44 protein-coding genes, 1 tRNA gene and 1 pseudogene (1 of these 46 running past the window's edge) are annotated in these 57,671 nt (G+C 64.0%); 30 read left to right on the top strand and 16 right to left on the bottom strand.

The genetic code is table 11. The features are described 5' to 3' along the window. The 3 genes in view from AC5RW2_RS31745 to AC5RW2_RS31735 are tightly spaced (at most 5 nt apart) and all read right to left on the bottom strand, a layout consistent with a single transcriptional unit that may run on beyond the window. On the bottom strand, positions 1-206 hold the 5' portion of the coding sequence (locus AC5RW2_RS31745; protein WP_493963499.1) for a transglutaminase TgpA family protein. Its footprint begins 2,170 nt before the window's first position; the window shows 206 of its 2,376 coding nt (coding positions 1-206); the start codon lies at positions 204-206; its stop codon lies off the left edge, out of view. Between the two features lie 5 nt (positions 207-211). Then, on the bottom strand, positions 212-1,585 hold the full coding sequence (locus AC5RW2_RS31740; protein ID WP_493963414.1) for a DUF58 domain-containing protein: 1,374 nt from the start codon (positions 1,583-1,585) through the stop codon (positions 212-214). A gap of 4 nt (positions 1,586-1,589) precedes the next feature. Next, positions 1,590-2,627: an AAA family ATPase gene (locus AC5RW2_RS31735; protein ID WP_493950778.1), complete on the bottom strand. Its 1,038-nt coding sequence runs from the start codon at positions 2,625-2,627 to the stop codon at positions 1,590-1,592. A gap of 140 nt (positions 2,628-2,767) precedes the next feature. Here AC5RW2_RS31735 and AC5RW2_RS31730 point away from each other — a divergent pair, with 140 nt between their 5' ends. From AC5RW2_RS31730 to AC5RW2_RS31710, 5 genes are all read left to right on the top strand, one after another. Further along, positions 2,768-3,721 carry a TatD family hydrolase gene (locus tag AC5RW2_RS31730; protein ID WP_493963415.1) on the top strand — a complete coding sequence of 318 codons (954 nt, stop codon included), beginning with the start codon at positions 2,768-2,770 and terminating at the stop codon, positions 3,719-3,721. Between the two features lie 330 nt (positions 3,722-4,051). After that, complete coding sequence (locus tag AC5RW2_RS31725) at positions 4,052-5,164, top strand: resuscitation-promoting factor (RefSeq protein ID WP_493950776.1); 1,113 nt, start codon at positions 4,052-4,054, stop codon at positions 5,162-5,164. Positions 5,165-5,296: 132 nt separating this feature from the next. Next, the gene (gene rsmA, locus AC5RW2_RS31720; RefSeq protein WP_493963416.1) at positions 5,297-6,217 is read left to right on the top strand and encodes a 16S rRNA (adenine(1518)-N(6)/adenine(1519)-N(6))-dimethyltransferase RsmA; all 921 of its coding nucleotides are present in this window, start codon (positions 5,297-5,299) and stop codon (positions 6,215-6,217) included. A gap of 12 nt (positions 6,218-6,229) precedes the next feature. Beyond that, complete coding sequence (locus tag AC5RW2_RS31715) at positions 6,230-7,165, top strand: 4-(cytidine 5'-diphospho)-2-C-methyl-D-erythritol kinase (RefSeq protein ID WP_493963417.1); 936 nt, start codon at positions 6,230-6,232, stop codon at positions 7,163-7,165. A 71-nt stretch (positions 7,166-7,236) separates the two neighbouring features. Continuing rightward, positions 7,237-9,069 carry an ABC-F family ATP-binding cassette domain-containing protein gene (locus AC5RW2_RS31710; RefSeq protein WP_493963418.1) on the top strand — a complete coding sequence of 611 codons (1,833 nt, stop codon included), beginning with the start codon at positions 7,237-7,239 and terminating at the stop codon, positions 9,067-9,069. Positions 9,070-9,079: 10 nt separating this feature from the next. On the opposite strand, the gene AC5RW2_RS31705 is transcribed toward AC5RW2_RS31710, so the two are convergent. Then, a complete protein-coding gene (locus AC5RW2_RS31705; RefSeq protein WP_493963419.1) occupies positions 9,080-9,571 on the bottom strand; it encodes a MarR family winged helix-turn-helix transcriptional regulator in 492 nt (163 codons plus the stop codon). Positions 9,572-9,697: 126 nt separating this feature from the next. Here AC5RW2_RS31705 and AC5RW2_RS31700 point away from each other — a divergent pair, with 126 nt between their 5' ends. Together AC5RW2_RS31700 and zapE are read left to right on the top strand one after the other, a co-directional pair. After that, complete coding sequence (locus AC5RW2_RS31700; protein ID WP_493963420.1) at positions 9,698-10,273, top strand: NADPH-dependent FMN reductase; 576 nt, start codon at positions 9,698-9,700, stop codon at positions 10,271-10,273. A gap of 184 nt (positions 10,274-10,457) precedes the next feature. Continuing rightward, a complete protein-coding gene (gene zapE / locus AC5RW2_RS31695; protein ID WP_493963421.1) occupies positions 10,458-11,606 on the top strand; it encodes a cell division protein ZapE in 1,149 nt (382 codons plus the stop codon). Here zapE and AC5RW2_RS31690 read toward each other — a convergent pair. Beyond that, positions 11,526-12,509, bottom strand: a complete 984-nt coding sequence (locus AC5RW2_RS31690) for a DMT family transporter (RefSeq protein ID WP_493963422.1) — start codon at positions 12,507-12,509, stop codon at positions 11,526-11,528. The genes zapE and AC5RW2_RS31690 overlap by 81 nt on opposite strands. Before the next feature lie 188 nt (positions 12,510-12,697). On the opposite strand from AC5RW2_RS31690, the gene AC5RW2_RS31685 reads away from it, so the two are divergent. After that, positions 12,698-14,428, top strand: a complete 1,731-nt coding sequence (locus AC5RW2_RS31685; RefSeq protein ID WP_493963423.1) for an ATP-binding protein — start codon at positions 12,698-12,700, stop codon at positions 14,426-14,428. 78 nt (positions 14,429-14,506) lie between these two features. Here AC5RW2_RS31685 and AC5RW2_RS31680 read toward each other — a convergent pair whose 3' ends face one another. Then, positions 14,507-14,677, bottom strand: coding sequence for a hypothetical protein (locus AC5RW2_RS31680; protein WP_493963424.1), 171 nt, complete (start codon positions 14,675-14,677; stop codon positions 14,507-14,509). A gap of 164 nt (positions 14,678-14,841) precedes the next feature. On the opposite strand from AC5RW2_RS31680, the gene AC5RW2_RS31675 reads away from it, so the two are divergent. The 10 genes from AC5RW2_RS31675 to pth all read left to right on the top strand — a co-directional run bounded on the left by AC5RW2_RS31675 (position 14,842) and on the right by pth (position 27,951). Next, complete coding sequence (locus AC5RW2_RS31675) at positions 14,842-15,903, top strand: hypothetical protein (protein ID WP_493963425.1); 1,062 nt, start codon at positions 14,842-14,844, stop codon at positions 15,901-15,903. A gap of 224 nt (positions 15,904-16,127) precedes the next feature. Beyond that, positions 16,128-16,514: a DUF7793 family protein gene (locus AC5RW2_RS31670; RefSeq protein ID WP_493963426.1), complete on the top strand. Its 387-nt coding sequence runs from the start codon at positions 16,128-16,130 to the stop codon at positions 16,512-16,514. Continuing rightward, on the top strand, positions 16,504-18,093 hold the full coding sequence (locus AC5RW2_RS31665) for a putative bifunctional diguanylate cyclase/phosphodiesterase (protein ID WP_493963427.1): 1,590 nt from the start codon (positions 16,504-16,506) through the stop codon (positions 18,091-18,093). The genes AC5RW2_RS31670 and AC5RW2_RS31665 overlap by 11 nt, the downstream gene beginning before the upstream one ends. A gap of 199 nt (positions 18,094-18,292) precedes the next feature. Further along, positions 18,293-18,364 (top strand) — tRNA-Gln (locus AC5RW2_RS31660). 41 nt (positions 18,365-18,405) lie between these two features. Beyond that, positions 18,406-19,959: a bifunctional UDP-N-acetylglucosamine diphosphorylase/glucosamine-1-phosphate N-acetyltransferase GlmU gene (gene glmU / locus AC5RW2_RS31655; protein WP_493963428.1), complete on the top strand. Its 1,554-nt coding sequence runs from the start codon at positions 18,406-18,408 to the stop codon at positions 19,957-19,959. Further along, entirely contained in the window at positions 19,956-20,936 is a 981-nt protein-coding gene (locus AC5RW2_RS31650) for a ribose-phosphate diphosphokinase (protein WP_493950762.1), read from the top strand. Before glmU ends, AC5RW2_RS31650 begins: the two co-directional genes overlap by 4 nt. Positions 20,937-21,462: 526 nt before the next feature. Beyond that, positions 21,463-23,772, top strand: coding sequence for a LuxR C-terminal-related transcriptional regulator (locus AC5RW2_RS31645; RefSeq protein WP_493963429.1), 2,310 nt, complete (start codon positions 21,463-21,465; stop codon positions 23,770-23,772). A gap of 62 nt (positions 23,773-23,834) precedes the next feature. Further along, positions 23,835-26,504: a helix-turn-helix transcriptional regulator gene (locus tag AC5RW2_RS31640; RefSeq protein WP_493963430.1), complete on the top strand. Its 2,670-nt coding sequence runs from the start codon at positions 23,835-23,837 to the stop codon at positions 26,502-26,504. Positions 26,505-26,647: 143 nt separating this feature from the next. Continuing rightward, positions 26,648-27,244, top strand: coding sequence for a 50S ribosomal protein L25/general stress protein Ctc (locus AC5RW2_RS31635; RefSeq protein WP_493963431.1), 597 nt, complete (start codon positions 26,648-26,650; stop codon positions 27,242-27,244). Positions 27,245-27,378: 134 nt separating this feature from the next. Then, the gene (pth, locus tag AC5RW2_RS31630; protein ID WP_493963500.1) at positions 27,379-27,951 is read left to right on the top strand and encodes an aminoacyl-tRNA hydrolase; all 573 of its coding nucleotides are present in this window, start codon (positions 27,379-27,381) and stop codon (positions 27,949-27,951) included. Between the two features lie 194 nt (positions 27,952-28,145). Here pth and AC5RW2_RS31625 read toward each other — a convergent pair whose 3' ends face one another. Next, entirely contained in the window at positions 28,146-29,789 is a 1,644-nt protein-coding gene (locus tag AC5RW2_RS31625) for a RecQ family ATP-dependent DNA helicase (RefSeq protein WP_493963432.1), read from the bottom strand. 175 nt (positions 29,790-29,964) lie between these two features. Between AC5RW2_RS31625 and AC5RW2_RS31620 the strand changes: the two genes are divergently transcribed. Next, positions 29,965-31,044 carry a chitinase gene (locus tag AC5RW2_RS31620; protein WP_493963433.1) on the top strand — a complete coding sequence of 360 codons (1,080 nt, stop codon included), beginning with the start codon at positions 29,965-29,967 and terminating at the stop codon, positions 31,042-31,044. Here the strand turns inward: AC5RW2_RS31620 and AC5RW2_RS31615 are convergent. Next, the gene (locus tag AC5RW2_RS31615; protein ID WP_494074924.1) at positions 31,041-33,383 is read right to left on the bottom strand and encodes a bifunctional polysaccharide deacetylase/glycosyltransferase family 2 protein; all 2,343 of its coding nucleotides are present in this window, start codon (positions 33,381-33,383) and stop codon (positions 31,041-31,043) included. The two genes, AC5RW2_RS31620 and AC5RW2_RS31615, sit on opposite strands and share 4 nt — an antisense overlap. Positions 33,384-33,740: 357 nt before the next feature. Here AC5RW2_RS31615 and AC5RW2_RS31610 point away from each other — a divergent pair, with 357 nt between their 5' ends. From AC5RW2_RS31610 to sufU, 4 genes are all read left to right on the top strand, one after another. After that, positions 33,741-34,334, top strand: coding sequence for an arsenate reductase/protein-tyrosine-phosphatase family protein (locus tag AC5RW2_RS31610; protein WP_493963435.1), 594 nt, complete (start codon positions 33,741-33,743; stop codon positions 34,332-34,334). Positions 34,335-34,395: 61 nt separating this feature from the next. After that, on the top strand, positions 34,396-35,925 hold the full coding sequence (locus AC5RW2_RS31605) for a sugar transferase (RefSeq protein ID WP_493963436.1): 1,530 nt from the start codon (positions 34,396-34,398) through the stop codon (positions 35,923-35,925). 277 nt (positions 35,926-36,202) lie between these two features. After that, positions 36,203-37,519 carry a cysteine desulfurase gene (locus AC5RW2_RS31600; RefSeq protein WP_493963437.1) on the top strand — a complete coding sequence of 439 codons (1,317 nt, stop codon included), beginning with the start codon at positions 36,203-36,205 and terminating at the stop codon, positions 37,517-37,519. A gap of 1 nt (position 37,520) precedes the next feature. Beyond that, on the top strand, positions 37,521-37,982 hold the full coding sequence (sufU, locus tag AC5RW2_RS31595) for a Fe-S cluster assembly sulfur transfer protein SufU (protein WP_493963438.1): 462 nt from the start codon (positions 37,521-37,523) through the stop codon (positions 37,980-37,982). A gap of 125 nt (positions 37,983-38,107) precedes the next feature. Here sufU and AC5RW2_RS31590 read toward each other — a convergent pair whose 3' ends face one another. After that, positions 38,108-38,827: an AfsR/SARP family transcriptional regulator gene (locus AC5RW2_RS31590; protein WP_493963439.1), complete on the bottom strand. Its 720-nt coding sequence runs from the start codon at positions 38,825-38,827 to the stop codon at positions 38,108-38,110. A 1,571-nt stretch (positions 38,828-40,398) separates the two neighbouring features. Between AC5RW2_RS31590 and AC5RW2_RS31585 the strand changes: the two genes are divergently transcribed. The 6 genes from AC5RW2_RS31585 to AC5RW2_RS31560 all read left to right on the top strand — a co-directional run bounded on the left by AC5RW2_RS31585 (position 40,399) and on the right by AC5RW2_RS31560 (position 46,328). After that, entirely contained in the window at positions 40,399-40,632 is a 234-nt protein-coding gene (locus tag AC5RW2_RS31585) for a hypothetical protein (RefSeq protein ID WP_493963440.1), read from the top strand. 327 nt (positions 40,633-40,959) lie between these two features. Continuing rightward, positions 40,960-41,244 (top strand): hypothetical protein, encoded by a 285-nt coding sequence (locus AC5RW2_RS31580; protein ID WP_493963441.1) that lies wholly within the window; start codon positions 40,960-40,962, stop codon positions 41,242-41,244. A 12-nt stretch (positions 41,245-41,256) separates the two neighbouring features. Continuing rightward, positions 41,257-42,594: a glycosyltransferase family 2 protein gene (locus AC5RW2_RS31575; protein ID WP_493963442.1), complete on the top strand. Its 1,338-nt coding sequence runs from the start codon at positions 41,257-41,259 to the stop codon at positions 42,592-42,594. Continuing rightward, a complete protein-coding gene (locus tag AC5RW2_RS31570; protein WP_493963443.1) occupies positions 42,591-43,247 on the top strand; it encodes a YfiR family protein in 657 nt (218 codons plus the stop codon). The genes AC5RW2_RS31575 and AC5RW2_RS31570 overlap by 4 nt, the downstream gene beginning before the upstream one ends. A 47-nt stretch (positions 43,248-43,294) precedes the next feature. Continuing rightward, the gene (gene wecB / locus AC5RW2_RS31565; RefSeq protein ID WP_493963444.1) at positions 43,295-44,485 is read left to right on the top strand and encodes a non-hydrolyzing UDP-N-acetylglucosamine 2-epimerase; all 1,191 of its coding nucleotides are present in this window, start codon (positions 43,295-43,297) and stop codon (positions 44,483-44,485) included. A gap of 58 nt (positions 44,486-44,543) precedes the next feature. After that, positions 44,544-46,328: a DUF2334 domain-containing protein gene (locus AC5RW2_RS31560; protein ID WP_493963445.1), complete on the top strand. Its 1,785-nt coding sequence runs from the start codon at positions 44,544-44,546 to the stop codon at positions 46,326-46,328. A gap of 360 nt (positions 46,329-46,688) precedes the next feature. Here AC5RW2_RS31560 and AC5RW2_RS31555 read toward each other — a convergent pair whose 3' ends face one another. Together AC5RW2_RS31555 and AC5RW2_RS31550 are read right to left on the bottom strand one after the other, a co-directional pair. Further along, entirely contained in the window at positions 46,689-46,910 is a 222-nt protein-coding gene (locus AC5RW2_RS31555; RefSeq protein WP_493957228.1) for an SCO4848 family membrane protein, read from the bottom strand. Between the two features lie 16 nt (positions 46,911-46,926). Then, positions 46,927-47,427 (bottom strand): DUF2505 domain-containing protein, encoded by a 501-nt coding sequence (locus tag AC5RW2_RS31550; protein ID WP_493963446.1) that lies wholly within the window; start codon positions 47,425-47,427, stop codon positions 46,927-46,929. Positions 47,428-47,840: 413 nt separating this feature from the next. Between AC5RW2_RS31550 and mfd the strand changes: the two genes are divergently transcribed. Then, complete coding sequence (gene mfd, locus AC5RW2_RS31545; protein ID WP_493963447.1) at positions 47,841-51,458, top strand: transcription-repair coupling factor; 3,618 nt, start codon at positions 47,841-47,843, stop codon at positions 51,456-51,458. Positions 51,459-51,675: 217 nt separating this feature from the next. Here the strand turns inward: mfd and AC5RW2_RS31540 are convergent, their stop codons facing one another. From AC5RW2_RS31540 to manB, 5 genes and pseudogenes are all read right to left on the bottom strand, one after another. Further along, positions 51,676-53,241, bottom strand: coding sequence for a tyrosine-protein kinase domain-containing protein (locus AC5RW2_RS31540; RefSeq protein WP_493963448.1), 1,566 nt, complete (start codon positions 53,239-53,241; stop codon positions 51,676-51,678). 185 nt (positions 53,242-53,426) lie between these two features. Further along, positions 53,427-54,104 carry an LPXTG cell wall anchor domain-containing protein gene (locus AC5RW2_RS31535; protein WP_493963449.1) on the bottom strand — a complete coding sequence of 226 codons (678 nt, stop codon included), beginning with the start codon at positions 54,102-54,104 and terminating at the stop codon, positions 53,427-53,429. Positions 54,105-54,235: 131 nt separating this feature from the next. After that, entirely contained in the window at positions 54,236-56,002 is a 1,767-nt protein-coding gene (locus AC5RW2_RS31530) for a DUF4012 domain-containing protein (RefSeq protein WP_493963450.1), read from the bottom strand. Between the two features lie 177 nt (positions 56,003-56,179). Continuing rightward, on the bottom strand, positions 56,180-57,310 hold the full coding sequence (locus AC5RW2_RS31525) for a mannose-1-phosphate guanylyltransferase (RefSeq protein ID WP_493963451.1): 1,131 nt from the start codon (positions 57,308-57,310) through the stop codon (positions 56,180-56,182). Next, a pseudogene (gene manB / locus AC5RW2_RS31520) lies at positions 57,307-57,671 on the bottom strand (phosphomannomutase/phosphoglucomutase); the annotation flags it as partial. The pseudogene manB and the gene AC5RW2_RS31525, both read right to left, overlap by 4 nt.

Raw genomic sequence — 57,671 nt, 5'->3', positions numbered from 1 at the left:
GCAGCCTCGATGGAACATACGGTCACGGCGACGTGGAACAGCCAGCTCCAGCCGTCGAGGACGCCATGCAGGTTGGCGGCGGTGAGCAGGACTGCCACGGCGACGGCGGTGCTCATCAACCACGGTGCGAAGCCGGGGGAGGGGGGCCGGCTGCCACTGCGACCGGATGGTCCGTGCGTGCGGCGGTCGGTGGGCCGGTCCAGCATGACGGTCACGGCGCCGCTCCTGTTCCCATTGGTTCGATGCGGTCGCGCAGGTCGAAGTGCGCCCAGGCGGCCGACACCGAGGCTTTGGGGCTGATCGCCACGGTCCGCCAGCCCCCGGCGCGCAGCAGGTCCATGGGCGCCCTCGCGTGTTGTGGCTGGTCGGTAACGATCAGGGCGAAGGCATGCGAGCCGAATTCGGCAGCAGGTGCCAGCAGCCGCGCTTCATCGCTGCTGATCTCGCCCAGGACGGCGACGAGCGGCCCCTTGTATTTGTGCGCCGCAAGCTTGTCCATCAGCCGGTCCCCGAAAGCAGGCGCCGTTGGATGCCGCTCGGACTTACGGTGGTCTTCGGCCAGGCCCAGCGCGGCCAGCCCTTCGGCCAAATCTTGGTAGCCCGCGGGTCCGTCGAATTCTTCCTGACCGGGCGACGGCGCGGACGGCGACTCCAGCACGGCTGCCGCGGCGTGGATGTCGAGGAGCCGGACCGTGTAGTTGCGTTGCAGGAAGTCGTTGGCGGCCGAGGCCACGGCCGTGACTGCCCACTCAAAGGACGGCGAGGTGTGCAGCAGGTCGCCGTGATGGTTGCCGCCATCGCCGAAGGAGGGCAGCAGGCCGTTGCCGAAGGCCGAAGCCCGCCGGTCCAGCACGATCGTGGCCTGCGGTGTGGTCACCGATTCTTCCTGGCGGACCATCAGCTCGCCGTGCCGGGCCGTCGCTGCCCAGTGGACCCGGCGCAGCGGATCGCCATAGCGGTATTCGCGGGTCATCACGTCGTCGTCGCTGGGATTGGCTTGCCGCCTGGTGCTTGCTGTGCCGTCGGAACCGCGTGCTGCGGTCAGCGTGGTGGCGGGCAGTTGCACCGGGGCCGGAGTGACCACCAAGGGACTGGTTTCGCCTAGATGGTGCCGGTGGTTGGCCAGTCCAAAGGGATCGGTGAAATCGGCTGTGACCGGTCCGATGGCGAACAACCCGCGCTGGTTGGAGCGGACCTTGTATTCATAGATGCTCGCTCCGGAGCGGGACGGGTGCCGGGCCGGGAACCGGAATGACGGAGCCTTGCCGAAACGCAGCGGCAGCTGCTCCTCCATGTACACGAGACCCGCCAACCCCCCGCTGCGCCGCACGGTCAACTCGATCTGCGCCACCACGCCGGTTTCAACGGAGGGGGGCCGGAACTTTCGCTCCACGGTGAACTGTGGTTTGAGCAGCACCATCGCCGCCGCCGCCAGCAGCGGCAAGCCGACCAGGAACAGCCCGAGCGTGAGCAGGTCCCGGCGCCCCAGTACCTGCGCCAGCAGCAGCGCCAGCGTTCCGGCCGCCACAAATCCCCAGCCGCGCAGCGTGATGAACCGGGTGGGCAGCCAGCCGAAGGCGCCCATGGCGTCAGGGGGATACGCGGCGGGATTCGCCGCCGACCGGGACTTTGGCTACCACCGCTGCCACCACGCTGGAAGCGTCTTCGCCGGCCGTCACGGCTTTGCGGTCGAGGATCAACCGGTGGGCCAGCACGGCTTCGGCGACGCTGGCCACATCATCGGGAAGGACGAAGTCGCGGCCGTTCAGGGCCGCCGTCGCCTTGGCCGCACGCAGCAACTGGAGCATGGCGCGCGGGCTTGCCCCCAGCCGCAAATGCGGATGGTCCCGGGTGGCCCGACCGATGCTGACCGTGTATTCCTTCACTGCGGGCGAGACGTAGACATCGCGGACCGTGGCGACCATGCTGCGCACCTCGTCCACCGTGACGACGGGACGGACAGCCACCAGCGGTGAGACCGACTGATGCGTCTCCAACATGTCCATTTCCGCGCGCAGGTCCGGGTAGCCCATGGAAATCCGGGCCATAAACCGGTCGCGTTGGGCTTCCGGCAGCGGGTAGGTGCCTTCCATCTCGATCGGGTTCTGCGTGGCGATCACCATGAACGGAGTGTCCAGCGGGTAGGAGGTGCCATCCACCGTGACTTGGTATTCCTCCATGCACTCAAGCAGCGCCGACTGCGTTTTGGCCGAGGCACGGTTGATCTCGTCACCGATGACGATGTTGGCGAACACCGGTCCCGGCCGGAATTCGAACCGGTGCTTGTCCTGGTTGTAGACCGAGACACCGGTGACGTCGGAGGGCAGCAGGTCCGGCGTGAACTGGATCCGGTGCACGCTGCAGTCGATGGTCTTGGCCAGTGTCTTCGCCAGCATGGTCTTGCCGACGCCGGGCACGTCCTCCAGGAGCAGATGCCCCTGGGCCAGCAGGACGGTCAGCGCCAGCCGGGCCGCTTCAGACTTACCGTCGATGACGGTCTCGATCGCAGCCCTGATCCGCCCGCAGGCGTCATGGAATTCAGCCAGCGCAAGCCCGTCACCCTGTCCCAGCCCAGCGCTGCCGGAGCGGATAGTCCCGGCCTCTGCCATGTCCTGCTGCGTATCCATCAATTGCCTTCCGGTAAGACGGGGCCGGTTGTCTCAACCCTACTGGCTGCCTGTGTGATGCGGTAGACACTTGAAACGTTTGTTTGATACGCCTGCCGACGGTAACGGGGCCGCAGCCAGAGCTTCAGTAGGCTGGCAGTATGGCCAATTTTCCAGCCGCCGTTGCCGGCGAAACGCCCCCCGCTTACACAGTTGACAGCTCAGCGGCCCAGACGTCTACGGTGCGCAGCCCCACCGAGGGCGACGGCCGTCGTCGTAATCTGAGCTATCCGCCGGCGCCTGAGCCGCTGCCGGTGCCGGTGATGGACAACCACACCCATCTGGACTTTCGTGACGGGCTGGTGTCGGTCACGGTCGGGCAGGCGATGGACGCCGCCGAGGCGGTTGGCGTCGCGGGCGCGGTCCAAGTCGGCTGTGATCTGGAGTCGGCGCGCTTCACGCTGCAAGCTGTTCAGGCCGAGCCGCGGCTGCTGGGCGCCGTGGCCATCCATCCCAATGACGTGCCCCCGCTGGCCGAGGCCGGCACACTGGAGCGGGCCCTGGCGGAAATTGAGGCAATAGCCAAGCATCCGCGCATTCGGGCCATCGGTGAGACCGGCCTGGACTACTACCGGACGGAAGCCGGAGGTCGGGGAGCCCAGCAGGAATCGTTCCGCCGCCACATTGACCTGGCCAAACGGCTGGGCCTGGCCCTGCAGATCCACGACCGCGACGCACACGAGGACGTGGTGCGGGTGCTGCGCGAGGAGGGCGCACCGGAGAAAGTGGTTTTCCACTGCTTTTCCGGCGATGCAGCGCTGGCCAGAATCTGTAATGACAACGGTTGGCATATGTCCTTCGCCGGCACCGTCAGCTTCAAGAACGCCGACGGCCTGCGCGAGGCGCTGGCCACGGCTGAACCGGCGCTGGTGCTGGCCGAAACCGATGCGCCGTTCCTGACCCCGCACCCGTACCGCGGGCGTCCCAACGCCAGCTATTTGGTGCCCTACACCGTGCGTTCGATGGCGCGGGTTCTAGACAAGGAACTGGCGGCGTTATGCACAGAGGTGGCGCAAAACACGCAGCGCGTCTACGGCTCGTGGCAGAGCGAATGACACAGCAGTATTTTTCCTAGCCAGCCCCGGTAAATGTGAAACAGCGGCCTCCGGGACCGGGGTCCGTGGCGCGGTGCCCCGGCTACCGCCGGGTAACCGGGCTTGTCGCCATGTCACGTTTCGATTACGGTAGGTAGCTAATGGCCGGGGTCGGGGAAGGCATCCGGACATTGCCACACCGGTAGCGGTTGCAGTTGGACGTTCCGTTCGTACGCCCAAACAGCCGCTGCAGGTGCTTGCCTGCACTCGCATCGTGCCGTGGGAATCGGCGCGCTCTTGGCGTGTGTCTTCATGTCCCCGTGCCCGGAAGCTGCAACAGATTCGGGAACCGTGACAAACGCGCTGAAGAACCGCTGGGTGAAGATCGCCGGCCAGATCGTCGTCATGACCGCACTGGTCCTTGGGCTGGTTGCCTTCGTGGGCAACAACAAGTCCGTGACCCTGACAGTGGACGGGCAAGCGAGCACCGTCTCCACGTTCGGCTCCACGGTGGCGGATGTACTCGCCGAATCCGAGGTTGTGGTCGGCGAACGCGACGACGTCACGCCGGCGGTCGGCGAGGAAATCTCCGACGGCGCCAACATCGAGGTAGTCACCGCCAAGCCGGTCAATGTGAACGTGGACGGCGACAGCTCCACGATCCACACGACGGCCGCAACCGTCCGGGAACTGCTGGATGAACTGGAAGTGACCGACGAGTCCGCCCTGTCGGCGCCGCTGACCGCCGAACTGGCCTCGGTGGGTGCGGTGACCATCTCAACCCCGAAGAATGTCACGATTGCCGTCGACGGCAAGACCCGCAAGGAAGTCACCACCGCGACGACGATCGGCAACCTGCTGCAGGAACACAAGATCAAGGTCCGCAAGGACGACAAGCTCTCCGTGGCTGCCAAGGAACCGGTCGAGGAGGGCACCAAGGTCAAGGTGACCCGGATTGACCGCGAGCGAGTCGAGGAGACCGAGTCCATCCCGTTTGGTACGGACGAGACGACCAACTCCTCGATGTTCAGCGACGAAGAAAAGGTCACCCGTTCCGGCAAGGCCGGCGAACGGGTTAAGGTCTACGAGATCGTCCTGACCGACGGGAAGGAAACCAGCCGAAAGCTGGTCAGGGAAAAGGTCACTCGCGAACCGGTCAGCCAGAAGATCACCGTTGGCACGAAGAAGCGCCCGGCCAAGGTCAATAACGCCAGCGTAGGCGGCACCTGGCAGGCGCTGGCGGAATGCGAGTCCGGCGGCAACTGGTCCATCAACACGGGCAACGGCTACTCCGGAGGCCTGCAGTTCAGCGCCAGCTCCTGGCTGGGCGCCGGCGGCGGCAAGTATGCGCCCTACGCTTACATGGCCACTCCGTCGGAACAGATCGCGACCGCCGAAGTGCTGCGCGGCAACGGCGGGTGGGGCCACTGGCCTGCCTGCGCCGCCAAGCTGGGACTGCTCTAAGCATCCCGTCAGTTATTCCGCCCACTTCGGGCCCGGGCACCACAGCCCGGGCCCGAAGTGCGTTAACCGGGGGTGCGGCAGGCGGGTGGGGCGGGGCCGCGGCAGCAGGCGCCGGCCCGATACGATGGCACAGTGACAGAACCACATTCCGCCCCCGGCACCGGCTCCCGGCAGAACGACAGGGAAACTGCGGCCGTACCACCCAAGCCGTTGCTCGGGGCTGCCGACATCCGCAGGCTCGCGGCCGAACTGGACGTGCGTCCGACCAAGACCCTAGGACAGAACTTCGTCATCGACGGCAACACCATCCGCAGGATCGTGGCCACCGCCGACGTAGTACCCGGTGAGACCGTGCTGGAGGTCGGTCCCGGTCTCGGCTCGCTCACGCTTGGGCTGTTGGATGCAGCGGGGCATGTGGTCGCCGTCGAAATCGACCCTAAGCTTGCCGCCCGCCTGGAGCAGACTGCGTCCGAATGGCGTCCCGACGCCGCCGGCCGGCTGGACGTGGTGCTGGCGGACGCGCTGCAGGTCACCGAGCTGCCGAAGGCGCCGGACGCGCTGGTCGCGAACCTGCCCTACAACGTTGCCGTGCCGGTGGTCCTGCACCTGCTGGAGCACTTCCCGTCGCTGCGGCACGGCTTGGTGATGGTCCAGGACGAGGTGGCCGACCGGCTTGCGGCCAAACCCGGTTCCAAGATCTATGGCGTTCCCAGTGTCAAGGCCGCGTGGTACGGCAGCATGCGCAAGGCAGGCGTGATTGGCATGAACGTGTTTTGGCCGGCACCCAAGATCGCCTCCGGCCTGGTGGAGTTCACCCGCGGCGAGCCGCCGGTGACCCGCGCCCCGCGCCGCGAGGTATTTGCCGTCATCGACGCCGCCTTCGCGCAGCGCCGCAAGACGCTGCGGGCGGCCTTGGCCGGTTGGGCCGGCAGCGCGGCGCGGGCGGAGGAAGCGCTGCGCCAAGCCAATGTGGATCCCAGCGCGCGCGGGGAAGTGCTGGACATCGCCGCCTTTGCCCGGATCGCGGAGTTCAACCATCCGCTCGTCGGCTAGGAGGATGGTGGCATGAGCAGAACACGTCCGGTCCGCGTCATGGCGCCGGGAAAGATCAACGTCTCCTTCCGCGTCGGCGGCCCCCGGCCGGATGGCTATCACTCGGTGGCCAGTGTTTACCTGGCGCTCTCGCTCTACGAGGAAGTCACCGCCACGGCGCGCGACGACGAAGCCATCACGGTCAGTGTGCGCAATGGGGCTGGACTGGACTTCGACCTGGCCGGCATTCCGCTGGATACCTCCAACTTAGCGGTGCAGGCTGCGGAACTCATCCGTGAAACCTTGGGCCACCCGCAGGGTGTGCACCTGGACATCACCAAGCGGGTCCCGATAGCGGGCGGGATGGGCGGTGGGTCGGCCGACGCCGCTGCCGCCCTGGTGGCCTGCAGCGCGCTCTGGAATACCGGCTACTCGCGCGATGAACTGATCGGGCTGGCTGGCGGACTCGGCGCGGACGTGCCGTTCGCGCTGCACGGCGGGGTTGCCGTCGGGCTCGGGGTCGGCGACCGGCTAACGCCGGCGCTGGCGCGCAGCGAAATGCACTGGGTGCTGGTCCCGGCCTCGTTCGGCCTGTCGACGCCCAAGGTCTATGCGGTGGCCGACGACCTGCGGGCCCGCCGCGGCCACGTGCCGGCCGAACCGGAGCAGGTAGAGCCGGCGATCCTGCAGGCCATGCAGTCCGGCGACGTCCACCAGCTGGCGGGCTGTTTGCACAATGACCTGCAGGAAGCCGCCATCGAACTGGCGCCCGAGCTTGCCGATATCCTTGAACTGGGCCGGGCCGAAGGCGCGCTGGCCGGCCTGGTTTCCGGTTCCGGCCCAACCGTGGCCTTTCTGACCGCGGGACGGCAGGAAGCGGCAGAACTGGCTCAGCGGCTCTCGGACGTCGCCGGCGTGGTTGCCCTGCCGGTCCGCGGACCGGTGCACGGCGCCCGCATCATGGCCTGACGGCGCGGCCCTACCCGGCCACCACACGGTCCGACTAAAGCACTACGTCAAAGCAACAGAAAGCAGCATCCTTGGTCCACTTGCTCGGCGCAGAAAACGTCAGCGTCTCCTTTGCCACCCGCACCATCTTGGATTCGGTGTCCCTCGGTCTGAACGAGGGCGATCGAATTGGCATGGTGGGGCGCAACGGCGATGGCAAGTCCACATTGATGCGGCTGCTGTCGCGGCGCAGCACGCCCGACGCCGGCCGGGTCACCAAACGCGGCGACGTCAACGTCGGCTACCTGGACCAGCAGGACGTGCTCAACGGAGACCTGCCGGTTGGGGTGGCGATCGTCGGCGAGGCCGCCGAGCACGAGTGGGCCTCGAATCCGCGGATCCGCGAGATCATGGAAGGCCTGGTGGGCGATGTCGACTGGCATGCGACGGTGTCGTCGCTGTCCGGCGGGCAGCGACGCCGGGTTGCCCTTGCCAAGCTGCTGATCGAGCCGCACGACGTGATCATGCTGGACGAGCCGACCAACCACCTCGACGTCGAGGGCGTGGCCTGGCTTGCCCGGCACCTCAAGACGCGGTGGCGCCCGAATGAGGGTGCCTTCCTGGTGATCACCCACGACCGCTGGTTCCTGGACGAAGTCTGTACCCGCACGTGGGAAGTCCACGACGGCGTGGTGGACCCGTTCGACGGCGGATACGCCGCCTACGTCCTGGCCCGTGCCGAACGCAACCGCACGGCCGCCGTCGTCGAAGGAAAACGGCAGCAGCTGGTCAAGAAGGAGCTGGCCTGGCTGCGCCGCGGGGCACCGGCCCGGACCGCGAAGCCGAAGTTCAGGATCGAAGCAGCCAATGAACTGATCGCCGATGTGCCCGAGCCCCGGGACGCGGTGGCGCTGAACAAGATGGCCACGGCTCGGCTCGGTAAGGACGTGCTGGACCTTGAGCATGTGTCCTACACCCCGCCGCCCCGGCCCTCGGACGGCGAGGGCGGATCCGGCCCGCTCTTCGACAACATCACCTTGCGGCTGGCACCGGGTGAACGGCTCGGCCTGGTAGGCGTCAATGGGGCCGGCAAGACCACTCTGCTCCGACTGCTGAACGGCGAAATCCAGCCCACTGCCGGCAAGGTCAAGCGCGGCAAGACGGTGCAGACAGCCATGCTGACCCAGGAAGTCCGCGAACTCGATGACGTCATGGACCTGCGCGTGGTGGAAGTGATCCAGCGCGAACGCCAGGTCTTCAACATCGGCGGACGCGAGGTTTCAGCCAGCCAACTGGTGGAACAGCTCGGCTTCTCCAAGGAGAAGCAGTGGACGCCGGTGCGTGACCTCTCCGGCGGCGAGCGGCGGCGGCTGCAGCTGCTGCGGCTGTTAGTCGGCGAGCCAAACGTGCTGATGCTGGACGAGCCCACCAACGACCTGGATACGGACACGCTGGCCGCGGTGGAGGACGTGCTGGACGGATGGCCGGGCACATTGGTGGTGGTCTCGCACGACCGCTACTTGCTGGAACGGGTGACCGACCACCAGATGGCCCTGCTGGGCGACGGCAAGCTCCGCGGGCTGCCCGGGGGAGTGGACCAGTACCTTGAGCTGCGCGAAGCATCGCTAACCGGCAAGTCCGCGCCGGCTCCGGCCAGCGGCGGCGCGGCCCAGACGGCCCCCGGCACCGAGCACAGCGAAGCCGACAAACGCCAGGCTAAGAAGGATCTCAATCGGATTGAACGCCAGCTGGGCAAGCTGGGTCAGCAGGAGGACAAGCTCAAGGAGCAGATGCACGCGGCCGGCGCCAAGGCCGACGTCGATTTTTCCGGGCTGGCAGAGATGAACCGCAAGCTCCAGGAGATCGCCGAGGAGAAGGAAGGCCTGGAAATGGAGTGGCTGGAAGTCTCCGAAATACTGGAGTGACTTCTGCCGCTCAGGATGACTTGCCGGTGTTCCCCCAGAGGCCCGCGTCGCGGATGGACTGCTGGATCTTGGCGGTTGCCGAGAACAGCGCCTCGCGCTCCGCGGCCGAGAGCGGATCGAAGACGTTCTCCCGCACAAAGGTCACATGGCCGGGCGCAGCCTGCCGAAGGACGTCCCAGCCGGCGGCGGTCATCGAAACATTGAAACCGCGTGCGTCCGTGGGGCAGGCCACCCGCTCCACCAGTCCGCGGGCTTCCATGCGCTTGAGCAAGTGGGACAGCCGGCTGCGTTCCCAGTCCAGTTGCTGGGCGATGTCTCGAGCCCGCATCACGCCCTGGTCAGCCTCGGAGAGGGAAGCCAGCACCGAATACTCCACGCCGGAAAGGTCGGAGTCCCGCAGCAGCTGGCGGTCCATCGCCGATTCGAAGCCCCACAGCAGTTCGCGGAAGGCGCGCCAGATTTCCTGCTCGTGGTCGTTCAGCCAACGGGGGTCGGAATTCACAGTGGTGCCTTTCTCGCCGTTAGTTGACAATTCAAGTTTGCGTCCTGCATCATTGACGTGTCAACAAAACCATGACGTGTCAACAACGTCGGCACGTTGGGAACAGACCTCGAAGGGGTTCATTACATGACCAAGATCGCTATCGTCACCGGCAGCACCCGTCCGGGTCGAGTCAACAAGCAGGTTGCCGACTGGATCCTCGCCCAGGCCGCCGGCCGCACCGACGCCGAGTTCGAGGTTGTCGACATCGCCGACTTCAACCTGCCCCTGCTGGACGAAGCTTACCCGGCCGCCTACCAGAACTACCAGAACGACCACACCAAGACCTGGTCGGCCAAGATCAGCGAGTTCGACGGCTTCATCTTCGTCACCGGCGAGTACAACCACACCGTTACCCCGGCCCTGACCAACGCCCTGTCCTACCTGAACGTCGAGTTCAACAACAAGGCCGCCGGCATCGTTTCCTACGGTTCCATGGGTGGCGCCCGTGCCGCCGAGCACCTGCGCAACATCCTGTCCGAACTGCAGATCGCCCACGTGCGCAACCAGGTCATGTTCTCGCTGTTCACCGATTTCGAGAACTTCGCCGACTTCAAGCCGACCGAGCAGAACACCGGCACCCTGGCCCCGATGATCGACCAGCTCATCCCGTGGACCAAGGCCATGGAGTCTGTCCGCGCCGCCGCTGTCGCTGCGAACTAACCTTTCGTATCCGGCGGCCCGTGCCGCTTGACGCTCCGCGCAGCAGGGCGCTCTGACCTTCCCGGAGGGGAGGCCGGGGCGCCCTGCCGCCGTTAACGCCCTGCCGGCTGTTAATCTGGTTCCCGGCCTCAGCGGACTGACGGCCAGTGGCCAAGACATGGGGACCGGGAGAAGGAGGGCCTGCGTGGATGCAGGAAACACGGCGGCCGGCCGGCCAGGCAAGGCCCGCACCCGCCAGCGGCTGCTTGACCATTTCGAACAGGCCGCTTCAACCGCCGGATTCCGCCTCGACGGCTTCCAGCAGGAGGCTGCGCAGCTGCTGGCCGACGCCGGCGCCAGGCTGACGGCGACTGCACTCCCGCTACCGGGCAAGCGGAAGGGGCTCTATCTGTGGGGGCCGGTGGGGCGGGGCAAGAGCTGGCTGGCCCGGCAGTTTTTCGAAGCGCTCGATCTGCCGGAGAAAAAGCGCTGGCACTTCCACGATCTGTTCCGCCAACTCCACGCCCACCGACGCGAGGCGCAGGACCCGGCCGCCCGGCTGCCGGGAACCAGCGCCGTCGACATGGCCATTGCAGCGCTGCTGCAGGACTGCACCCTGTTGGTCGTGGACGAATTCCATGTCCATGATCCCGGCGACGCCCAGTTGCTGGCTCGGCTGCTGCGCGAGATCCACCGCCGCGGCATTACGCTGGTGGCCACCTCCAACTATCCGCCCGAGCAACTGATGCCCAACGAGGAATTCCACTCCCTGTTCGAGCCGACGATCGCGTTGATCCGCCGCACTATGCACGTTGCCTCCATCGCCGGCCCCGTGGACTACCGCACGCTTGCTGCCGGCCGGCCCAGCGGCCAGAATAACGACGGCGGCGTCCGCCTCGAGCGGTTTAGCGACGGTGCCATGGTGCTCGCCCCGGACGGACCCACTGACCCGCGTGTCGGCGAGGCCGGACTGGAGTGGCCGGCCGCGGCCGCGGCACGCGAACTGCGACCGGGGAGCCAGCCACTTCCAGCCCTCCGGTGCACCGCGGCTGAAGTGTGGTTTGATTTCCAAGACCTGTGCGAAGGCCCCACCGCCGCGGCTGACTATGTGGTTCTGCTGCCGCACTCTGCACACTGGGTCATTTCCGGCGTGCCGGGCCGCGGCGACATCAGCATGAACGGCTGGCAGCGCCTGAGCAATATCGTGGACATCCTCTATGACGCCGATGTGCCGCTGACCCTCATCTGTGCCGAGCCGCTGGACCTGGGGCCGTCAGCCAGCCCGTCCGCGGTGGACGTCTCCCGCATTGCCAGCCGGCTGCGCACCCTCGGCAGCGTGGGCGTCGGCGCCTGACTGCTTCGCCTGCCGGCCGCGCCGACGGGAGAGCCCCACGCCCAGCAGGCAGACCGTGCCGCCGACAATGGCCAGCAGCGTGGGTGTCTCGCCCAGGAACAGCCACCCGAGCAGGATAGCGACCGGCGGAACCAAGTAGGACGAAACGCTCAGTTGTCCGGCTGGCATCCGGGCCAGCGCATAGGCCCACGTGCTGAAGGCCAGCGCCGTGGGGACAATGCCCAGATACACCACGCCCAGGGTCGCCGCCGCCGGCGCGCTGCCCAGATCCGCCAGGAGTTCGCCAGCGAAGGGGAGTGACGAGATGGCCCCAACGGTGCAGGCCAGCCAGGTGACCTGGCCCGCGGGAACGCTGCCCAGCGCGGGCTTTTGCAGCAACACACCGGCCGAGTAGGTCACCGCCGCCGCCAGCGCCCACAGCAGCCCGGTCCCGCCGGGGGTGCCCCCGCCGGTACCGAAGCCGATCAGGACCACGCCCAGGAAGGCAACGCCGGCACCGATCGCCAGCCAGGTGGGGATACCTTCCCGCAGGAACAGCCCGGCGCCCAAGGCAGTCAGTATCGGGGCGAAATTGACGATCATGGCTGTGGTCCCGCCGTCGAGCGTCTGTTCGGCGGTGTTGAGGGCGAAGTTGTAGACGCCGAACCACATGAGGCCGCAGCCGAGGATCAGCAGCCAGGCCCGACGGTTCGGCCTCACCCAGGGCCGACCAATCAGCAGCAATGCCAAGGCGGCGGAGCCGATGGCGAGCCGCAGCAGGCTGAGCGGACCTGGTCCGAAATGCGGAAGGATGCCGCGGATCACAATGAACGCACTGGCCCAGGCCAGGACGGTCACTGCGATGGCCGCGAGGACCAGGGGCGGGATAGCAACGATCTGCCGCACGGCGGGTGGGCTGCTCATATCGCCACGCTAGACCATGCCCTCCGGCATCGGACAGCATGGCGACCAGCGGGTTCGTGCGCGCCTCACTGGCATGGAAGCCGCGGCCGTAATCTGACATTCCGGTCCGAGGGCACTGCTAGTCTTCATTCATAACGTCAGGGGGGCCGGGACGACGCCGGGCCGCGTTCAAGGCAGGAGGAATCGCCGTGCGGACCGATGCAGGTGAGCCCGGGACAGCAGTCCGCCCAACGGTACTGATCGGCGCCACCGATGCCGCAAGCCGGGAGTTCCTGCGCACAGTCCTCGAAGCTGCCGGAATGACCGTGACGGCCTTCGCCACCGCTGCCCAGGTTTTGGATGAACTGCAGCGCAATCCACCGGATATCCTCCTGGTGGACGCCGGCGATATGTCGCTGGCAGGGATGGAAGCCGTTCGACGGCTGTCAGACCGCCGGACCGGGGCGCAATGGCGAGTGATGCTGATGGCTACCGAAGACGAACTGCCGCTGGTTGAACGCGGTTATGAAATGGGCGTCTCGGACTATCTGATCAAGCCGCTTTCGGCATCCCAAGTGGTCAACCGCGTGCGCGTGACGCTCGCCAGATCGGAACACCGCCGCCGTGAGCGCAACGGCGTGGCTGTCCTCCGGGACCAGATCCGGCGCGTATCCGAGGGCATCCGCAGCACCAACGATCCGGACGAGATGATTACTCTTGCGCTGCGGGGGATCGGCGCGGCCTTTGGAGCGGACCAAGTTTGGATCCGTACCTTGGACGATGAAAGGGTTCCGCACACCGACGCCCAGTGGGCCAGTGAATCCAACCAGGACGTCAAGGCGATGCCGCATCGAACCGAGGAGCAGGTGCTGCAGCTGGCCTCCGCTCTCTGGACCAAGGGCAGCGTCCTGACGTCGGCTGATGACGGCAGCATCAACCTTGCAGAATATGCCGACCTGACCGACTGGTTTGCCAGCGCGCGAGGCAAGGCGTCATTGCTGGCGCCTTTGGGACAGGGCTCGAAAGCGTTCGGACTGATGTGCCTGATCCGGCACGGGCGGCCACAGTCGTGGTCACCCGCCGAGATTTCGCTGCTGCAACATGTGGCCGGGAACCTGGCCCACGGGCTGATCCAGGGGCACTTGATCACGGCCCAGCAAGAAGTCGTGGAAAAGCTCCGAGAACTGGACCAAGCCAAGTCGAACTTCGTGGCAACGGTCAACCACGAGCTCCGAACCCCGCTGACCTCTATCACCGGCTACTTGGAATTGGTGCTGGATGGAGAAGCTGGCGAAATCCCGGATTCCGTGGCCCGGATGCTCAAAGTGGTAGGACGGAATGCCACTCGCCTGCGTGAGCTGATCGAAGACATGCTGACACTGTCCCGGATGGACTTCCAGAGCAGCGGTTTGCAGACGGAACCGGTGGACTTGCCGCAGCTGCTGCGCATGGTGTCCACCGCACTGGAGCCCGCCGCCCAAGCCAAAAACGTCAAGCTCGTGGGGGAGGGGCTGGACACCCGGCTCGCCGCAGACGGTGATGCCAAGATGCTTGAACAGGTTTTCGCCAACATCATGTCCAACGCCGTGAAGTTCACCCCGCAGGATGGTGCAGTGCGTGTCACCGTTGGCACCGGCACTGATAACGACGACGGTGTTCCCTGCGCCATAGTGACGGTCGCCGACAGCGGGATCGGCATCCCGGAAGATGACCTGCCGCAACTGTTTTCCCGTTTTTACCGCGCGTCCAATGCGCATGCCATTCAAGGCACCGGTCTGGGCCTGGCGATCGTGAAGGGAATGGTGGACCAGCACCGCGGCAGCGTTTCCGTCGAGTCCACCATCGGAGTCGGAACGACTTTCACCATTACCCTGCCGCTGTCAGCCGACGACGGTCAGCACGACGCTGTCGAAAACACGGGCGCTGTCACCGTTTCCTAAAGCACAAAGGCCGTGACACCCATCCGAAGATGCATGCCACGGCCTTAGCCGCGGAGCGGGAGCCCCGCTTGCTAGGACCTAGTGCGGCCAGTAACCGATCATCGGTTTCAGGCTGCCGCCGTCAATCGTCTTGCTCTGGACGACGATGGAGGACGAAGCGGTCGTATCCGCTGCAGCAGCCGGAGCCGCAGCACCAACAACTGCCAGGACCGCAGCGACCAGAACGGATGCAGAAAGTTTCTTCATCATTGTTCCTCATTCTTTCTTTATGCACAGACATGCAAATCCATACAGGTGATGGTGACACGATAAGTGTACAGACAGCAGTCCAAAGGAGCTAGGTGAAACGACACAATTCTTCGGTTCCGGAAGCAGTCTCTCTAAACGAATAGGATCGGTACGAGGGTCGTGTGATGGCGCAGCGCGATGGTGTGGAGCATGGAGGAATCCGAATGGATGCAGGCGATAATGTGCTGCTGGAATTGCGGGCACGAGAAGCGTTCGTCAAGAGGGAATACGTGCGCTCTGCTGTCTTGGCGAAGCGATGTGCTGAACAGGCCGCCGAGTCGGACGACCCTGGCACTTGGTGGCATATGACGTTCCTTGAAGCGGAAAGCTACAGGGAAAGCGGGGACCAAGAGAATTGCATCAAGACCGCTCGAACCCTGAAAAATCACTCGCTCACCGCAGACTCGGCCGAATTGATGTGCCGGGTCCTTACACTGGAGTCAGTGTCGCTCCAGGGGGCAGGCGAATTAAGCGAAGCGTTGACGACTGCTGAATCAGCCGTCAAGGTCGGGCAGGCAGCCGGTCTGCGGAATGACATCCAGATAGGTGCTGAATCCGCCCTGGTAGCAGCACTCGCGGAGAGCGGGCTAACCGATCAGGCCTGGGTGCACTGCCAGAACTTGATTCAACTCCTTAAGGTTGCCGGCGACGCACAGTTGGCCGGGAAAGGGTATTGGGCCGTCGGCAATGTAGCTTTCTTGCGACAGCAGTCGGATGTTGGGGTCCACTATCATGGTTTGGCCGCTGAACAACTCTCGCCTTCGAATGACCTACGGCTTTGGGCTTGGTTCAACATGAGCTCAGCGGCCATGCGCTTGTCTGCAGGCATCGCGGACCAGGAAACGGCAGATTGCATGGACCGTGCAGAACTTGCTGGATCCATCATTGGCACCAGCGAACACGTGCGGCGTCTGAATGAATTGAACAGGGCACGATGGTTTTTCCTCATGGGTAATTTGGATGAAGCGGCAAACCTTCTCGGACCCATCTGCAGCCTGTCAGATATGCCCCATCAGACAGCGGGAGAAGCAAACATGTTGCTCGCTAAAGCGCTTCGCGAACAAGGTGATTGCGAAGCAGCGCTGCGCCATTTGAAGGATAGTCAGGCCTACTTCAGCCAGGCCGGTGCTAAGGACCGCGCGGCTCAAGTGGCTGCGGAAATAGCAGCGTTCCCGCAAGCTTCGTAATTGTATTATTCGTCGTGTCATTGCGCGTGTCGTGAACGCCGTTCGTTTACGCTATGAACAAATGACAGACGGTCGTTGTGGCAGTAGGTAATGAAGCACTAAGTTCTGGATTTGTTGGCTGGGAGCGCATGCTTCCTTCGAATCGTTGGGGAGCGGATGCACGAGTTAGCTCAAGGCTGTTCCAAGAGGTTTACAGGAGCGGTATCTAACGACGACACGGCCGTATGGGCCGCCTAGTCGGTGCGGCCGACGCCGCTGCCGCCGACATCAGCCGTTCTGGAGACGGAATCATCAGCGTTGACCTGCCGAGGGGTGCGGCTTTCACCGACGAAGTCGCCGTCAGCACCTCGTCACAGCTTCAGGTGCTCTCCGGCGGCCGGCCCTGCCGCGTGCTCATGCGGTTGAAGGGCGTGGCTTCGATTTCGCGAATGGCACGCTCGATGCTTGGCCAGCAGACGAATGCGTCAGCGATTGCCTTGGTCGGCGAATCACCTGTGGACCGGGTGATTGCTAATTTCGTGCTGGGGACTGAACCTTCAGAATGCCCAGTCCGCTATTTCGACTCCGAACCGCAGGCCCATGAGTGGCTGGAACGGGATAATGCCGCATAACTCCGACCCGCGGCTCCAGCGTCTGGTCGACGGGATGGTCAGTCTGGCCGGCGGTGACCTGTCCACACGGGTGGAACCATCGGCGGCCCGGGACGAGATCGACGCAGTGATAACCGGGGTTAATCTCCTGGCTGAGGAACTGCAGTTGAGCTACTCGGAGTTGGAACGGCGCGTTGAACAGCGTACCGCGGAGCTGCGACAGGCTCATCGGGACATGAGCAGGATGGCAATGACCGATGCCCTGACTGGTCTGGCCAACCGAACCGCCCTGGCAAACGAGATGGCCGCTGCCTTGGAGGACGCACGGTCTGGCCAGCGGGCTCCCGCGCTGCTGCTGCTGGATCTGGATTCCTTCAAGCAGGTCAACGACAGTTTTGGCCACGACGCCGGAGACCGCGTACTGACGGTGGTGGGGAACCGGCTCCGGTCGATCGTGCGCGAAGTAGACACTGTGGCGCGGCTGGGCGGAGACGAATTCGCTATTCTGTTGCCGCGTGCCACAACAGATCTTGCGCTTCAGGTTGCCCACCGGATCCTGGGGGTCCTGAACGACGATATTCGGCTCGACGAACTGACAGTGTGGGCGCAAGCCAGCATTGGCGTGCGAGTGGCAGATGCAGGGCAGAGCGCGCAGAGCTTGTTGCTCGACGCGGATACAGCCATGTACGAAGCGAAAAAGGATCCACAGAACCGCATCAAGGTCTTCCAGTCCCACATGCTGCAGGCGCGGCAGTTGCACAACCAAATGGCATCCGAACTCCGCGGGGCCATAGCCACTGGAGGCTTTGAGCTGGAGTACCAGCCGGTGGTGGATCTGTGCACCGGGCGCCCGCTGGGAGTGGAAGCACTGGTGAGGTGGAACCATCCGGTACGAGGCCGGGTCATGCCCAACGACTTTATTCCGATGGCCGAGCAGACCGGCCTGATTATTGACCTAGGCCGTTGGACTCTTTCCGCCGCTGCGCATCAGTTTGCCGAGTGGTCGGCCGACCTGGATTTGGACCCTGGGTTCCAAATCCGGGTCAATCTTTCCGTCGCCGAGCTGCAGCGGATCGACTTGGTGGACTATGTCCGCGGCGTTTTGCGGGATTCCGGAATAGCCGCTGAGTCACTGGTCCTAGAAATCACCGAAACCGGCTTGGTCACCGGCGGCGAAGTGGAGACATACTCCTTGCTCGCCCTGCGCAAGCTGGGCATCGGCATCGAAATCGACGACTTCGGCACCGGCTACTCCTCGATCAGCTACCTGCGCGAGCTGCCCGTCGACTTGGTCAAAGTCGACCGCTCCATCATTGCTACCCATTCGGCCGACGGGTCGCAGCAAGATTTCATCGCGGCCGTGCTCCAGCTCATTCGTGCGGCGGGCCTGGACGCGATTTTCGAAGGAATCGAGACGCGGGAACAGGCCGAGCAGCTGCGTGATCTGGGCTGTGCCGGCGGGCAAGGGTACTACTTCAGCAAACCCGTGTCGGCGGAGCGGATCGCCGAACTATTGCACAGCGGAGCACAACTCCCCGCTGCTGCCCATGTAGCAGACACCGACCTCACCAGCATGGCGTCTTCGGCGCTTGCCGAATAGGGCCCGCTTCGGCGCTTGCCGAATAGGGCCCGTCGGTTTTGGAGCAGTGGACCAGGCGGGTAACAACCGAGCGCGCCACCGGTCGACAGCCGCAGTGGTCCAACCCAAAGGACACGCGTCCGACGCCAAGTCGCATCGACGTCGGAAATCGTGGCAAAATGGACACTTGTGCCGAGGAGGCAATCCTGCTCCGGCACATTCCGCCCTGGTGTAATGGCAGCACCCCAGCCTTTGGAGCTGTGGAGTATAGGTTCGAATCCTATGGGCGGAACGATCACCGGCCGGTGAACGTGCGGTGTTGTGGCAGGTAGGATGCCGTTAACCCCCAAGCTCCGGCTACACCGGAATCAGCGCAGCGAGGAGTGCCACTTAGTGAGCCCCCAGGACGTCCAAGAAAAAAACGTCAAATCAGCTTTATCTCCTGCAGCGGTCATTGTCCTGGCCGCGGGGGCGGGCACCCGAATGAAGTCCAAGAAGCCGAAGATCCTGCATGAGATCGGCGGCATTTCCATGGTGGGCCATGCGCTCGCCGCCGCCCGCGGTCTGGCACCCACGGTGCTGGCCGCCGTCGTGCGCCACGAGCGGGACCGGGTGGCGGAACATATTGCCGCGCTCGACCCGGACGTCCTGATTGTTGACCAAGACGAAATTCCCGGCACGGGCCGCGCGGTGGAGGTGGCGCTGGAAGCCCTCCCGGCCAGGCTGGATGGAACCGTGGTGGTCACCTATGGAGACGTTCCGCTCCTGACCAGCGAATTGCTCCGCGACCTGGTCTCCGAGCATGCCTCCAGCGGCAACGCCGTCACCGTGCTGACCGCGGTCCTCGATGATGCGGGCGGGTACGGCCGGATCATCCGGGCCGCGGACGGTAGCGTGCAGGGGATTGTGGAGCACAAGGATGCCACGGAGGACCAGCGGGCCATCCGCGAAGTCAATTCCGGCATCTACGCCTTCGACGCGACGGTGCTCCGCGGTGCACTGTCCAAAATCACCACCGACAACGTTCAGGGCGAGAAGTACCTCACCGATGTGCTGTCGCTGGCGCGGGCCGACGGGGGCCGAGTGGCCGCCGTCGTCACCGCCGACCGGTGGCAGGTGGAGGGCGCCAATGACCGGGTGCAGTTGGCGGCACTGGGCGCGGAGCACAACCGGCGGATTCTGGATGCTGCCATGCGCTCCGGCGTCAGCATCGTGGATCCGGCGACCACGTGGATCGATTCGACCGTGACGTTCGAGACCGATGTGACGCTCTTGCCGGGAACCCAACTGCACGGGACCACGCATGTTGCCGCGGATGCGGTAGTGGGGCCGGACACGACGCTGCGGAACGTGACAGTAGGCGAGGGTGCTTCCGTGGTCAGGACGCACGGCTCCGACTCCGAGATCGGACCCCGCGCCACGGTTGGCCCCTTTACCTACCTGCGCCCCGGCACCGTGCTGGGCGAGAAGGGCAAGATCGGTGCCTTCTACGAAACCAAGAATGTGACCATCGGCAAGGGCGCCAAGCTGTCCCATCTTGGCTACGCCGGGGATGCCGAAATCGGCGACAACGCCAACATCGGCTGTGGCAACATTACTGCCAATTACGACGGCGAAAAGAAGCACCGCACCGTCATCGGCTCAGACGTGCGCACCGGCTCCAACACTGTTTTCGTAGCCCCCGTGCAGATTGGTGACGGCGCCTATTCGGGTGCCGGCGCCGTGATCCGCAAGGATGTTCCGGCCGGGGCCCTCGCCGTCAACGTTGCACCGCAGCGGAACCTGGAAGGGTGGGTACTGAAGAACCGCCCCGGCAGTTCCTCCGCGGAAGCTGCCTCACAAACCTCCTCCACGCAATCTCCAACTGTAGAAAGTGATCCTTCATGAGCGGAATCAAGGCACAGGGCGAAAAGAGGCTGGTACTGGCTTCCGGACGCGCCCATCCTGAGCTGGCGCAGCAGATCGCCAAAGAACTGGACATCGAACTGCTGCCGACGTCGGCCTACGACTTCGCAAACGGCGAGATCTACGTACGGTTCGAGGAAAGCGTCCGCGGCACCGACGCCTTCGTCCTCCAGGCCCACCCTGCCCCGATCAACGAGTGGCTGATGGAGCACCTGATCATGGTGGACACCCTCAAGCGGGCCTCGGCGAAGCGGATCACCGTCGTCGCGCCGTTTTACCCGTATGCCCGACAGGACAAAAAGCATCGCGGCCGCGAGCCGATCTCCGCACGCTTGGTGGCGGATATGTACAAGACAGCCGGCGCCGACCGGTTGATCTCCGTGGACCTGCACACCGCGCAGATCCAGGGCTTCTTCGACGGACCCGTCGACCACCTGATGGCCATTCCGCTGCTGGCCGACTATGTCCGCACCCGGGTGGATCTGGACAACGTGACGGTGGTTTCCCCCGATACCGGCCGGGTGCGCGTCGCCGAACAGTGGGCCGAGCGCCTTGGCGGGGCACCGCTGGCCTTCGTGCATAAGTCCCGCGACGTCAACATGCCCAACCAGGCGGTGTCCAAGCAGGTCGTGGGCCTGGTTGAGGGTCGCTCCTGCGTGCTGATCGACGACATGATCGACACCGGCGGAACCATTTCTGGTGCCGTCCAGGTCCTGATGAACGCCGGTGCCAAGGACGTGATCATCGCGGCCACCCACGCAGTCTTCTCCGATCCTGCTGCCCGCAGGCTGTCCGAAAGCGGAGCCAGGGAAGTGGTGGTCACCAACACGTTGCCGATCCCGCCGGAGAAGAACTTCAAGGAACTGACCGTCCTGTCGATTGCCCCGTTGATCGCCCGCGCGGTCCGGGAGGTCTTCGAAGACGGCTCGGTCACCAGCCTGTTCGACGGCAAGGCCTGACGAGGGATGTTCTGGCCGGCTGAGCCCCGCCCGGCCACCACGGCTCTCTAAGAGGGGCCGACGACGGGAAGCCCGAAAGCTCTGGGCCAGCCCTTCCGTCGTCGGCCCCTTTCTGCTTGTCCGGTGTCTGACTCTTCCGCCGGCGCCGTAGTAGCAGGCAGGGTCCGGTGAGTACCCTGCAGGCAGATGTCTAGGTAGTGGAGGGCCGAGACGCGTAGTTTCCACCCGTGCCTGAGAGGGGTATGTACCCCAAGGTTAAGGAAGTGGGTCGGGAACGCCTCGGCGGTGTTGGCCGGAGCAACAGCGGTAATTGCCCCTCAATCCGCTGGGACTGCAGCCAAGGAGTCTCCGAGCTGGGCAAGTTCCGGGAGACCGGACAATGCTCACTGCTGTGGAACACCTGCCGCCGCTGTTTCCGGCCCACACGTGAGCGGAGCTGCAGCGTCAGGCTCCGGCATATTTGTAGTGACTTATGTACAAGACCAAGCCTGCTGACTAAGGTTAGTTCCGAGCGTCCTGATTGGGGATGGACGCTTTGGGGGTTTGGGGCAAGAAAGACGGTCTCGTCATGAGTGCTACAACTGTGCTCAATCGTGCGCTGGGGCCTAATCCGGGTACCGTGTTTATCGGACGGAGAGAAGCCACCGGGGCGATGATTGCATCGCTGGCGGACAAACAGTCCGCGGGAGTAGTCGTCGTCGCGCCCGCAGGCTATGGCAAGACCCTGCTGGCGCGCCATGTGGTCGATCAGCTTGCCCCGTACGTTCAAGCCGTTCAAGTGCGAGGTACAGAGTACGCCCGTGGCGTCTCATACGGTGCGCTGACGTACTTGTTGGCAGAGCTCAAAGACTCACAGCTGGGACATCCTTTGCTGGTGTTGGACGGCTTGTCGCACCAGCTGAACAAGGCGGCCAACGGCAAGGACGTAGTGCTGCTGATCGACAATGCCGAGCAATTCGACAGTGATTCGGCCACGATGCTCAGCCAGTTGGTCACCAGGGGAGACGCACGGGTCGTCATTCTGGCGAGAGACTTTTCAGCGGTTCCGCGTGCCTTCCTGAATCTGAGCCTCGATTCCCGGATACGACGTATCGACTTGCCACCGTTTGTCCCGGACGAGGTCGGCGAGATGGCTGCTGCAGTGTTGGGTGGCCCACTGTCGCGGGAGGCAGCACGGATGCTGCACCAACATTCCAGCGGCAACCCGAAATTTGTTTCCTTGCTGGTGGAGGATTACTTTTCCTCCGGCGCGCTCCGGAAAAGGCATGGGATCTGGGCCTATACGGGAAAGCCGGTCCAGCTCGGGACGGTCACGGTCGCCGCTGCCTCTGCGGGCTTGAGCGGGCTGGGTGACGATGTACTGGATCTGGCATACCGGCTGGCTGAGTCCGGCGGTCTTCCCTTGGCCTATTTGCAGGAGACCGGACGCGGAAGCGCGCTGGACCAGTTGCAGCACCGGGAAATCGTTGACATCAGCTACCGACCCTTGACCGTGGCCCAAATTGCCGACCTTCTAGTGGCGGACGCGTTGCTCACTATGGGGCCGACTAGCTCCCGCCCGGCCACCAAACCGGAGGCGGGCCAGATGCTGCACACCCGCAGCCGCCCGAAGCCGGTCCCGCACGATTGGGGACAACTAAATCTGGCGCGGTCGTTAGTTTCCCAGGGTGAGTACAGAAAAGCTTTCGCCTTGCTCCAAGAATGTGCCGAGCTCTCCTTTCCTCAGTCCGGCCCCAGGCTTCTCGCCAGGGCGCTACTTTGCGAGACCCTAGCAGTGACCGGTCGCTGTGATGATGCTCTGGCATTGGCCGAGGACTTTTGGCAGGACCTTGACACGGTGAATGAGGAACTTCGGCTGGAGATCCGGTACCACCGGACCGCGGCATACTTGTTGTCCGGCGCGTGGTTGGACGCCGGCGGAACGCCCCGCCTCTTCAGCCGCAACCGCGATGATCCTGGTGGAACATGGGAAGAACTGGCTGACGGCATGGTGCTGGCCGTGACTGGCGACTTTCACCGGGCGGCCGATTTGCTGCGGTCGGTCCGCGCCCAGTTGACTGAGACGGACCCGGATGGGCTCTCGACCTTGGCGGGGCAGGTTGAATCGTATTGCCTGGCAGCGCTCGACGAACCTGACCGGGCTCCCCAAGCCGAGCCCGGTAGCCCGGCAACGCCGTGGCTCATCACCCGGTTGGAAGGGCATTTCCACGCCTTATGCCGGGCAGCCCGTGGCGACGTTCAGGTGGCGCTGGATCAGCTGCGCCAGCAGGCTGCCGCTGACCGGTCGATGGGGCTAAGCACGGGCGAACTGATCGCGCTGGTGGCTGCGGGGTGTGTGTCCGACGCTCCGATTGGTGACCGGCTGCTGGAACTCTCTACTCAGTGCCAAGGGCCCTTCGCCTCGATTTGTGAAAAGTACGCGAAGGGGGTTGTTTCGCAAGATACGGCGCTGTTGCTGCAGGCGGCCGAGCAGGCCAAACACGGCGGACACCATGCCTTTGCCCGCAATATGGCCAGTTATGCCGAGACGATTGCGGCGCGATCGGGGAGGACTGATCTGGTACGCAAGGTCAGGCGCAAGGCTCGCTCGATCCTACGCGACGGCACGCCTGCGCCCGTCCATGCCGGTTGGCGTGGGCGCCTCACCGGGAGAGAACAAGATGTAGCCCGCTATGTCGCCGAAGGCCGCAGCAACCACGCCATCGCGAAGGCACTAGGCATCTCGACGAGGACAGTGGAAGGCCACCTCTACCGGGTCTTTGCGAAACTGCTGATCCGTAGTCGTCAGGAGCTAGCGGAGATAGTGTCCCGAGAAGAGCCGAGCGCCACCGAATGAACGTCTCCGGCTCCGGGGGACGAAGGAAGCTCACCGATGCTGTCACCGCTTGCGTGACCAGTATGACGACGCTCGGCGGCGTGCTTTATGGCGACACGAGCACGGGCAAATCGTCCATTGTCGAGGACGTAGTCCGCAACCTCGGCGAGAGCTTCCATGTGCACTGGATTCGGCCCGAACGAGCTATAACGAGCGTTTCTTACGGCGCGTTCTTTCCGTATCTCAGGGGAGTGTCCGGGTCCGACTTGGACTCCCCGCTAGCGGTCCTGCGGACGTTGAGGACGGTTTTTGCCAAGGAGCGGCACAGCGATGCCCGCCAGCCGCTGCTGATCATTGACGAGGTTCAGGACTTGGATGAAGCGAGCAGCTACTTGCTGGCACAGCTGGTCATGTCAGGCTCCGCCAAAATACTGGCGCTCTGCGGAAGTTGGAACTCGCTGCCGCGGGAAATCCTGGAGTTGTGCCAAGACGGCCTCCTGGCAGCTTTCGAAGTGCTGCCGCTCACTTCGGCAGAAGTCCGCGTGGCGATGGAAGACATCCTCCAAGGAACTGTCGCCGGCGGAACGGTGCAGTTGTTCCAAGAGAAGTCGTTGGGGAATCCGCCGTTGATGAAAGCGTTGGTCAGACAGGCCATGGCTTCCGGCCACTTGAAGTGCCAGAGCGGGATGTGGTGGATGGGCAAGGAACCCGCCGAGCTTGATGCAGCAACCACAGATCTGGTCAAAGCGATGGTCTATAGGCTGGATTCCAGGCACCGGCGAGCAGTGGAGATCATTGCACTGGCTGGGTTCGTTCCACTTGCCGCCGCCGCAGAGTTGTTCGGCAGTAAGGTTCTTCGATCGTTGGAGCAGCTGGGGTTGCTGGCCGAACCAACGGAGCACTCAGATGTGCGGCTCAAGTTTCCGCCCTACGCTGACGTTGTCCGGTCAATGATCCCGGCAGGGTACAGCGCAGAACTTCTCAACCAGGTGTTGCCAGTCATGAAGAAATCGGGACCGCACCCGGTGGGCAACATGGACATGGCTCGTTGGGGTCTGGACGCCGGGCTGCCGCCGCCGACCGACGAATTATTGATGGCGGCGCGTCGTGCTAATGACGAATGTGACTATCCATTGGCACTGCGCTTGTCTACGGTAGCGGCCGAGACCAGCCGTGCCGCCTCAGCAGCGCATCTGGAAAATGCGCGTGCCTTCTGGGGGATGGGCGACGGAGCGGCCGCCAAAATCTCCCTAAACCGTATCCACCGCTCTGCTGATCTTCGGACCATCACGGCCGCAACTTTGCTCAGGGCTTCCATCGCTGGGCAGGAAGTAGGCTATGGCGCAGAAATTCAAAGGATTTCCGCAGAGTTGAAAGAAGCAGCCGCGGCGGGGCATCGACCGGCGTTAGAGGACCATGTGGAGACAACCACTGGCTGTCTAGATGCGGTTGACGGTGCCACCTTCCTAGCGGCTTATGGCCATCTGCTCGACGGAGAGTTCGATGCTGCCCTTGAGGTGTTGGCGACCCTTCCCCGCCGAACAGAGACGGCCGCCGCGCGGCTCCTGAGCCATACCGCGTTTGCCTATTGCTTGGCTGAAACTGGCCATTCCGGGCAAGCGGCAGCCGCGGGGGCGGAGGCGGTTGCTCTGGCCCAAACAAATCCGTCGTTAAAGGCCTTCTACCCTTATGTGCTCACGAGGCATCTGGAGAGCCTGGTGATCTCAGGTCTCTACGACGAGGCGGAACGTGTGTTGGATGGTTACAGCCGGATGGCGCCGCGCAGGCACCGCTGGTTCTCGGGTACGGAGCAAGGTATTCATGGGCTGTTACTGTTCCGACGGGGCAGAATGAAGCCCGCGCTGGAACTGCTGGCCGAAGCTATCGCAGCGCTCCGACACGCAGACCAAGGCATGCTGCTTCCAACGGTTCTCGGGGCAGCTTCATCCGCTGCAGCGACCATGGGGCAGGCCGAGCAAGCGCATGGATTCAGGAAGCATCTGGAAAAGTATGCAGGCGGCGGGATGCAAGCACGTTGGTTGGTGTCTGCAGCCCAGACGCGGGGAGCCGACAGCTTCTCCGCAGGGGTCAAGTCGGAGGCCGAGCCTGGGACCGCGGAAACGCCGGAGGACCTCACCGGCTATGCCGCTGCGGCGCGGTCTGCTGGATGGGTCAGCGCCGAGAAAGAGATTCTGGAGCAACAGATGCTGCTGGAAGAGGGTCGCGGCGCGAACCGGCTTGCCGAAGTGTGCATGCCGCTGGACGGTCCCGACGCGCAGGCCCTGGCCGCCGTCGCGGCAGCGCGCCTCTCGGGAGATCCCGACAGCCTCATTTTGGCTGCCGACAAAGCCGAGGAAGCGGGCAAGGATCTGCTCGCCGCCACGGCGCTGGTTTGGGCCTGCGAAATACTGGACCGGAAGGGGCTCCAGCGTCTGCGTCACGCAGCACTGAAACGTCTGCGCTCAATGCTGCCCCGACTCGAGGGCGTCAAGACTCCGGCTATCGAGTCGGCCCGCGATCTTGGTTCAGGACTGACGCCTCGGGAGCAACAGATCCTCAGGATGGTCCGCCAAGGCGCGACGAACAAAAACATCGCGGAGTCACTAACGCTCTCTGTCAGGACGGTCGAGGGACACCTCTACCGCATTTACCTCAAGCTGGGGGTCGAGAACCGTCATCAACTTACGCAGGCCCCGGGGCTGCTCGGCGATGAGGATGAAGTTTTTACAGTGCAATCCTGGCTGGTAAAGTAGGGGCATTGCCTAGGCGAGGGAGAGCCGGAACCGACTCTCCGTTATCGACGGTGGCTAGCAGCTTCGCTTCTCTGCACTGGTACCGGTGCGGCGGGTCGGTCTCTAGGCACCCGCCCTGAACCAACCAGCACAAGGAGAACATCATGTCCGAGCTGAAGCTCGCAGCTGAAGTCCGCAACGAATTCGGTAAGGGCGCTGCCCGCCGCGCCCGCCGCAACGCGCAGATCCCCGCCGTCATCTACGGCCACGGCGCCGAGCCGCTGCACGTTCTGTTGCCGCAGAAGGCCACCACGCTGGCGCTGCGTACCGCCAACGCGCTGCTGACCTTGGACGTTGACGGCGAAGAGCGCCTGGCCCTGGCCAAGGACGTCCAGCGTGATCCGATCGCCCAGATCATCGAGCATGTTGACCTGCTGACCGTCCGCAAGGGCGAGAAGGTGCACGTCGACGTCAACATCCACGTTGCCGGCGAAGTTGCAGCCGGCGCCGTCTTCGATCTGGAAGAGTTCACCGTTCTGGTGGAAGCCGATGCCACCGCACTGCCGGAGACGCTGACCATCAACGTCGAGGGCCGCGAGATCGGCGAGCACGTCCACGCCACCGACATTGAGCTGCCGTCCGGTGTCAGCCTGCTGATTCCTGAAGACACGGTGATTGCCACCGTTTCCGCACCGGCAGTGGCCGAGCCCGAGGCCGAGACGGCCGAAGCCGCACCGACCGCCGAAACTCCGGCTGAGTAGTAACTTTCCGTCAGAGCCCCCGGCGACTGCTTTCCGCACTCGCCGGGGGCTTTGGTCTATCCCCGGGACGATCCTGGGTCCCTGCAGCTACCATCCAAGGAGCACCTGTCCACGTGAGCAGCGACACCTGGCTGATGATTGGCCTGGGCAATCCCGGCCCCGGATACAGCGGCAATCGGCACAACGTCGGCCAGATGGCCCTCGACGAGCTGGCCAATCGAGTTGGCGGATCCTTTAAATCACACAAGACGCACGCCCAGATCTTGGAAGGCCGCTTGGGCATCGGCGGCCCCCGGGTGGTGCTTGCCAAGCCGCTGACGTTCATGAATCTTTCAGGGGGACCGACGGCGGCGCTGTGCAATTTCTTCTCGATCGCACCAGACCATGTGGTTGCCTTGCATGACGAGATCGACATCCCGTTCAACACGATCAAACTCAAGATCGGCGGGGGAGAAGGCGGGCACAACGGCCTTCGCGACATGTCCAAAGCACTCGGTACCAAGGACTATTACAGGGTCCGGATTGGAGTGGGCCGACCGCCTGGGCGCATGGATACAGCTGACCATGTACTGCGTGATTTTTCCACGGCGGAAAAGAAGGACCTGCCGTTCCTCGTGGACGACGCCGCCGATGCGGCCGAACTTTTGCTGCGCGAAGGGCTGGTGGCTGCGCAGCAGAAATACCATGGCACGGCCAAGCAAAACTGACCCCCCGCGTCACAAAAACGTCGATTGGCTCGTTTAACCGCGGAAGACTAGAATCGAACCAGCCATACTGGCTCCCTAAGCGGGGGCCGACGATGGGCGGCTTATGAGACTGAGCCAACCCCCATCCCATCGTCGGCCCCTTTCCAATGCCCGGGCAGGCTCTCCCGTGAAGCCGCATGGGCGTGCCCGGCCGCTTACTCCAATAATCCCTCGTCCGCTTCGACCGCGGAGAGCGCGATGTCCTTGTAGCCGACCGATTCGAAAAGGACGGTAATGCGGTCCGGCCGGGTGCCCATCACGATGCCTGGCCCCCACTCGCGGTGCTTCACCGGGCGCTGGATCTCGTAACCCTCCGGCATCTGTGCCTCACGTGCTTCAACCTCGGTTTCGGACGTCGCCTCGCAGTTGTCGCAATTACCGCAATAGCCGTCGGTCTCTTCGCCGAAGTAGTTCAGCAGCCAGTCCCGCCGGCAGCGGTCCGTTTCGGCATAGCCCCTGGCCATTTCGATCCGCGATTCGTCGATCCTGTGCCGCGATTCGGCATCCGCCACGGCGTCGTCAGCAGCCTCTTGCGCGCCGATACCGCCCTTCGCGCGGTAACCGTTGCGGTTCACCGCGATGCTGCCGCTGTGCTCCAGAATGTTGAGTATGCGGGACTGTTTCCGGGGCGCAAGGCCGGTAAATTCACGCAGCCCAGTGGGGCGGAGCGGGCCATGCTCGCTTATGGCGTTGAAGACGGCGGCGAGCTCGTGCGGATCGGGAGAGCCGCCGGCGAAGAAGCGCCGCAGGCCCAGATCCTCGGACCGGTAGTGCAAAATGGCCTGCGCCGGTTCACCATCCCGGCCGGCGCGGCCGATTTCCTGGTAATAGCTGTCCAACGAGTCGGGAATGTCGGCGTGCACCACGAACCGGACGTCCGGCTTGTCGATTCCCATCCCGAACGCCGAAGTGGCCACCACTACGTCCACCCCGTTGGCCTGGAAACGCTCGTGGATCGCCTCTCGGTCGGCGGCCTTCCGCCCGGCGTGATAGGCGTCGGCACGCAATCCCCGCTCGGCCAGCTCGGCTGCATAGCGCTCCGTGTCCTTGCGGGTTGCGGTGTACAGCAGCCCCGGCCCGCCCAGTGCCGCCACCTGGTCCACCACAGCCTGCCGCTTGCCGCGGTCCTCATGGTGCCGCCGCACCTGAAGGTTCAGGTTCGGCCGGTCGAAGCTCTGCACTGCGATGAAAGCATCCCGCAGATCTAGCCGGTCGATGATTTCCGTCCGCGTGTGCGGTGAGGCGGTGGCCGTCAGGGCGATGACTGGCGGATGGCGCAAGCGCTTCACTGCCGTGGTCAGGGTCAGGTAGTCGGGCCGGAAATCGTGCCCCCAGGACGAAATGCAGTGCGCTTCGTCCACCACTAACAGCGAAATGTTCTGCTCGCCGAGTCGCTGCAGCGTTTCCTCCCGGGCCAGCTGTTCCGGGGCCAGGAACAGGAACTTCGCCTCGCCGCTGCCCACTGCGTCCCAGGCTCTGCGTTCGGCTGCCGCCCCCAGGTTCGAATTCACCGCAAAAGCGCGCTGGGCGCCCAAGTCCTCGTTGATGGCATCAACCTGGTCGTACTGCAGCGCAATCAAGGGAGAAATAACGACGGCGGTGCCCGGCAGTGCGACGGCGGGAACCTGATAGATGGCCGACTTCCCGTGCCCCGAAGGCATCACTGCCAGCACGTCCCCGCCGCGAACGGCCGCAGCCATGGCGTCCAGCTGTCCTTCGCGGAGGACTTTCCAACCGAACGATTCCTCGGCTATCCGGCGCAATTCGCCGTGGTCGGCCGGCTGGTGATCTTCGCTCATGGGACTCCTGGAGAGGTGCCGGTGCAATATTTCTTGTTCTTCATTCCTAGCGAGTGGGGCGGGCTTTGTACAGGGCTCCGATCTCTATCGCGGGTTCGAACGGAGCGGCTAGACTGGCAGCAAATGAGCCACCTAGGCAGGCACCAGCTTGGGTCGACGACGATGGGGATCGACGATGAGCAGTCCGTTTTTCCGACGCTGCACCAAGGCCTATTGGGGGGCTGGGGTGGTTTCCCTAGCCGCAGTTTCGGCCACTGGTTGCGCTGCACTCGAAACGAGTGCTGAGCAGAATATCTCAACCCCCTGGTTCACGGGGTATGTGGACGTCACCGTGCCGTCATCCTATGAGTTTGATCGTCCGCCGAACAGTTCAGCTGCGGGCGCTATGTTGTCCTTCATCGTGGCTGACGCGACGCAACCCTGTGTGCCCTCGTGGGGTGGTTATTATTCATTGGATCAAGCAGCCACGAAACTCGATTTGGACCAGCGTATCCAGCGGTCGAGGAAGGAAGGCGGCGGGGTCTCCATTTCATTCGGAGGCCAGCTGGGAGATGAATTGGCCACCGTTTGTACCGACCGGACTGAGCTCCTCAACGCTTACCGCAGCGTCATTGAGCGCTACGATATCGACACCATAGACCTGGACGTCGAAGGCAAAGCACTAACGTCAGGGGAGTCCCGAACAGAACGCGCAGAAGCCATAGCCCAACTGCAGCGCGAGCGGGACCAGGGAAACCCGCTGCGGGTTTGGCTGACCCTGCCTGTTACTCCCACCGGACTGACGGATCCGGGCACTGCGGTTGTGAAGGCGTTCCTCGCCGCCGGCGTGGACCTGGCCGGAGTGAACATCATGACCATGAACTTCGGCGGCAGCAGGGCCGACGGTCAGTCAATGCTCCACGCCTCGATCGACGCCGCTGAGGCCACCCATCATCAACTGGCGGTCCTCTACGAGGAGACCGGACAACAGTTGGATGACCGGGAAATCTGGCAGAAAATCGGCTTGACTCCCATGATCGGCCACAACGACGTCGAATCCGATGTGTTCGACCTGTCTGCTGCTGAAGGGCTGAACGAATTTGCCCGTGGAAAAGGCTTGGGCAGGATATCTCTTTGGTCGCTGAACCGTGATCGGCCCTGCAGCCCTGAAGAATCCGACCAAAGCGTGCCCTCAAATACATGCAGCAGCGTTGCCCAGGATGCGGGGGACTTCTCCGCAATCCTCGGCAACGGCTACTCCAGCACTCTCCCTTAGCCGGTCGCGACGGTGGGCATGGCAACCGAGTTGGTCCGCTGGGGTTTATACCAACCCACCATTTTGCCTCGCAACGCTTGGAACAGCGACGCATAGAGGAGGTAGGCACGAAGCGGTTCGTAGATGAGCCGGTAAATCGGCACCATCAGCAGATGCCACATGCTCTCCTTGACCATTGCCAGCGCGATCACTGAGATGGTGAAGTGGGTTCCCGCAACGAAGATCGCGAACAAGGCAATGGAGTGCCAGTTGCCTTCAACGGCGCTCTGTACAGCTACCAGCACTGTCAGGGGCATGAACACCAAGGGCACCAGGGTGGAGAGCCACGCATACGGCAAGGCGACCATGCCGAGCAGCCCGTACCGGGGGCGCAGGAGCATGTCGTGGTGCTTGCGCAGCGCCTGCAGGTTTCCATAGGTCCAGCGCAGCCGCTGTTTGGCAAGGCCGCGCACGGTCATGGGCGCCTCTGTCCAGGCGACAGCGCGGTTCTCCTGCACAATGCGGTAGCCGAGCCTGTGAATGGACAGGGTCAGGTCTGCGTCCTCGGCCAAGGTGTCATGCGAATAGCCGCCGACTACGTCCAAGGCTTCCTTCCGCCATGCGGCGCAGGCGCCAGGCGTTATCGAGATGACGCCGGCAAGTCCCTCGGCCATCCGTGTGACGCAAATTCCTGAAATGTATTCCAGCGACTGCCAGGCGGTCAGGATGTTGCGTCGGTTCCCCACTTTCACATGGCCTGCAACGGCGCCCACCCTGTTTCCGCCGTCAGGATCGTAGAAATGCCGGGCGAGCATCCGTACGGTTTGGGGCTCGAAGATCGTGTCCCCGTCCAGCGTCACGATGATTTCCCCCCGAGCCTGGGAGATGCCAAAGTTGCTGGCAGCAGACTTGCCGGCGTTCGACTGAGTCAAGACCCTTAGAGCACTCCAGTCCCTGGCGTAACTACGCATCACGGACAAAGTGCTGTCCGTTGAGCCGTCATCGATGGCAATCACTTCCAAGGCAGGATAGTCGCTGGCTTTCAGCGCCTGAAGCGTTTTCAAGACCACGGGTTCCTCGTTGAATACCGGCAAGATCACACTGACTAGAGGCAGGGCTGCGTCCTTGAGTTCCGGCCACCTTTTCCTCTGTTGCAGACGATGACCGATGATCGCGAGGATGATGTAGGCGGTGGTCATGATGGCGAGAGAGCCAATGCCGAACCAGAACAACCACGTAATCACATCGTTGGTGGCCGACCAATACGCAATGTTGTACCCTGCGGTCAGATGATCCACGGCTTCTGCAGGGTGGGAATCCACGGGTTGGAAGCTGGGGGGCAGGATCGGCGCCATCGTTGTGAAGGTGTAGCCCTGGTCCTTGGCCTGTTTTATCAGATCCTCAACCAGCGTCAGGGTCGCGGATCTGTCTCCGCCGCCGTCGTGGAGCAGTACCACGTGCCCTTCCCCGTCAAGCTCTGGCTGGGGAATCGTCTGGCCCGGTTCGTAGTTCCAATCCAACGTGTCGAGATCGAAGTCAACGTGCAGATAACCGAGTTGCTGGGCCTCCAGGACAGCCAAGGCGTTGTTGTCTGGGTCCCCCTCAGGCAATCGAAAGAGGCGCGTGGCATACCCCCCGAGCGAACGTATGATGCGGTCAGTTCCAATTATTTCGTCCCGGTCACGCGCCGTGTCATGTTCATAGAAGTCGATGTGGGTCATGGTGTGGTTACCCACCATGTGGCCTTCGCGAAGGATGCGAGACAAGATGTCTGGATGCTGGACGACATTCTCTCCAATGCTGAAGAACGTCGCCGGCACCCCTTCGCGGGACAGGATGTCCAGAAGCTCCGGCGTATAGGCGCTGGGACCATCGTCGAATGTCAGCATGAGCTGCTTTTTCGGCGGAGACCCAAAGCGTTCCATAACATAGGGAGCCTCGCCGATTTCCTCCGCTTCAGCGTCGGTGGCTTCACGGAAAATCCTCGTGCTGAATGGGTCTGTGAGCAGGACCTTGCCGTCCACACGCTTCACTATGGAAATACGCGAGAAGATAGAGCGGTCTGCCCCGTCGATGAGCGGAATGTTCTCGTCGTCCCAAGTGGACAACAGCTTTTCCGGATAATCCGCATGTTGGTTCTCCGCGGGAATCCACGTGGGAGTACTTGCGGCAGGCCCGGCCCAAGCGACGACTCCGGACGTAGCGGTGAGCAGGAAAACGAGGACAGTGAGTACGTTCCTCCACCGTTTGCCTGTTGGGTCAAAGAAGACGGGAACCGAGCGATGCGGCACCTTTGGGTTCGGAGACATATGGCGAGCCCGCCGACGTTTTTTGCGTACGCCAAAGAAAAAGGTGTGCATGATCAGTTCCCCAAAGATCAATCGCTTATGGTCGCGACCGCCCGACAGCCGGGCTCCCCAGCCCGCCCGCTATTAGCTCTCTGTTTAGGAGCCGGCCCCCAGGCCCAGACGACGCTTCCTACCCTAGGGACGGCCTTCGCCCGGAACACGCGTAGTAACTACTCGTTTCCATGCGGGGCTACTCATGAGCACCCCGTTGCACTACCTGTGAGCCTGCGAGGCTGCGGACCACATGTGAAGGTTTGTGGCCGGATTACTACGCAGGAACTCCTCAGGATGTGCCAAAGACATGCTCAGCTCGACCACGGGAGTGTTGCGTGTGTATGGGGGGCCACGAGGACGGGTTAGAGTTCGAATATGATCCGGATTTTGACTGTCTGCACCGGCAATGTTTGCCGGTCGCCTATGGCTGAGCGCCTGCTTCAATCCCGACTCGATGACGTGAGGCCGGGGATGTTTGAGGTCAGCAGCGCCGGCATCCAGGCACTCGCTGGAGCGCCGATGGATGCACGTGCCGCGGGGTTGCTGCACGTCTTCGGCGGAGTTTCGGAGGGCTTTGTCGCCCGCCATCTCACGGAACAGCATCTGGCCGACCCAACGCTGGTGCTCGCAATGTCCACCGAACACCGCGACCGGGTTTTGAATCTGGCTCCGCGCCTGCTGAAGCGCACCTTTACGGTTCGCGAACTGGCACGGATGCTGGAGGCAGTGCAGAACGATCCTGAGCTGGAGATTCCTGGCGGCACGGCGCCCGAGGAGGTCGAAGTCCGCTGGAAGCGGCTACCACACTTGGCTGCGCTCAAGCGTTTTGAAACGCGCGCCATGGATCCCAGCGAGGACGACGTCGTGGACCCCTACCGCCGGGACGATAGTGTGTACCAGCAGATGGGCCGCGAACTGGTGCCCGCTCTTGACCGACTGCTCGCGGTAGAGGAATCGTTTATCCCATAGTTAGTAGAATTGATATCGACTCGGCTGGGGCAGCACTAAATACCTTGGAAGGCAGTGGGGGATGGCAGTATCGGTGCGGGAGGAAACGTTAATCGATCCACCCGGTCGGCAGCAGGCGGAGGGCAGTACCGCATCCGCGGGCGGCGCCGCGCCGGCAACCATGCCCTCGCGGCCATGGGGGCGGGTCCTTCAGCGCCGTTTGGTGGCCAGCGACTTGATTGTGGTCGTCGGGTCGCTGCTCGTCGCACAACTCATTCGCTTTGGCGTCGCCGAGGAGGACCTCACCTTTCTCGGCGGGCCTCGTGCCTACTGGATAGTTTCACTCCTTCTGGCTGGCTTATGGCTGTCGGCGCTGGCCATGACGCGCAGCCGTGCGTTGCCCGTACTGGCAATCGGGAACGACGAATACCGTCGTGTCATCAATGCCACCATGGGGACCTTCGGCGTTTTCGCCATTGGCACCATGTTGGTGGATTTCCCCATTGCGCGCGGCTATCTTGCCATCGCGCTGCCCGTGGGTCTTGTCCTACTGTTGCTGACACGGCATCTTTGGCGGCTGATGCTGCTCCGGAAACGCGGACGGGGCGAATATATGGATCGCGCCCTGATTGTCGGCCAGATGCCGGACGTTCGATACGTAGCGCGGAAGGTCCTCAAGACCCCGCAATCGGGCTACCTTCTGGCCGGGGCGGCAGTCCGGTCTGCCGTTGACAGGGAGGTCGATTTGCCGGAGGGGCCGGCCATTCCGATCGTTGGAGCGCCGGAAGACGTAGTCCGCTTGGTCGAGGAACAGGGTTTCGACACAGTGATCGTGGCCGGCTCGCCAGCCGAGAGCCAGCGCTACCTCAAGGAGCTCAGCTGGCAGCTGGAGTCCACGCAGGCATCGTTGGTTGTGGCCAGCCGTCTGGTGGATATCGCGGGCCCGCGCATTCACTGGCGCCCGGTAGAGGGCCTGCCGCTCATGAGCGTCGAGATGCCCAACTACGAGGGGTCAAAATACGCCTGGAAGCGCCTGCTGGACATCGTCACCAGCGCGCTCGGACTGGTGGTTCTTTCGCCGCTCATGCTGCTGATTGCCCTGACGGTACGCTTGGACAGCCCCGGTCCAGTCTTTTTCCATCAGGAACGGGTGGGCGTCCGGGGCAGCAGATTCCGCATGCACAAGTTCCGTTCCATGGTTCCCAACGCCGAAGATCGCCTGCAAGAGTTGGCGGCTCATAACGAGGGCGGCGGTGTGCTGTTCAAGATGAAGAGTGATCCCCGGATCACCAAGGTCGGGGCTTTCCTCCGCCGCTATTCGCTCGATGAACTGCCACAGTTGTGGAATGTACTCGTGGGGGACATGTCTCTGGTTGGGCCGCGGCCGCCTTTGCCCAGCGAGGTGGAAGGCTACGAGGAATACACCCACCGCCGGCTTCTCGTTCGTCCTGGCCTCACTGGCCTGTGGCAGGTCAGCGGCAGATCCGACCTCTCGTGGGAAGAGAGCGTCAGGCTGGACCTCTATTACGTGGAGAACTGGTCCTTGGCCGGTGACCTGACCATCATGATTAAGACCGCCAAGGCAGTAGTCGGAAAAGACGGGGCTTACTAGCCTGCACCCCCGAAGCCGTTGTCGACGCCGACCCGGCATGACCTCGTCAAGGACCCCTGGCCGCGCCCGCCGCAGGAATGATCATGCCGATGGACAGCGCCTCGGGACGGGTGAGCAATAAGTGGGTTGGGGCAGTGGTATCTCCGGGTAAGGCAGCACTCACGTGACCACCATCGGCGGAAGTGGGATGATTAGCTCAGACTTGTCTTGCGTAATGTCGGCTCATGGCACGTGCGGGACAACTGGTTCCCATCATCGATCCAAGGAGCACCCCAAGGTGTCTGTGGTTTCCACACCCGCAACGCTCAGACATGCCGCCGGCATGATCGACGACGCCGAGGCCCGGCGCATTCGCAACGACTTCCCGATCCTCAGCCAGTCGGTCAACGGCTCGCCACTGGTCTATTTGGACTCCGGCGCCACCTCGCAGAACCCGGTGTGCGTGCTGGAGGCCGAGCAGGAGTTTTACGAACAGCGCAATGCTGCCGTGCACCGCGGCGCCCACACGCTGGCGGTCTCGGCCACGGACGCCTTCGAGAATGCGCGCGAAATCGTCGCCGGCTTCATCAATGCCGGCATCGACGAAGTGGTCTGGACGTCCAACGCCACCGAGGCCATCAATCTGGTTGCTTACGCCTTCTCCAACGCCAGCGTTGGACGCGGCGGGGAGGCAGCATCGCGGTTCGTCCTGGGGCCGGGCGATGAGTTGGTGGTAACCGAGATGGAGCACCACGCCAACCTGATTCCGTGGCAGGAGCTTGCCTCCCGCACCGGTGCCACCTTGCGCTACATCCCGGTGGACGACGCCGGTGCCCTGCGCCTCGACGAGGCCGAACACATCATTGGCCCGCGCACTAAGGTAGTGGCGTTCACCCACGCCTCCAACGTGCTCGGAACCATCAACCCGGTTGACGCTTTGGTGCGGCTGGCGCGGAAGGCGGGCGCCGCCGTCGTGCTTGATGCGTGCCAGTCGGTGCCGCACATGGGCGTGGACATGAAGGCGCTGGACGTGGACTTCGCTGCCTTCTCCGGGCACAAGATGCTCGGTCCCACCGGGATCGGCGTGCTGTATGGGAAGGCGGAGCTGCTGAACGCGATGCCGCCGTTCCTGACCGGCGGCTCCATGATCACCACCGTGACGATGGAAAGGGCTAACTATCTGCCGTCGCCGCAGCGCTTCGAAGCCGGGACGCAGCGGATCTCGCAGGCAGTGGCCTTGGCCGCGGCCGTGGACTATCTGCGGGAGACGGGCATGGATCGGATCCATGCGTGGGAAACGGAGCTGGGACAGCGGCTGGTAGCCGGTCTGGAGGCCATCGACGGTGTCCGCGTGCTCGGACCCGCCGCCGGCGCCGAGCGGATCGGGCTGGCAGCGTTCGATGTAGACGGCGTCCACGCCCACGATGTGGGGCAGTTCCTGGATGACAAGGGCATCGCGGTGCGCGTGGGCCACCATTGCGCGCAGCCTCTGCACCGGCGGCTGGGCCTGGTGGCGACCACCCGGGCCAGCACCTACCTGTACAACACCACGGACGACGTCGACGCTTTCCTGGACGCGGTCGCCGGGGTCCGCCCGTTCTTTGGAGCCAACTAACGTGAGCGCGGAACTGCAGCAGCTGTACCAGCAGATCATTCTGGAGCATGCCAAAAAACGGAACGGGTCGCCGCTGGCCGATCCGCCGCCGGGCGACAAGTCCGGCGAGTCGCACATGCTCAATCCCACCTGCGGGGACGAAATCACGCTGCGGGCTGCCGTGCACGACGACGGCGCTGCAATCACGCTTTCCGCCATCAGCTGGGACGGCCAGGGCTGCTCCATCTCGATGGCGTCCGCGTCGGTGCTCAGCGAGCTGGCCCAGGGCATGGACCGGGAGGAACTGCTCAAAGTGGTGGACAACTTCCGCGAACTGATGCGTTCCCGGGGCAGCATCGAGGCCGACGAAGAAATCCTCGGTGACGCCGCCGCGCTCTCCGGCGTCTCCCGCTACCCGGCACGGGTCAAGTGCGCCATGCTGGCCTGGGTTGCGCTGGAGGAAGCGCTGCTGGCGGCGAACTGACGAGCCCCGCTGCAGCTGCAGTCTCTGGTTCTCGAATCGAGGACCTTGATAAATGTGATGAAGCGATGCCGTCGCCGTAATGGCGCGCCGGTCGACGAGCAGCGTGTCTTTGTAGTCGGTGGAGGCTACGTTCTGTTCGAATTGATACCCGCAGCAACTCTCGCGAGGTGCTCCGATGGTTCTATTCCTAACTCAACGCCCAAATTGGTCCTGAAAGCCTGAAATGTGCGTAAAGCACGGGCACGGTTTCCCGCCTTCAGCTCCGCGTTGATGAGCAGCGCGACGGCGCTTTCATGCAGCGGCTCCAGCTCGAGGGCGCTCTCGGCCGCTTCGACAGCTTTGTGAACGTCGCCTTCGTCGATCCAGCGGCGGGCCAGCATAAGGAATGCGCGCAGTCGTAGGTTCCGCAGCCGCTGCTGCTCAAGGAACACCCAGTCGTCGTACCAGCCCGGCAGCAGATCTCCGGAGTGCAGGCACGCGAGGCAAGCATCGTCCGATAACTCCGAGCCAAATTCGCCAAGACGCTTGACCTTATTGACCACATCGTGCAGGTCAACAGTGACGCGGTCTGACAAAGACAGCACTTGGCCGTCGTTTACCAAAAGCCCCGGAACCTGGCTGGATGTCAAGTAGACGGATGTTCGTAGACTTTCCATTGCACGTGCTTCTGGTCTGTCCGGCCACAAAAGGCCGCTGTAGTAACGACGGGGCCGGGGGCCATAGATGGCCAAGGCAGCTATCAACCGTTGCTGCCGCGACGCGACGCGGATTTCTGTCCCGTCCCGCCACAACTGGAAGCATTGAAAAAGATTTAACTTGAACTGTCCGTCATCGTCCTGCGCCATACCTTCCCCCAACAAGCGCTAAATCACGTGCACGGCAAAAGAAGTTCGCGTGACGCATACCCTGCGGCTCCCCCCATGGACGCCGGCGATGGTGAGCACTGCTAGCTCACCAGTTTTACGCACACGTTCTGCCGCCGTTGGCAGGCAAGCGACGCTTCTAGTCCGTCCTTCTGCTTGTTTGAGACAAAGTACCCCATTAGCAAGCCCATGGAAAGGGAACGCGTTGACTCATCAAAGATGCCCGCGTAGCGGCGCGTCTGCCTCAGCGGTGCTCGTGCCCCCTGACCGGATGGCACCGCGATCATGCCCGCAAGGCCTTGCGGCAGGCTTTGGCCCTCAAACCGGTCAAGCTACGCCGGACCCGGCCGCCGCTCTACGGCGAGCCGGTGACCGAGGCGCTGCGGTTCTGCTGGGCGGTCCAGGGCACCCGTGCGGCCGCCTGCTCGCAGCGGCACTGCCGGACCTGGTCCCGAGGCTGCGCCGGTTCGAGGAACTTAAGATCGATGACAGCACCGCGAAACTGCTGCTGAAGATCGACCCTGCCACGATCGACCGCAGGCTGAAGGCCGAGCGGGCGAAACCGGAACCGCGGGGACGGTCGCATACCAAGCCCGGGACACTGCTGAAGGACTCGATTCCGATGAGGACCTGGGCCGAGTGGGACGACGCCAAACCGAGATTTGTAGAGATCGATCTGGTCGGACATGAAGGCGGCAACTCCAAGGGCCAGTTCTGTTTCACCCTGGACATCGCTGACATCGCCAGCGGTTGGACAGAGACCGTCTCGGTGAAAACGAGGCCTAGAAATGGGCCTTCGCTGCCATTAGGGAAGCTACCGCAAAGTTCCCGTTCCCGATCCTTGGCATCGACTCGGACAAAGGTTCGAAATTCCGATGGTGTGAACAAGAGGAACTGACGTTCACCAGGTCCCGTTCCGGGAACAAGAAAGACGGGGCGCATATCGAGCAGAAGAACTGGCACAACGTGCGCCAGACCGTCGGGTACCACCTCTACGACACTCCTGCCGAGTTGGAGTTGCTGAACAGGATCTGGGCGCTCCAACGGCTGCTCACGAACCATTTCAGTGCGCAGCAGAAGCTGGTCAAAAAGAGGAACGGAATGGAGCCAAGATCAGTAAGAAGTACGACGCGCCGGCAACCCCCGTACCAACGCACCCTCGCCGACGAAGGCACGGTCCGCAAAGCCGTCAAGACGAGGCTGATCAAGGAAAACACGCCGCTGAATCCGGCCGCCATCCAAACGTCAGGTCCAGGCACTCTGCGCCGAACTGCTCGCCCTGACCACCCCAAAACAAGGCACTAGACCACTGCCCGTCCGGGCAAAATCAAATGATTCCACCATCGATCCAAGCGGGCATCTTGACATGGTTCCTCGGGGGAAACGGCGGACATTTCCGAAACTATGGAATGGCTTACAAAAGGTGTTATATCGGTGTCGTGCAGGAGCCTGCTTCTTTAGGTTCCCGTGATAAGACTTGATCTTGGAAACCTTATCCGACACGGGGACTGTGAAGCAGTTGCCTTGTATCGACGACTAGCAGGAGCAAATCTTTGACAGTCGAATCAGCTTCTGAGGCGTCAGACGGCGGCATAGTTTCCAGTAACCCGGGCACTCTGGTGATCAACGTGTGGCGTGAAGCCGAGCACGCGAAGCCGCTCCGGGCCCGCCTTTCCTCCCGGACTGAGGATGACTCCGAGGCGACAACGAGCTATGCCGCTGACCTGGACACAGTCCTGGCGCATGTGACCGATTGGTACCAGGGACTGGCCGAGGCACAGGAGTAGTAACACGTAGCCCTGAGCTTTCCGTGCAGACTGCCCTGTCTGTTAAGAACGCTCCAGCCGGCGATCATGCCTCAGTCACGCGTTTGTCACGGCTCCGGAACTTAGCTGTACAAATCTCAAGCCGTTTGTGATTTGGAGGCAGACCGTGTTCCTTTTTCTTCTTTGCCGAGGGCCATCCGGGGCAGTCAGGCTCGCCGTCCCCGCGCGAGAAGCAGTGGCGGAGGTGTGAACCGGATGCTGACGATGAATCCGTTGGTCCGTCCGGGGGGATGGGCCCACCGATCCATCGGGGGAACGGATCGACTTCGGGTCCGAGGAGCACCTCACATGCCGTACTTTGTCACGCCCATGGGCGCTCTCACGTCGGCGGAGGCCGCGCAGTCGGGGCTCCAGATGGGAGGACGATTCCTGCTGATGGTCTCGATGACGCTGTTCCTGTCCTACCTGCTCTTCATGCTCGGCGCCGTCGTGGTGTCAGGCCTTCTGAGCACGGCTCGCTCCGTCCGCCGGCGCCTCGCGCACAACAGGCCGGCCGCAGTGGGCGGTCCGCAGCCCGCGACACCGTTGTGGCACGTCGACTCCACGGCCGACCGCCATGGAGCACGGGAGTAGGGAACCAAGACCATGATGATCTTGTACGGCCAGCGCATCGACTTCGTCCTGATCCTGGCCGTGAGCCTGGTGCTCCTGTCGGTTCTGTACGGTGTGCTGATGCTCGTCCTGTCCCGGTTCGAACCGGCGTACGCGCGACGTCGAGCGGTGACCTTCCCCGCGACCGCGGCCGAGAAGGCCGTCATCTTCGTGGTGCCCTGTCTCAACGAGGAACGCGTCATCGCCGCAAGCCTCGATCGGCTCGTAGAGATGGACCACCCGCGGATGCAGGTCCTGGTGATCGACGACGGCTCGGACGACGGCACAGCGGCCATCGTGCGGGCCCACCCCGATCCCCGGGTCAGCCTGCTGCAACGACGTCTGCCGACCGCGCGGCAGGGCAAGGGCGAAGCGCTGAACGCGGCGATCCGGCACATCCGCTCCGGGGCGCTCGGCCCCTGCACCGACCCCTCGGACGTCGTGGTCTGCGTCGTGGACGCCGACGGGCGGATGGAGCCGCAGGCCCTGGACGAAGTGATGCCGCTCTTCGCCGATCCCCGGCTGGGCGCCGTCCAGATCGGCGTCCGGATCAACAACCGCCACCAGAACCTGCTGGCCCGGATGCAGGACATCGAGTTCGTGCTCTACACCGAGGTCTTCCAACGCGGCCGCCGGCACCTGGGGAGCGTGGGGCTGGGTGGCAACGGGCAGTTCGTGCGGCTCTCGGCCCTCATCAGTCTCGGCCCCGCACCCTGGTCCAGGAGTCTCTCCGAGGACCTCGACCTCGGCGTGCGACTGCTGATCAGGGGGTGGAACATAGACTTCTGCTCCACCTCGGCCGTGCACCAGCAGGGTCTCGTGGACGCCCGGCGCTGGGTCAAACAAAGGACCAGGTGGTTCCAGGGGCATCTGCAGTCCTGGACGCTGGTCCCCTGGGTGCTGCGGGACCTGACCGGCGCGCGCCGCGTGGACCTGCTCTACCACCTGACCAGCCCTTACCTCATCCTGCTCGCTTCCTTCCTCAGCGCCGCCTTCCTGCTGTGGATCGTCAGCATCGGCATTGGCGTCGTCACGGGGTCCCTGGATTTCTCGTGGTGGTGGGTCTCGGCCTACGCCGTGGCGTTCGGACCCGCGCTGATGTTCGGGGCCGTCTACTGGCACCTCGAACGCGGTCACGGCTTCGGGCCGCTGAGCGCCCTCGTGCTCCTGCACGTCTACGTCGGCTACGCCGTCCTCTGGTATGTCGCCGGGTGGAAAGCTGCCTTTCGCTCCCTCGCGGGCCGGAACTCCTGGGCGAAGACGGACCGGACCACCGACGACCAGGACTCGGCCGCGCAGGAGCTGGATCACCCGTTAAAGGCACCGGCATGAGGACAGCACTGTGGCTCGGGGGCACAATCCTGCTCGTGGGTTCCATCGCCGCCGTCGCCGCCGTCGGGCTGGGCCAGCGCCACACCGGCCCCTGGTCGGACGGGGAGGTCATCGGACGGTGGACCGTGATGTACACCGGTAACGGCGAGGCCTCGGGCCACGACGAGGAGGTCGTGCTCCATCCCAAGTCGGCCGGCTCCGCGGACATCACCCACGGCGGTCTCGTGCACACCACCCGCTCCTACACCGACCCCACCTTCGAGGTGACGGTGCACACCGAGGCGCAGGTGCGGGACGGCCCGCCCAACGTCTGGGAGGTGGGCTGGGTGCTGTGGAACCTCCGCGACGACGAGCACTTCTACGCCGTGGCGCTTAAGCCCAACGGGTGGGAGATCTCCAAGCAGGACCCCGCCTACCCCGGCAACCAGCGGTTCATCGCCACCGGCTCCGAACCGCAGTTCCCCATCGGCCAGGACTACCGCGTGCGCGTGGAGCACGACTGGCCCCGCATGACGGTGAGCGTCGACGGGCGGGAGCTCGCAACCATCACCGACGACGAAAGACCGTACCGCGGCGGAACCATCGGCCTGTACACCGAGGACGCGAGAGTCCGCTTCACCGACCTGGACATCCTCGACGCCGCCTCCGACTGACCAGGGCCTTCGGGCCCACCGGACACCCATCGCACCAGGAGCAACCCATGTCTCACTCATCCTCCAGGACGCCCATCTCCGTCATGGCGATCTACGGCACACGGCCCGAGGCCATCAAGATGGCACCTCTCGTGATCGCGCTGCGCGACGATCCGCGCTTCGAGATCCGCGTGGTCGTCACGGGCCAGCACCGCGAGATGCTGGACCAGGTCAACCAGTCCTTCGGCATCGTCCCGGACCGGGACCTGAACATCCATGCCGCGGGTCAGAAGCTGACCGAGATCACGACGCGGACGCTGCTGGGACTGGCGCAGGTCTTCCAGGACGACCGACCGGACGCGGTCCTGGTGCAGGGCGACACGACGACCACCTTCGCCGCGTCCCTGGCGGCCTTCTACGCCGGCGTCACGGTGGTGCACACCGAGGCGGGGCTGCGGACGGGCAACAAGTACTCGCCCTACCCCGAGGAGATCAACCGTCGCCTCACCGGCCAGATGGCGTCCCTCCACCTGGCGCCGACCTGGGCCGCGCGGGACAACCTCCTGCGCGAGAACATCACTCCCGGCTCGATCGTGGTGACGGGCAACTCGATCATCGACGCCCTGTTCATCACCGTCGCCTCCCGGCCGAGGATCGAGGACCCCGCACTGGGCGCGCGGCTGGCGGCCGGACGTCCCGTGGTGCTCGTGACGGCACATCGCCGCGAGTCATGGGGAGAACCGCTGCGCCAAGTCGGCCGGGCGATCGCCCGGCTGGCCGCAGCGCACCCGGACCACGACTTCGTCTTCCCGGCGCACCGCAATCCCCTGGTGCGCGAGGCGATCCTGCCGGCTGTGCAGGACTGCCCCAACGTCCTGGTTACGGAACCGCTGCCCTACGCACAGTTCTGCGCACTGCTGGAGCGATCCTCGATCATCCTGACCGACAGCGGCGGGGTGCAGGAGGAGGGGCCCTCGCTGGGCAAGCCGGTGCTGGTCATGCGGGACACCACCGAACGGCCGGAGGCGGTGGCGGTGGGCGCCGTGCAACTGGTTGGCACGGACGAGGAGACGATCGTCGACGCGGTGTCCACCCTCATCGAGGACGAACGGACTTACCGGCGCATGGCGAGGGCGCTCAATCCCTACGGCGACGGTCACGCCGCCGAGCGGACCGTCCGGGCCCTGGCCCGCCACTATGGACACGACGACACCGTGCAGGAGTTCCGGGGCTGGGCAGCAGCCGTCCCCATCGCCTGAGAACCGCCGCCGCGGGCTCCACGCCGGTCCGCGGAGCCGCCACACGCGAGGAAGAGCCATGGAGAAGCAGCACCAGTTGTCGAGGAGAGGACGCCTGGGCTGGGTGACCACCCTGGTGTCCCTGCCCCTGGTCGCCGCCGGCGCCGTCTTCGGCCTCACCGACGACAGCCTCGTCGACGGGGAGAACTCACCGCTGGCTCAGCGCTACACCACGGTGACGAACTCCGGGGCCGACGCGTCGGCGGGGAAGACCGCCGAGTTCTCACCGCGCTTCGGCCAACCGGGCGGGGCGCGCACGCTCGTGCTCTACGACGGCACCGGTACCGCTCCGGAGAACGCGGAACTCTATGGCATGGCCGCCGGGAACCTGGCCACGCACTTCGGCGAGGCCGAGGTCGCGGTCGTGGGCGACTACACCGCGGACACGATGGAAGACTTCGACGCCGTCGTCTACCTCGGGACGGACTACGCGGCCGCACCGCCGGAGGCCTTCCTCACCGACATCCGGGAGGGCACCGTGCCCGTGCTCTGGGTGGCGCAGAACATCGACGACCTCGTCGGCTACGAGCCGGGCTCCACCGAGGATTTCGTGTCCCGGTACGGCTGGGACCCCACTGCTCCTCTGGAGGTGAGCACCGAGCAGGTGGAAGCCGTCTCGTACGAGGACCGCTCCGTGCGCCGCAACACCCTGAACTCCGACACCGTTTACAGTCCGCGCGTCGTGGACCCCGGCAAGGCCCAGGTCCTCGCGACCATCGTGTGCGGTGACCCGCAGCGCCCCGTTCCGTGTGACGTCGCCGACGGGTCCCCGACGACCGGACTGGCTTGGGCCGTAAGATCAGGCCACCTCACCTACTTGACCGAGGTGCCCCTCAACTACATCGACCAGAACGACCTCTATCTGATCTTCACGGACCTGTACTACGACCTGCTCGCGCCCGGGACGGAACCGGTGCGGCAAGCAGCTCTGCGCCTGGAGGAGGTGGGCCCCGAAGCAGATCCCGACGACCTGCGGAAGGTCGCCGACTACCTGCACGAGGCAGGGGTGCCCTTCCAGGTGGCAGTCACGCCCGTTCACGTGGCCCGCACCCCGGACAAGGACGGCTGGTACGGGCTCAGCCTGCTCGACACCCCGCAGGTGGTCGAGGCGCTGAAGTACATGCAGGCCCGCGGCGGAACCCTCATCCAGCACGGCACCAGCCACCAGTACGGCACCCTCGACAACCCGTACAGCGGCCGGACGGGCGAGGACTACGAGTTCTACCAGTACGGCTGCACGGACACCGCCCGGCCGCCCCACGAGTTCGGGGAGTGCGAGGTCGCGTCCTACATCACCAAGATCGGCCCGGTCCCGGAGGACAGTGTCGAGCAGCACGTCGCCCGGATCGAGCACGGCCGGCAGGTGATGATCGACGCCGGTCTGGGCGCACCGACGGTCTTCGAGACCCCCCACTACGCGGCGTCCGTCAACGCCTATGCCGCCATCGCCGAGGTGTACGACGCACGGTACGAACAGTCGGACTACTACGCCGGCATGATCTCGGGCGAGCGGATCACCCCGACGTCCTACTACAGCCAGCACTTCCCGTACACCGTCCACGACATCTACGGCACCACGGTGTACCCCGAGAACCTCGGCTACATCACCGAGAAGGAGCAGAACAACAACGCCATCCGGGATCCAGAGTTCATCATCCGACGGGCGGAAGCGCAACTGGTCGTTAGGGAGTCCACGGCCAGCTTCTTCTTCCATCCCTACCTGAGCCTCGACTCGCTCGAGCAGACGGTCACCGGCATCAAGGATCTCGGCTACACGTTCGTCCCGGTCCGCAATCTGAGGTGAGGATCGGGCCGCCGGGTGACTCGCTGAGCCGTCCCTGACGGGGACCCCCAGCACGCCCGGTGCGAGCACGCCGGCCGTCGCGCTGCTCCGGATCTCCCTCGACCGGACCCCAGCGGCACTGTCCCCCTTGCGGGGAAGGGCGCAAGGAAGACCCTCGGATCGGAAAGTGACACGCATCACGCCGGATCACCTAATGCCGAGCATCGGACGTCAGCGTGACTCGTAACTGCAGCGGACTTAGCGTAGCTTTCGCCAGTACCATCTGGGTAGCCTGCACGGGAATCGACGACTGTCAGCGGTCGGGCCTTCACCCTACAAAATCTGAGTGAGGAGAGGTACACGCGCGCGGTTTGCGCATATTTAGCCGGCCAGCCCGCGGACGCCGATCACCAAGGTGGCAACACCAAGGATCATGGAGGTGGACGCCTTCATGAACTGCATGGTGAAGTAGCGGGTCATTGCCCCCTTCTCGTCCTTGGAGCGGGGATCCTTCCACACCCGGACAAGATGCGGCGCCCAGACAAGCAGGGCCCACACTCCGGCGAGGATCAGTACCCAGGCCAGGGCTGCTGGAATGTTCACTTCTGCGGCTTCCGGGTTAGGAGCGGCCGGACAGCCAGGCCTCGGCCTGCTGCGCCTGGATGTTCAGTGCCTTGCCCAGCATGGGTTCAGCGGCCGCGGCGATCTTCCCGCCCAGGAACGGAACGGAGGATTTCACGTCGCCGGTCAGGTCCACGCGGGTGGAGCCGCCGTCGGCAACCAGATGCTGGACGGCGTTGACGTCCACCGGCGCGCCGGCCACCTTCATGGTGACGTCGGCTGTCCGCGAGCCGTCTGCTGCGGGCGCCTGCCAACGTTCCGTCTGGGTAACGGTGAGCGAGTCGCCCAGCATCTTCTTGGCGATTTCCGGCAGCCGCGCGCTGGGAACCTTGCGGACCACGGTCAGGGTGAAGGCGCCGGACACGTCGCCGTCGCGCTGCACGGACTCCAGGGAGCCACCGACCAACTCGCTGATGTGGCGCAGGAACGCCTCGTCGGTAAAGGTTTCGGTGACCTTGGCTGCGGGGTAGGGCAGGGTGGTGGAAGCGCTGAGCGCCATGAAGACTCCCGTGTGGTTGAGAACAATCGTCCGGCACTCATCATACTGGTGTGCCTGCAGCAGATTACAGCCGGGTAACGTTCGGCGGCGTCTGTTCCGGCAGTCCCCATCGGCTAGTACGTTGGCTGCAGGGGAAGCGGCGTCATAGGGGGCCCGCAGCGCCGACACCACGATCAGTCTGGGGGACTGCCTATGTTTCGGAATCTTCGCCGCAAGTGGAACCGTCTCACGTCCGCCCGGCAGCGAGGTATCGCGAACACCGTTGTAGCGGTACTGGCGGTCTGCGTGCTAGCTGTATTGGTCTACGTCGCACTGCGCTGAGTCCAGCATCGCGGTAAAGTTGAACGGTCACCCCGGGGTTCTGCCGAACTTCGGGTATTCGTGTTGCACGCTGACCGGGAGAATTAACCACCATGAGCTTGAACGGACTGCTGGCCGCCCTTGCCGAGGACTCGTCGTTCGCCAAGGTGCGGCTGCAGTCGGCCCGGCCGGTGGACGAGCGCAGCGAGGACCTGCAGATCGGTGCACCGCCTGGGTTGCGGGCAGCGTTGCTGGCAGAGATGGTGCAGGGGCTGGAGGATGGAGGGTCTCCACGCGGAGCCGTCGAACCTTCGTCGACCACCGGTGGCGTTGTGCTGGCGGTGACGGCGACCGGCCGGGAGACCGAGGACCTGGCCGCGGCGCTGCGGAGCTACCTGCCGGACGAATCCATCGAGGAGTTCCCCAGCTGGGAAACGTTGCCGCACGAGCGGCTCTCGCCGCGATCGGACACGGTGGGGCGCAGGCTCTCGGTGCTGCGCCGCCTCAAGCACGACGACGGTGCGGCGCCGCTGCGCGTGGTGGTCGCGCCGGTGCGTGCGGTACTTCAGCCGCTGGTCCAGGGGTTGGGCGAGCTGCAGCCGGTTTCGCTGGCGGTCGGCGACGAAATCGCTTTCACCGATGTGGTCCGCCGGTTGTCCGAAGCGGCCTACGCCCGGGTCGACATGGTCAGCCGGCGCGGCGAGTTTGCCGTGCGCGGCGGGATTCTGGATGTCTTTTCGCCCACCGATGACCACCCGGTGCGGATCGAATTCTTCGGCGACGAAGTCGAATCAATGCGCTGGTTCGCCGTGGCAGACCAGCGGTCCTTGGCCGGCGAACATGTCAAACATCCCACCCGGCTGTACGCCCCGCCATGCCGTGAGCTGCTGATCACCCCGTCGGTGATGAGCCGTGCGGCAAAACTTAAGGACCAGATGCCGGCCGCGGCGGACATGCTGGAAAAGATCGCAGGCGGCGTCGCGGTCGAAGGCATGGAATCGTTGTCGCCGGTGCTGGTGGATGCCATGGTGCCCTTCGTCGGCGAGCTGCCGCCCGGGTCCATCGCCGTCGTCATTGAACCGGAAAAGGTGCGGAGCCGGGCACACGATCTGGAGACCACGAACGACGAGTTCCTGGCCGCTGCCTGGGCCACGGCGTCCGACGGCGGGGACGCGCCGCTGGATTTGGCGCTGCAGGGGGATTTGGAGCAGGCCGGCTTCCGCTCCCTGGCGGACACGCGTGCGGCGGCCGGAGAGCATCAGGTGTCCTGGTGGTCCATCACCTCGTTCAATCCGGACGACGAAACCGTGCTGGACATCGACACGTTGACCATTGCGGCCCGGGAACCCCGGGGCTACCAAGGCGATGTGGCCGAGATGATGGAGTTCATTGGTTCCCGCGTGCGCGACCAATGGCGCGTGGTGGTGGCCACCGAAGGTCCCGGCCCCGCCTCGCGGATGGCCGAACTCTTCCATGACGCGCAGATCCCGGCCGCGCGGGTGGAATCGCTGGAGAACGAGCCGCAGCCCGGGATGATCGAAATCACCACGGCCAGCACGGGCAAGGGATTCGTCTTCGACGGACTGAAGCTCGGCCTGCTGACCGAAGCCGACCTGCTGGGCCGGGCCTCCGCGCGCTCCACCAAGGACATGCGGAAGATGCCGTCGCGGCGGCGCAACGCCGTGGATCCGCTGCAGCTGACCGAAGGCGACTACGTGGTGCACGAGCAGCACGGCGTGGGCAAGTTCATCGAACTGGTGCAGCGCTCAACCGGCGCCGGACCCACCAAGGCCATGCGCGAATACCTGGTGCTGGAATACGCCTCGTCCAAGCGCGGCGCCCCCGGGGACCGGCTGTTCGTGCCGACGGACCAGTTGGACCAAGTCACCCGGTACGTGGGCGGCGAGACCCCCGTCCTGTCCAAGATGGGCGGCTCCGATTGGGCTAAGACCAAGAGTCAGGCCCGCAAGGCGGTCAAGGAGATCGCCGGCGAACTGATCCGCCTGTATTCGGCGCGGATGGCTTCCCGCGGGCATGCTTTCGGCCCGGACACGCCGTGGCAGCGGGAGCTGGAAGAAGCGTTCCCGTACATCGAGACCCCCGACCAGTTGACCACCATCAACGAGGTCAAGGCGGATATGGAGCGCGAAGTTCCGATGGACCGCCTGGTCTCCGGCGACGTGGGTTACGGCAAGACCGAGATTGCGGTGCGCGCTGCCTTCAAGGCGGTGCAGGACGGCAAACAGGCGGCGGTCCTGGTGCCCACCACGCTGCTGTCCCAGCAGCACTTCGAAACCTTCAGCGAACGCTTCTCCGGGTTCCCGGTCAGGGTCAAGGCGTTGTCCCGCTTCCAAACGTCCAAGGAAGCCAAGGACACCATGGAAGGCATCAAGAACGGCAGCATCGACGTGGTCATCGGGACGCATCGGCTGCTCTCCAAGGAGGTCCAGTTCAAGGACCTGGGCCTGGTCATCGTGGACGAGGAGCAGCGATTCGGCGTCGAACACAAAGAAGCGCTGAAGAAGATGCGCACCAACGTGGACGTGCTGGCCATGTCTGCGACGCCGATCCCGCGGACCTTGGAGATGTCGCTGACCGGTATCCGCGAGACGTCCACGCTGGCGACGCCGCCGGAGGAGCGCCACCCGGTGCTGACCTTCGTTGGCCCGTACACGGATAAGCAGACGACGGCAGCGATCCGGCGTGAGCTGATGCGCGAGGGACAGGTCTTCTTCGTGCACAACCGGGTCTCGTCCATCGAGCGGCAGGCGGCGCGGATACGCGAACTGGTCCCCGAGGCGCGGGTGGAAGTGGCGCACGGGCAGATGAGCGAGTCGCGCCTGGAACAGATCATCGTCGACTTCTGGGAAAAGCGGTTCGACGTGCTTGTCTGCACCACCATCATCGAAACCGGGCTGGACATTTCCAACGCCAACACGCTGATTGTCGACCGTGCGGACCGGTACGGCCTATCCCAGCTGCACCAGCTGCGCGGCCGGGTGGGCCGCGGACGGGAGCGCGCGTATGCGTACTTCCTGTTCGACGCCGAGAAACCGCTCGGCGAGGTGGCGCTGGAGCGGCTCAAGGCGGTGGCGGCGCACAACGAACTGGGCGCTGGCATGCAGCTGGCGCTGAAGGACTTGGAAATCCGTGGTGCAGGCAATCTGCTCGGCGGGGAACAGTCGGGGCATATTGCCGGCGTCGGCTTTGACCTGTACATCCGGCTGGTCGGCGAGGCCGTGGCCGACTTCCGCGGCGAGACCGAGCAGAAGGTTGCCGACATGAAGATCGAGCTGCCGGTGAACGCCCACCTGCCGCACGACTACGTGCCGGGGGAGCGGCTGCGGCTGGAGGCCTACCGGAAGCTGGCGCAGGCGGCAACCGATGAAGCCATCGATGAAGTGGTGGCCGAGCTCACCGACCGTTACGGTGAGCTGCCGGAACCGGTGGAAAATCTCGTTGCCGTGGCGCGTTTCCGGGTCCGGGCCCGGGCCGCCGGGCTGACGGATGTGGCGGTGCAGGGCAACTTCATCAAGTTCGCACCGGCGGCACTGCCGGAGTCCAAGGTGATGCGGCTGACCCGGATGTACCCGGGTTCGCAGGTGAAACCCGCACTTGACTTTATCCTGATCCCCAAGCCCAAGACCGCGAGGATTGGCGGCAGGGACTTGGCCGACCGGCAGATTCTGGAGTGGGCTCAGGGCGTGATCGACGCGGTGTTCACCGAGTAAAGAGGCGTCCTTCGCACAGTCTTTGAGGCGACGGATGTAACAGGCGTCGAAATCCCGTATGCTGCGCGAATTTCCGTGGGGAAAGAACCTTTGGTGCTGGACAGCGATGACAACGCCTTGAAGAAGGGCGCGAAGAGGAAACCGTCCAACCGAAATGCGAAACGCCGGAACCCCGCAGCCAGCGCGGGAATTCCGGCGTCTTGCAGTGCATCTTCGGCTAGCCGCGGTGTCGCATCGGCGCGCTCTCACCAGTGAGAACTGCTTCAAAGTCGTCCTCTGGGATTGATGTTCGGACTCGGCGGGCCGGAGCCGCCTGCGACTTCATCCGCGCCCTACGCTTCTTCGGTGCAAATTCCTGGACGGCTTGCTCGTCCTGGTAGTACTGGCCGTAGTATCCGTACTGAGCTGCGTCTGCCCCTTCCGTGGGCACCCGGTTGAGGATAACGCCCAGTATGTGGGCGTCCACACGGCGGAGATTTCCCAGTGCCTTCCCCAGCTCGTCGTCCGTGGTTCTACCGGCACGGACAACTACGAGAGTTCCATCGGCGATCTTCGACAGAACGGCGGCGTCAGTCACCGGCAAAAGCGGAGGAGCATCGATGAGAACTACGGCGTGGTCGGCGAGCTGCTGAAGCATGTCGATCATTGCCTGCGAGCCTAGTAGCTCGGTCGGGTTGGGCGGCACTCGGCCAGATCCCAGGACGGCAAGATTCGGTGCCGGACCCCACAGTTGCAGGACGTCTTCCAGCGTGGCGCTGCCGCTGAGGACATCGGTGACGCCGGCACCCGGGACCAGACCGTACATGTTCGTCACCACAGGTCGGCGTAAATCTCCGTCCACCACCACGACTCGTTGGCCATTGGCGGCAATGGTCACAGCCAAATTCGCTGTCACGCTGGACTTGCCCTCTGCCGGCACTGAGCTGGTGACCACCATAATCCGAGGAGGGTTGTCAACGTCCACAAAGGTCAGGTTGGTCCTCAGCTCACGGAGAGCCTCGGAGAGTCCGTGGGCTCCGCGGTCGGCGGCAACGGAGCCGGTTTCTACCACGGTCCTGGCACTGGCAAGCCGCTTGTCCTCCGGGAGCGTTCCGATCACGGCAACACCGAACTCGCGTTCCAGCCGCTCCGCCGAGCGGATGCGGCGGTCAAGATGGTTTCGAATTAGCGCATAGGCCACACCCGCCATAAGCCCGAGAACCACCCCGATCGCTAGCGTTAGCCTCAAGTTGGGGGATGCTGGGGAGTCGGGAAGGCCAGCCTCAGCCAGCGGCACGATCCTTACGCCCGTACCAGTTTCCCTGCCCTCAGCGCCGGCTTCAAGCGCTTCAACCTGTTGGGTCAGGGCTGTGACCCAGGCGTCGGCAAGGGCACGTGCTTCCAGGGCGTTCCCCGCCGACGCGGTGACACGCAGTTCAGCAGTATCTAAGGGGGTTTCGACCTCGATACTGTTCATCAACGTCTCTGGGCTCGGGGTCAAGTTGAGTTGTTCGATGACGTCTTCGGCCACAGGCCGTGACTTGGCCACACTGGCGTAACTCGTTGCCTTGGACTTGGCAAGGTTGTCGGCGCTGAGGGCGTTGATGTTTTCGTTGGCGGGTACCACCACCATTCCGGTGGATTGGGCCTCGTAAACCGGATCCTGCACCATCGCCCAGGCAAAGGAAAGCAGTGTGATCGTCAGGGTGATGGCCGTAATACCACGCCAGTAAGTCCTGAGGACACGCAGGTAATCACGGAGTTCCAGCCCCTGCGGTTGTTCTTCAATGTGATTGCTGTCCACGCGACTGGTGCAGCCCTTCCCCTAGCGGTACGTGCCTCAAACCATACAAGTCTAGCTGAGAGCCGGACAGGAATGCTCCGGCGTAGAATCGGATAAGAGCAAAAATATAAACGCTTGACCTATTAAGTGTGTAGGGCCGGAAACCAAGAGGTTCCGGCCCTACACCTTGAAGTAATCGAGCGAGGTTACGCGCTTCGCTTGCGGCGCGATACCACCACTGCGGTTACACCGGCACCCAATGCCAAAACTCCCGCTCCGCTCACAAGCAGCAGGCCGTTGTTGTCAAGGCCAGTCTTAGCCAAGCCGTCTTCGGATGCCCCGGCGCCGGTGCCGTCTGAGTCATCTCCGGCGTCGCCGCCAGCAGTACCGTCGGCGTCGTCTCCGGCGTCGCCGCCGGCAGCTCCGTCTGAATCATCGCCGCCACCGGCTGTGCCGTCCGGATCACCGACGGTCACCTGCGTTTGCTGGCTGTATCCGGATTCCACACCGGTGGCCGTGATGGTGTAGACACCCTCCTCGGTAAGGGTCACCTCGTAAGAGAACTCTCCGGCGTCGTTGGCCGTGACGGTGTCGGCGATGGTTGCAGCCGGAATCATGACAATGCCTGCCGAAACACCACCGAATCCGCCGCCTCCGCCCAACAGCGCCTGCGGCTGGTCGTTAGTAATGTGGATTCGGATTTGCTCATTCGGGAAGAAGCCCGAGCCGGTGATGGTTACCGATTCGCCAGGCTGGATCGATCCATCGCTGACGCCGAATGTGACCTCATCAGCCGGGTACTTAAGGTTGCTCGCCTGCGCAGCGCCGGCGCCACAGAGGGCGAGGGCGCCGGCCAGAGTAATGGTGGCGATCGTTTTCTTCACGTAATGTCTCCCTGATCAATGATGCGAGTTCTTCCCCGCGGCCCGCACGGGTGATCTAACGTTTTATCTTGTTTGAAGATAGCAGCAGCTTTATCAATCGCACAATCTGCTTAGCATGCTCAGGCATGAAATTAACCAGATGTTGTACAGCTGTTATCAACTTGACGGGCTCCCAAGACCTGAGCAAGAGGCTGCACACTTGGTGTGACCTGCAAGTCAAGACGGCTTCGCGGGCTGACGTTCCAGAATTCGATGAAAACCGTGGTCGATGTACCTGGAGCAAGGTTGACTGTTACTGCGCCGACCGGCCGCTTGGCATGGACGTAGGAGCCGACGGGGCTAGGCTTTCCGTCCACTTCCGCGCCTCTCAGCACTGCACCTGCTGGTCCGTAGGCAAGCACATTGGTCTGGACGTTTCCGGGTGTCACGCCGAAAGCGCCCGCGCCGGTGACGTATTCAGGCAGCGCGTCGGCGGCGTTTTTCGGAGCTGAATTGGTGAGGGTCACTTCCACTGCATATCGGTTGCCCCCACCCGCATCACAGCGTTGCACCAAGTGGGCCTTCCGTTGAACGTGGTAGTCCATCTTCGCGCCGGTTCCGTCATTGAAGTACAATCCAAAACCGTTCGCAGCTCCGGATGGCCCGTCTATCGTTCCCGATAAGGTCGTCCGCTCGAGGGTGGCTTGTTCCTCGTCATGGCCGGACCAAATAAACAGCCGGTTCTCAGCAGTGCTGTCTTGCAACGCTCTGATCAACTGCTGCGGGTCCGCATTGCCTTCGGTCAGGGCTGTGAAAACCTGGCCCGCAACTGCCGCGAAGTACTGATCTTGAAGTGCCGGTTCTTCGATGGCCGCATAGACATCCGAAAGCAGCGTCTTCACCACGTTGTCGCTGGTCAAGGTTGCAGGTAACGGGAGGTCCTCGGTAGCAGCTGCAGTCGCACCGGGCAGATCCACGGGGCCCGTCGCCTTCAAGAGGTTTGAAAGGACCACTGGGTCCAACGCTATGACCCCGTCGACGCTGGCTTTGCTGTGCCGCTTTTCCCACATAGATTTCGCAGTCACCGCGGCTGTGGGGAAATCGGGGGTCAGATTGACGCTCTGCATAAAGCTGCCCAGGCGTGGCGTGTAGATTCGTTCCTGCTCCGAGTCCACTTCAATAGCAGGTCTGAATTGGCCGAGGTCAGATGCGCTGCCCTGTTCGCTCATCTCAAGCTGACCATCAGTTGCCCTAATGACCGCCAACGCGCCCGGAATTCCCCCTGTGGCGCGGATTTCTGCGTTATTTTGGACCAGCAGCAGATAGTTGCGTTCACCGTCCGAACCCAACATCGGCGGCAGAAGCCTTGCAGCCGTAGCTGACGCGTCCAGTGCGTCCTGCAACTGTGCGAACTGGTCGGTGGCCTGGACCACCGGACCCGCTAGCTGCGGCAAAAGTTCAGTCTGGTCGATCTGTGCCAGTTGCTCGTAGGAAAGGCGGGCAACGGTGGCGGCCCGCTCCAGGCTAGGTGCGAGGCTCTGGAGGGCCTCAACGTCAACCCGGCCGTCGTGCGGGGCTAGTAACGCAGGGTCGAACGACCCCAGCAGCGGCGCAGCGCTCTGGACAACACTATCCACAGCCACGCTCACGTCGGCAACCGCCGCAAAGTTGTTGCCGGCCCAAGGGATAATCTCCCCTGCGCGCCACAGTGGGGTGGAGCTTTTCGCACGGGCTTCGCTGGTATGCAGCTGAAGCTGTGCCACCGTTCTCTTCGCTGCTTCAGTGTCACCGCTTGCCAGCTGGCTTTTGAGCTGAGGAACCAGCTGCATGCTGGACTCCAGGTGGTCTTTGACCTGCAGAGCAGAGAACGCGATCCAGCCGGCGCCGGCTGCGAGTAGGCCCAATACCCCTACGGTCACGCCAGTCCAAGCCAAAATACGGCGTCGCTTGCGTCGTGAGCCGCGCCTACGCCGCTTCTTCGGCGTTCCGTCTTGTGATAAATGCCTGATGGGCAACAGAATGTCCTCCGGGTTGGGTGATGAAGCGTGCAGCCTTGCTTATGCTAACCAAGTTCGGGCGTATGCCTCGCTGAGGCACTAGAGGACGTCGGTGTCGCCGCTGGCTTTGAGGTGTTCCACGGCTGACTTCACCTTCTGCGCGTGTTCCTTGGTGGTGACCAGCAGTGCGTCCGGGGTATCGACCACGACGACGTCCTCGATGCCGATCAGCGCAATGACCCGCTTGGTATCGGAAACCACGACGCCGGTGGCGGACTCCGCGAAGACCCTCGCCCCGTCGCCGAGCACCGTCAGCCCGGATGTTTCGCTGGCGGTGTTCAGCCGGCCGATGGCGGCGAAGTCGCCCACGTCGTCCCAGGAGAAGGACCCCGGGATCATCGCCACGTCGCCGGCGGCCGCCGCGGGTTCGGCCACCGCGTAGTCGATGGCTGTCTTGGGCAGGCCGGGCCAGACCCGGCGCATCACCGCGCCGCGCTGCGGTGTGTCCCAGGCCTCGGCGATCTCGCTCAGCCCAGCAAAGAGTTCAGGTTCGTTGGTCTCCAGGTGCTTGAGCAGCACGTCGACGGGGGCCACGAACATGCCCGCGTTCCACGAATACTCGCCGGTCGCCAGGTATCCGCGCGCCACCTGCTCGTCGGGCTTCTCCACGAACTCGGCCACCGCATGCGCGTTCGGAGCCCCGGGCACCTGCAGTGCCCCGGCGGAGCGGATGTAGCCGAAGCCGGTGGCCGGGTGGGTCGGGGTGATCCCGATCGTGACGATGTAGCCTTCGGCCGCGGTATGCACCGCCTCGCGCACCGCCTGCTGGAATTCTTCCACCGGGGCGATCACTTGGTCGGCGGCGAAGGAACCCATGATGATCCCCGGGTCGCGGCGGTGCAGGATCGCCGCGGCCAGGCCGATCGCGGCTGCCGAGTCCTTCGGTTCCGGCTCCAGCACCAGGTTGGCGTCCTCCAGTTCCGGCAACTGGTCGCAGACCGCCTGGCGGTGCACCTTGCCGGTGACCACCAGCGTCCGCCCGTGGCACAACGGCTCCAAGCGCGCGTAGGTCGCGCGGATCAGTGTGGACCCGGAACCGGTCAGGTCATGCAGGAATTTCGGCGCAGCTGCCCGCGACAGCGGCCACAACCGCGTCCCGGTACCGCCGGCCGGGATCACCGCATAAAAACGATCCAGCACGGCGTCCTGATCAATGCCGGTCGCCGTCACGTGCCGCTCCGGACCCGGGCCAAGACATGTTCGCGGAGGGTGCTGAGCAGCGCCGGGTTGGTGGCTTCGGCGTTCAGGCGCAGGAACGGTTCGGTGTTGGAGGGGCGCAGGTTGAACCACCAGGAGCCGTCGTCGGCGATGACGGTGGTGCCGTCGAGGCGGTCCACGCTCACGCCGGCTCCGGCGTAGGCGGCGGGGCAGGTGGCGGCGGTGGCGGCGGTCCCGCCGGCGGCCGGGGCGGCGGCCAGTGTGGGGGCGAAGTCAGCCAGCACGCGGGCGACGGCGGCGGCCTTGTCCTCCACCTGCGAGTTCAGTTCCCCGGTGGCGTGGTAGGGGTCGTACTCGTCGGCCAGTTCCGAGA

The sequence above is a fragment of the Arthrobacter sp. B0316-1-20 genome (assembly GCF_059091865.1).
This window is presented reverse-complemented; position numbering and strand designations above follow the sequence as displayed.

What these genes read in the sequence shown, in the direction of transcription:
- AC5RW2_RS31740 (WP_493963414.1), bottom strand. Translation starts at nt 1,585, where the DNA reads ATGGGCGCCTTCGGCTGGCTGCCCACCCGGTTCATCACGCTGCGCGGC.
- AC5RW2_RS31735 (WP_493950778.1), bottom strand. Translation starts at nt 2,627, where the DNA reads ATGGATACGCAGCAGGACATGGCAGAGGCCGGGACTATCCGCTCCGGC.
- AC5RW2_RS31730 (WP_493963415.1), top strand. Translation starts at nt 2,768, where the DNA reads ATGGCCAATTTTCCAGCCGCCGTTGCCGGCGAAACGCCCCCCGCTTAC.
- AC5RW2_RS31715 (WP_493963417.1), top strand. Translation starts at nt 6,230, where the DNA reads ATGAGCAGAACACGTCCGGTCCGCGTCATGGCGCCGGGAAAGATCAAC.
- AC5RW2_RS31700 (WP_493963420.1), top strand. Translation starts at nt 9,698, where the DNA reads ATGACCAAGATCGCTATCGTCACCGGCAGCACCCGTCCGGGTCGAGTC.
- AC5RW2_RS31690 (WP_493963422.1), bottom strand. Translation starts at nt 12,509, where the DNA reads ATGAGCAGCCCACCCGCCGTGCGGCAGATCGTTGCTATCCCGCCCCTG.
- AC5RW2_RS31680 (WP_493963424.1), bottom strand. Translation starts at nt 14,677, where the DNA reads ATGATGAAGAAACTTTCTGCATCCGTTCTGGTCGCTGCGGTCCTGGCA.
- AC5RW2_RS31675 (WP_493963425.1), top strand. Translation starts at nt 14,842, where the DNA reads ATGGCGCAGCGCGATGGTGTGGAGCATGGAGGAATCCGAATGGATGCA.
- AC5RW2_RS31670 (WP_493963426.1), top strand. Translation starts at nt 16,128, where the DNA reads ATGGGCCGCCTAGTCGGTGCGGCCGACGCCGCTGCCGCCGACATCAGC.
- AC5RW2_RS31665 (WP_493963427.1), top strand. Translation starts at nt 16,504, where the DNA reads ATGCCGCATAACTCCGACCCGCGGCTCCAGCGTCTGGTCGACGGGATG.
- glmU (WP_493963428.1), top strand. Translation starts at nt 18,406, where the DNA reads ATGCCGTTAACCCCCAAGCTCCGGCTACACCGGAATCAGCGCAGCGAG.
- AC5RW2_RS31650 (WP_493950762.1), top strand. Translation starts at nt 19,956, where the DNA reads ATGAGCGGAATCAAGGCACAGGGCGAAAAGAGGCTGGTACTGGCTTCC.
- AC5RW2_RS31645 (WP_493963429.1), top strand. Translation starts at nt 21,463, where the DNA reads ATGGACGCTTTGGGGGTTTGGGGCAAGAAAGACGGTCTCGTCATGAGT.
- AC5RW2_RS31640 (WP_493963430.1), top strand. Translation starts at nt 23,835, where the DNA reads ATGACGACGCTCGGCGGCGTGCTTTATGGCGACACGAGCACGGGCAAA.
- AC5RW2_RS31635 (WP_493963431.1), top strand. Translation starts at nt 26,648, where the DNA reads ATGTCCGAGCTGAAGCTCGCAGCTGAAGTCCGCAACGAATTCGGTAAG.
- pth (WP_493963500.1), top strand. Translation starts at nt 27,379, where the DNA reads ATGATTGGCCTGGGCAATCCCGGCCCCGGATACAGCGGCAATCGGCAC.
- AC5RW2_RS31625 (WP_493963432.1), bottom strand. Translation starts at nt 29,789, where the DNA reads ATGAGCGAAGATCACCAGCCGGCCGACCACGGCGAATTGCGCCGGATA.
- AC5RW2_RS31620 (WP_493963433.1), top strand. Translation starts at nt 29,965, where the DNA reads ATGAGCAGTCCGTTTTTCCGACGCTGCACCAAGGCCTATTGGGGGGCT.
- AC5RW2_RS31615 (WP_494074924.1), bottom strand. Translation starts at nt 33,383, where the DNA reads ATGCACACCTTTTTCTTTGGCGTACGCAAAAAACGTCGGCGGGCTCGC.
- AC5RW2_RS31610 (WP_493963435.1), top strand. Translation starts at nt 33,741, where the DNA reads ATGATCCGGATTTTGACTGTCTGCACCGGCAATGTTTGCCGGTCGCCT.
- AC5RW2_RS31605 (WP_493963436.1), top strand. Translation starts at nt 34,396, where the DNA reads ATGGCAGTATCGGTGCGGGAGGAAACGTTAATCGATCCACCCGGTCGG.
- AC5RW2_RS31590 (WP_493963439.1), bottom strand. Translation starts at nt 38,827, where the DNA reads ATGGCGCAGGACGATGACGGACAGTTCAAGTTAAATCTTTTTCAATGC.
- AC5RW2_RS31580 (WP_493963441.1), top strand. Translation starts at nt 40,960, where the DNA reads ATGCCGTACTTTGTCACGCCCATGGGCGCTCTCACGTCGGCGGAGGCC.
- AC5RW2_RS31575 (WP_493963442.1), top strand. Translation starts at nt 41,257, where the DNA reads ATGATGATCTTGTACGGCCAGCGCATCGACTTCGTCCTGATCCTGGCC.
- AC5RW2_RS31570 (WP_493963443.1), top strand. Translation starts at nt 42,591, where the DNA reads ATGAGGACAGCACTGTGGCTCGGGGGCACAATCCTGCTCGTGGGTTCC.
- wecB (WP_493963444.1), top strand. Translation starts at nt 43,295, where the DNA reads ATGTCTCACTCATCCTCCAGGACGCCCATCTCCGTCATGGCGATCTAC.
- AC5RW2_RS31560 (WP_493963445.1), top strand. Translation starts at nt 44,544, where the DNA reads ATGGAGAAGCAGCACCAGTTGTCGAGGAGAGGACGCCTGGGCTGGGTG.
- AC5RW2_RS31550 (WP_493963446.1), bottom strand. Translation starts at nt 47,427, where the DNA reads ATGGCGCTCAGCGCTTCCACCACCCTGCCCTACCCCGCAGCCAAGGTC.
- mfd (WP_493963447.1), top strand. Translation starts at nt 47,841, where the DNA reads ATGAGCTTGAACGGACTGCTGGCCGCCCTTGCCGAGGACTCGTCGTTC.